The sequence below is a fragment of the Myroides sp. 1354 genome (assembly GCF_030324495.1).
GTDB lineage: Bacteria > Bacteroidota > Bacteroidia > Flavobacteriales > Flavobacteriaceae > Flavobacterium.
In genome coordinates this window covers 249,180-306,850 of the sequence record NZ_JACAGN010000001.1, presented here as the reverse complement: position 1 = coordinate 306,850, position 57,671 = coordinate 249,180, and the positions used below count along the sequence as shown (strand labels likewise).

Sequence of the window (57,671 nt, the reverse complement as noted above, 5' to 3'; positions counted from 1 at the left end):
AACAAAAGAAGTCAATTGTTTACTTTCATTATCGTACGTATAATTTATGTCAGTATTTGTATGATCACCCGTAATTTTTTTGTGCATTAACTTTCCAAAGTTATCCAAAGTAAATACTGTAGTTCCTTTCGGAGATACTTCTTTTATTGACTCTCCATACGCATTATAAGCATAGGTATAAACTCCTGCAGCAGGATCCATTAATTTTATTTTTCTTCCCCATCCATCTTGTTCTTGAGACACAACAACCCCTTCATAATTTGCAGATTTCAAATTACCATTGGAGAAATAAGTGTATTTAATCTCTCCTCCTTCGTCTTTTTGAGTAATGGTCTGACCCAGCGAATTTACTTTTGTTTCTTTTGTCATGACACCATCATTCTCCTTAATAGTAGCTAAAGTATACGTTTTAGTAATCTCCTTTCCTTTACTTGTCTTTACCTTAATCACACGACCTTTTTTATCATATACCGTTTCATTCCATAAAGAGGGTGTATTTCCAAAATATCCTTCACTTTCTTTTACAACACGATTATAAGCATCGTATTCGTAGGAACGACTCACTGTTTGCCCTTGCAAGTCTTTAGTTGCAGTCTGTATTTTATTTCCTTTTGCATTGAAAGTATTTCGATTCCAACTTCCTTCGTCATTCGTTGTGATCACCTCAAATCCTCGATCTGTTTTTACATATTGTGTTTGCGTAACTTTCCCTAGATAATCTGTAACACTCAAAGGCTCTCCCCAATTATTATAAGTATATTTAGTTATGTGTCCAAAAGCATTCTTTTTCTCCCTTAAAAGTCCTCTAGTTCCATTATAACTATAGGTTGTTTTTAATCCTTCAACATCCGTTCCCTCAGTTAAAAAACGCCCATAATACCCATATTTATAGGTTTGTTTTCGCTCTGGTAAATTACCCGCCTTGAGGCTCTTTTCCACAATATTTCCATATTGATCGTACGTATTCTTTTCTGTTCGCGTTTCAGTTGTATTATTACCTTTTTTAAGCACTTCTACTACTCGTCCTTTTTCATCGTACGTATAACTATCTTCTGTAGTAAAACTACTTTCTCCTGCTGCTGTTTCTATCTTCTTTGACTTCAGCAATCGACTCATAAAATAGCTCGGATTTGTAGCTCCATAGGCGTATGTATTTTCAATTATTTCCGTTTTATTTAAAGTAAAACTAGGTTGCCCAACCATTACTAATCCATACATTTCTTTATATTGGATCTGCTGTTTAATCACATCATTATATTGATTATATGTGTTAATGGTTTCTTTTTCAAAGTAATTCCTACCTAACATAGCAGAAAACCCACCATAATTTTTCTCTGTTAGTTTAGTGAGTCTAGGTTTGAATACCTTATTAGACAAAAATTCTGTTTGATATTCATAATTAACTGTACTTTCAAAAGATTGTAATCGAGCAATAGGGCTCGATGGAGGAATAAAAGAATCCCACTGATTACCAGCAGCAACAGTTTCTTTTTTCAACAAACCTCTATTGATGACATCAAACTCTTTGATATTTTTAAACATATTTTCGGGTTTATCATACCAATTTGTACTTACTAAACCTTTAAATCCTAGAAAACCAATCCCTTGTAAGTTAAAAATAGGAGAGGCATAAGAAAACGACTTAAACAAACTATGCACTCCATCAGTCACCTTAATTTTCGAAACTACAGATATATTAGATAAAAAATTAGGTTCGTATAAAGGATAAGTCTCCTTTCTAGTTTCATATTTTTGGAAATGACTAAAGTCTAGATTCTCTTGTGGAATACCATATTGTCCATATGCTATAGAAGTCGTTTGCCCATCCATTTTAATTTCTTTCAACAAACTATCTTTGTTATTGTCATGTGAAAACTGAAACTCTATAGTTCCTCCACTAATAAAAAATCCAAGTCGATAATTATTTTTAACAAATGCAAATTTCTTATCTGGCGTTAAATTATAAGGAATAGGGAAAAATGTTTCATTTCCAGTTGTAGAGAACCAATCATAAGTAGAATGAGGAGCCCAATAAGAATTAGTTTGTGAAGGAGAAAGTTGAAACTCTCCAGCTCCTAAATTTCTTAAGACACTTATTCCTACAATTGTCCCACCATAACCTGAGTTTGCAGTTTTACTTACTTTAACATTACTTGATACTTGAATAATATCTGTTTTGCCATCGTTATTTACGTCATCACAAATAATTGTTTTAAAGTTACGAAGATCACTACTTAATGGAGTTGATGTATGATCAGACGAGCTGCCTTTTGGATCGTAATAAAGGGAACTTATTTGTTTTTTAACCAAACTACTTCCCGTGCTAAAGAAAATATCTGTCGAAGAAGGGCTTACTATCAATAAGTCTAATTTACCATCTCCATTAAAATCCCCAACATGAGCTTGACTATCTTTATTAATTGTCCCTTCCGTATGCGTATAAATTAATTCTATTCTATTTTGATTTAAATTTAAGCTATACAACAATATTTTCTCAGGTTTAACCACAACCACATCAGCTCTTCCATCTCCTGTAAAATCATGAGCAAATGTTGCAATAGCATCCTTATTATCAACATATCCCAAATTAATCATAGGTGATGTATCATTTCTATCCATATTCAAAAAATAAGCATCTTGTTCTGAATAAATCGTATAACTTCTTACTTTTTGATCATAATAATCACAAATATCTACATAACCTTCCTTATATTTTTCAATACCCAAGATATCCATTTTACCATTTCCTCTAAAATCCGCAGCAAAATAATCCTTATCTGCTTCTTGAAAATCACCACCACAAATAAAAGGCACATCGCTTTCAATATGAGTATCTAATCCTGGAAATGTAAATATTTTAGAATAATCTTCTACAATAACATTATTCACAATTTTATTCACTGTGAATACTCTACTCCCTAAAATAGTAACCCAACTATCATAAGGCTGCATTTCATTATTCTGATTGATATTTGCAAATCTCAAAAGTGTATCAAATTCTCCTGATTGACTTACTTGCTTATAGATTCCTGTCTTTTGATCGGCATAAGAAGTATTAAAAACCCAATATTCCGCTTTCTTCTTATTATACAAGATATAATCTAAGTCCCCATCTCCATCAAAATCTCCTGTAAGAATTGCATGCGTTTTTAATGTGGCATCTCCTGATAAATTGCTATTTGTAACTAACTGATTTCTAGTTGTGTGAAAAATTTGTTCAACAGTATTATTATATTTAAATTCTAAAGGAGTCAGAGTTTTAGCATCTATTCCATTGTACTCTTTAATCTTGGCCAACTGTTCATATCCTAAAGCATTCGTTTTGTAATCTAATGCATAAGACCTGAATACTTTCCCTCCACTTCTACTTTCAACTTTACTCAAATATTGCTCATTAGAGAACTTTTGTCCGCCAATATAAAACTCCTCTTTGCTACTAGATTTTGGGTTATAATAAAATTTCACTTCATTCTCATACAATTGAAAAAAAGGGAGTTGATTATTTAAAGATTGAGTTCTTGGTAACGAAATTCCAGGGTCAACAACAAGAGCGTCTAATGTTGAAACATATTTTATAGAAGAAATAAAAAGTATTCCTCCATTTTCCTCATATGTATAAGCTAAATTAACGCCTGAAGAATTACTCCAACGGTCAATAGCGAAAGCTAATTTCGAACGCGAATTATTAGAATTTCCGTATGTTGCACTACTTCCATCTGGGTATTGTACTTTAAAGTACTTTGGTCCATAATTCGCTCCATAAGGAGAAACTCCGTGAGAGGTAATTTTGATGTTCGAATAATTTTCTGTTTGATACTCTGCACCATCCCCACCATAGGTTCCTGATTTCAAAAGTAATCGTTGACCATCTAATGCAAATCGATCCGAAGAGGAGAAATCAACAGCACTAACTTTTCCATCGTGAAACACAGTAGAAGGCACTCTAGTTATAGTAGAAATACCCGAAATTGACCATCCTAATCCAACATTACCATTTGTTGACTTACTATTGTAAACTAAACTGACCTTAGGCTCTACTCCATTAACTCCTTTTGGCACTTGAATAGGAACAGAGTAAATTGCTGCTCCTACTAAGTTAACCTCAAGGTTTCCTTCTGTTTTTCCGATAGGCGTTTCATTGGAAGGAATTGGGTCTTGATCTCCTGGCCAAACCACAATTTGCCCATAAGACACGATGGTAGTCCATAAACTACACAGTAATAAAAAGTTTTTATATCTCATCGTTTATCGTTTAATTATGGTAATATTTTCTTTCGTTCCATCCTGATAGAAGACTACCATAAAATAAGATCCCTTAGGCAATTGATCAAATCTTACTTGGGTCTGGTTCTCAAAAGAAAGATTTCCAATTTGTTGTAGCACCTGATGATTAGCCGTGTACAAGCTGATGGTAGCTACTGTTTTATACCCTCTATCCCATTCCACATAAAGCACATCTTGTACCGGATTGGGATAGTATTTCAATTTAGAATCCTCATAGCCAATCCCTTGGGGTTCTGCTTGAGTTTCCTCGTTTTCAGCCCTTGACAATACAGTTGATGTCATGTCAATTTCAATGCCTCTATAAATCTGGTTTCCAGCCGTATCGTACTCAAACACAACCTTACGTGGTACTTGTTGAGCCATAGTTGCAAAAGGAAACAAAGCTATTAGTAATACCAATCTCTTCATTATGTAAAAAATTAAGTTAATTATTAGGCGAAATTAACTTAATTTATTCCTTTTCAAAACACCATCATATACTTTTAAACATAAATACAAAAAAAACAAGGATAATTTAATATTAAAAAAACAATATGTTAATAATACAAGGATAAAAAAGAGAATTAAACAGAAATACTACAGTAAAAAATATAAAATACGTTTCTAATTAATCGAAATACCTTAATCTTCTAAATTAATTACGATATAAACAAAAAAGTCTAGTTAAAAAACCAGACTTTTAGCATATATACAAAATTAATTCTTTCTATTTCCCTTGACTAACGGCTTCCAGCACTGTCAAATCATCAACATCCAATTGAATGATTGTTGCGCGAATCAAACTCTGCAATTGTTTGGCATTCGTTGCACTGACAATAGGTGCCGTAATAGTTGGTTGATGCAGCAACCAAGCGATGGCCACTTCAGCATTCGTCGCACTGTGTTTACGCCCAATTTGAGTGAGTCCATCTAAAATACGCAATCCTCTATCGTTTAAGTAATGTTCCACCATCATTTTACGGGCACTGCCTTCCAAATCAGCCGTTGATCTATACTTTCCAGATAAAAAACCACTGGCCAAAGCAAAATAAGGCATTACAGCAAGGTTTGTATCTACTACGATGTGTTTATACTCCGATTCATACTTTTCTCTGTCGTAGAGGTTGTAAAGCGGCTGTAAGGCGATGTACTTCGTCCATCCTTTCACTTCTGCTAGTTGATTGCTTTCAATCAGGCGTTCTGCACTTAAATTCGAAGCCCCTAAGGAACGAACCTTACCCGCTTGAATCAGCTCTTGATAGGTTCCCATGATTTCTTCAACTCCCACATTCAAATCATCGTGATGGGAATAATACAAATCGACATAGTCCGTACGCAAGCGCTTCAGAGAAGCATCAATTCCATCGGTGATTTGTTGTCGGGTCAAGCCGCGTTCAACCCCTTGCATGCCTCCACCTACTTTCGTAGCCAACACCACATCTTGTCTCTTCTTGCTTTCAGCAAACCACTTTCCGAGAATGCGCTCCGATTCACCGCCTGCATTTCCAGCCACCCAATGGGAATAACTATTAGCCGTATCGATAAAATTGATTCCCTGTTCGTGTAATTCATCCAGCATACGCAACGATGCTTTTTCATCTAGGGTCCATCCCAATACATTTCCACCGAAGCAAATTTCGGAAATCCCTATATCTTCCGTTAACTTTTTTATTTTCATTCTTTCTTGTGCTTTTACTGGTTATACTTTTTTTCATTCGAATAAACAACTTACGAAAAAACGAGGCCACTACCAACAAAAAAAGGATGGCTATTACTAACCATCCTTTTGTATCTTTTTTGATTTTAATTTCTTAGAAATTATATCTCAATGTAACGTTCCACGTTCTTCCTGTTCCAAACCAAACTTGGTTAGACGTATCTATACCTTTCCAAGTTGAAGTTGCACGATATTTGTTATAATCCTCAACTTTTTCAAAATCACCTTCTGTTTTAGCGTGTTTAGAAGTATTAGATTCTGTAATATAGATTTTATCAAATACGTTATTTACGTTTGCTCTTACTACAACAGAGTTTTGTTTTTCTTTTCCAACTTTCATTGTAAAAGTCATCCCTAAGTCGAATAAGTTAAAGCTTGGTAATTTTAAAGCACCTTTATTATCTTTTTCAGCCATTGACATAATGTCAATTTTAGAATATAATTTATCAACATAACGATACGTAGCATCAAATTTCAATCCTTGAACCACTTCATAATCAATACCTAAACTTGCCATCATCTGAGCAGAATCACCTACTTTAGAATCTTTTAAGTACAAATCTTTCACAATTGGTTTACCTGTATTTGGATCAATAACCGCCTCGTTTGTATCACGATCTAGAATTGTAGCATTCTTTACATCTTTTGTATAATTCCAATCTCCATAAGAAAATGCCCCATTAATAGTCATTTTATCCAATGGACGTACATTGAAATCAACTTCAACTCCTTGGTGTAATTGTGCTAGTCCATTTAACTGTACATTCGCACTTTGTCTTGTCGTTTTTCCATTTGCATCCACAAACTCTACTGAAACACTTCTTCTTTCAATACGATCTTCCCAAGATGTTCTATACAAATTCACATTCGCATTGAAAATTGCAGAACGATATCCATATCCTAATTCAACTCCAAAAATTTTCTCGTTCATCAAATCTGGATTCAACTGATTGGTGTTGTTGATATATACCCCATTAAAGAACGGTTGTTTTGAGTAATATCCGATGTTACCAAATACATTGTGATTCTCATCAATGTTATAGTTCACACCCCCTTTAACATTTCCTCCTAAGATACTTTTCCAAGATGTTTTTGCTTGTTGCTTCCATTCTGGTAAATCTCTTCCAGAATTATCAACTGTACGTCCATCTTTAATAAAATTATCTACACGTTGGAAATCTTGGTTCGAGATTGCTCCTTGAATAAAGGCAGTAAAGTTGTCTTTTGAGTATTCTAATTGAGTAAATGCTCCATACCAACGTACATTTCCATCATTATTATACTTCGCAATACCTTTATCATTCTTAGACGCCCATGGGTTATAACTTACTTTAGATCCGTAGCTATCAGTAATGATATATCCATTTTTATCGTAATTTAAATCTAATGTCTCTTTGTAACCAGTTGCACCTAAGAAATCAGATACATTTTGAAAATGGAATCCTTTATATGTACGTGCATCAACACCGAAATCTAAAGTAAAATTCTCATTTAGCTTTTTATTCAAATTAATGATTGTTCCGTACCAGTTATGAGAATTCACAGAATTTAATTTTGTGATTCCTGTATTAGCATCATTATATGTATTAGCTTTAACTGGTCCTCCAAAAGGATTACTTCTTCCACTATTATATTCAACAATGTCATCCATTCTCAACTGACCGTTAGCATCTAACTGCGTATCTGCATACAAACTAGTATCTTTTCCAGTTTTAGGATCTTTTGGACCAACAATTTTACCTGTTAATCCTCCACCTCCTCCACGACCCCAAGAACCGTAAACTACAGCACTTAATTTAGTCGTTTCGTTGATTAACCAATCATAGTTTAATGACATCACTGGTTTGTGATAATAATTCTCTCTTGCATTATACACTTGTCCATTTAAATATCCCCAATCTTTGTTATAACGGATATTTGGATCTCCACCTTCACCTTGATCTAAAAACTCTTGTAAAGTTACATAACTATAACGTTGAGAGTGCGTTTGAGGAGCACCTGTAAAAGTAAATTGAACATTGTGTTTCGCATCTTTCGTTTGGTATCCTAACCCTACAAAGTAATTACTTGCGCTAAAGTCTGTACCTCTTACGTAACCATCACCAAAACTATGGCTTAACAATACTGAAGCAGACAGTCCATTATCCAAAATACCAGTACTATATGACGCTGTTCCTTTAAAGAAATTATCATTTCCAACACCAGCAGAAAGAGATCCGCCTTCTTTAGCATCAGCAGTACGAGTTAAAATGTTGATTGTTCCTCCAATAGAAGAAATTGCAAGTTTAGAAGAACCTAAACCGCGTTGTACTTGCATAGCAGATGTAACATCAGATAAACCTGCCCAGTTTGACCAATATACAGAAGAGTTTTCCATATCGTTGATTGGCATACCGTTTACCATTACTGCAATGTTTTTTTGGTCAAATCCACGAATATTGATACGAGAATCACCAAATCCTCCTCCACCTTTTGTAGTATAAACGGAAGGGGTTGTGTTTAAAACTTCAGGGAATTCTTGAGACCCTAATTTTTCTTGAATTACAGCGGCTTTAATTGTAGAAACAGCAACTGGTGTTTTACGGTCTTTTGCAACGTCTGCTACTCCCATGATCACGATGTCAGCTAACATGTTTTCATCTGGGTTTAACACGATGTTACCTAAAGTTGCCACTTTGTTTGCATCAACTTTATAAGCAACCGTTTTTGATTGATAACCAATAAAAGAGATAACTACTTCTCCTTTATCGTTATTTACGTTTAAAGTAAACGCTCCATTCGCATCTGTCGACACTCCATTTTGCGTTCCCTTCACCAATACAGTAGCACCCGGTAAGCTCATAGAAAGCTCTCCATCAATTACTGTACCCTTTACTTTGTTTTGTGAAAATGCAGATGTTGACGTAATAACCATTACGATAAACAACATCCAGTTCTTCAAGTTTCTCATTTTGTAAGTGTAAGTGATAAATTAATTTCACGGCAAATGTACAAAAAGAAACTCCTATAATGTTATCTAATTATTAAATTTTATGTATCTCCCAATTTATTGAATTCTAAAGACTTCTATTCCTTAAGTAGTAATTCAGCAAAAAGGCTGTAGAACTGTCGTGTTTCAATACATTATTCGAAATAATTTCCCCTTGAATATTTTTTGCTAAAACCTTGCCATATTCAACACCAAATTGGTCAAAGCTGTAAATATTCCATATCACACCTTGTACAAAAGTCTTGTGTTCGTATAAAGCAACTAGGGCACCTAGTGATTCTGGAGTCAATTTGTCAATTAATAGCGTATTAGACGGTTTATTGCCTGCAAATTCTCTAAAGTTCTGAATCAAAGGATCTTCATCTTCTTGTTCACGTGTAGCCTCTTTGCCGTTCAACAACGCCTCTGTCTGTCCAAAAAAGTTCGACATCAAAATCGTGTGATTGGTATCTTCTTGTGCAAAAGGATTGACAAAGCCAATAAAATCAACAGGCACAACTTTCGTCCCTTGGTGAAACAATTGAAAAAAGGCATGTTGAGCGGATACCCCAACCTCTCCCCAAATCAAGGTTCCTGTTTCGTATGTCAATTGATTTCCAAGACGATTCTTGTCTTTTCCATTACTCTCCATAATCATCTGTTGTAAATGAGCAGGAAATTTTTCTAAAAATTGACTATAAGGCACAACAGCTTCCGTTTGATATCCATAAAAATTATTGTACCAGACACTCAACAAAGCACAAATGACTGGAATATTATTTTCAAAAGGAGCATTTCTAAAATGTTGGTCCATTTTATGCGCACCTTTCAATAATTGCTCAAAATTGGGGTAACCAATAGCCAAAGCAATGGACAATCCCACTGAACTCCACAGGGAGAATCGCCCTCCTATATAATCCCACATCGGAAAAATTGCTGCACGATCAATCCCGTAAGCGACAGCACGTTCTACTTCAGCCGTAACACCTATTAAATGTTGACTAAGGTTCTCCTGCCCTATGCTTGCAGTAAGCCATTGTACAACTTTATCCGCATTGAGTACCGTTTCTTGCGTTGTAAAAGTCTTAGAAACAATTAAGACTAAGGTAGTCGCTGGATTTAATTTATTCAGTACCGCATACAAATAATCATCATCAATATTCGAAATAAAATGAGTGTTTAAGTGATTTCGATAATTTTCTAATCCATGTACCACCATTTTAGGGCCTAAATCCGATCCTCCAATACCAATATTAACAACATCCGTAAAAGGCTGACCAGAGCTAGAAAGATAACGTCCCTCTACTACTTCTGTTACAAAATGCTCAATATGAGCTCTTGTTTCTTGAATCTCTTCTAGAATATTCACTCCATCAACCTTAATCGGTGATGCTTGCGTAAAATCACGTAAAGCCGTATGCAATACGGCTCTATTTTCGGTTTTATTTATCTTATCTCCAGTAAATAAGGCTTCAATGGCTTGTTTCAATTGCACTTCCTCACCCAATTGAAGCAAATAAGACAAGGTTTCCTTTGTAATTTTATTCTTAGAATAATCGAATAGAAACTCCTCAAATTGAATATTAAATGAGCTTCCTCTACTAGCATCCTCTTTAAAGAGATCTTGCATTTGGATGAACTTCATTTGCTCAAAGTGCTCACGTAGTTTCGTCCATGCAGCAGTACTAGTAGGATTAATAGATTGTAACATTTTACTTGAAACAGAGATTATTTATTAAATTTTTCTTTAATCACAGCATCTAACTCTGCTTTTAAAGGTTGGATATGTTCTTTATAAGCAGGGATACTCTTTTTATCCATGGGTTCAGAATTTGGTAAAACCTGCCCCAATGGATCTACTTGCACACCATTTTTCCAGAATCGATAACACACATGAGGTCCTGTCGCTAACCCTGTACTTCCCACCAATCCTATCGATTGTCCTTGTTCTACATACTGTCCTTTCTTTACTAAGATTTTAGACATATGTAAGTATTGGGTAGAATAGGTACCGTTGTGTTTTACCTTGACATAATTTCCATTTCCTGCAGTGTATCCTGTGCGTTCAACTACTCCAGAAGCAGTGGTCATAATCGGCGTTCCTGTAGGTGCTGCATAATCCGTGCCATTATGTGATTTCCACGTTTTTTGTACAGGATGAAATCGACTTTTAGTATATCTTGAAGTAATTCTAAAAAATTTCAAAGGAGCCTTTAAGAACATACTTTTCATAGGACGTCCTTCTTCATCGTAATAATCCTTGCCTTTAGCCCCTGGTCTTTGGTATGGAAAAGAATACAAATCTTTCCCTCTATAATTAAAATAAGCAGCCTCCACTTTTGAAATTCCCACATAAACCGTATCGTTTATGTATTTTTCTTCAATCGTCACCGCAAAGCGATCTTCTGGTTGTAATTTAAAAAAGTCAATGGACCAAGCGAAAATTTGCGACATACGCGTAGCTAAAGACTGATCTACTCCCTCTTTGCTCAAACTCATCGATAAAGAACCATCAATGGTCGACGCCACAGTTCTCCTTCTAATTGTCACAGGATATGTCTTAGTATAAGCCGTAATCGTATCTCGAAGATCAATTACTTGGTATCCCGATATATTAGGGTGATAAACAAAAGCCGCCAATTGATCGGGTTTGTTTTTATACTTAATCAATGTATAAGGTTGTCCTGCTCGAATCCCTCGAACGTTAATCGTATCTTTTACCTTGGTAACAATATTGTGTACGTCTGAAGCATTGAGATTAAAATCACCAAAAATCTTGCCTAGGTTATCTCCAGACCGAATCGTATCTTCTGTTACGACATAATCCTTCAAATTGAACCCGTACAATTCAGCGACAATTTCCTCTACTGTTTCATCTTCCGTATCCGTACTCACTTCCATTTCCCCTTCTTTTTTACAAGAAGAAAAAAGAAGTAAGCCTGCTAACAACATAAAAATTTTATACTTCAAAACTTCCTTTTTTCTATTTTTAAACCAATCCTTTACCCCAATTTGCTAATTCCTCTTCTGACCATAAGGCAGGGAAAAATATTCTCTTCTGATACTCTGGCAACATATATTTTTTCCAATCACTTCCTCCTGTTGCTTCTTTGGTAACCCCTGTACTTTCTAAATATTTTAGTGCCGTTTTATAGTGTCCAATCACCCATGTAACATTGACCGTATAATCATAGTGTTTCATCGCTTGAATCAATTCTGGACGCTCTTGTGCTTCTTTAGGAAGTTCAACAAATTTCTGCCATAAATTTGTTTTTTCATAATCTTTCATTGCTTTAACAAAAGTTTGACGGTATTTTTTTTCAAACTCCCCGAGCAAGTAAGACTTTTCACCTGTTTGGTAATTCTTCCCAGCTGCTTGCCAGTACATAAACTCTAACGCTTCCTCTTCCGAAATATTTTCCGATAAGTCGCGAATAAATCGTTTATCAATTAAATTTCTCCAATCTGTTGAAGCAAATTCGATTAAACGATACTGTGCACTTTGGAATCCACTAGCAGGAGCTAATGTATTGCGGAACTTATTGTACTGATCCACGTCCATACCATCACCCATAATGCTAAAAGAATTAGTCAACATATCAAAATATCGGCTAATTCTCATCAATTTATCGGTAAATACATCTACTTCAACAGGAGTAGGAACAGCAAGTTGTTCCATTTCCCATAAAATCATTTTAAACAATAATTCATTGACTTGGTGGTACATAATAAACACCATTTCGTCAGGATATAAGGTACGTTGAATTTGCAGCCCTAATAGCGCATCCGTTTGAATATAATCCCAATACGTCAGTGGTTTGCCATATAACAACCCTTCTAAATGCACATTGGGATTCTGTCCCATTTGGGTAAATTTTTCTTCTAAATTCTTTATATGTTGAGCGGTAATATCGTTCATTACTTTTCTGTCTTTAATGTTGAAACTAATCCTTTGTACTCTTCTAAATCGGCTTTTAATGAACCTACAGCTAATTCAGCTTTAATACGCAAAGGCACTTTATTGGCATCAGCAGATACCCAAACCGTTAAACTCTCTTTTTCTTTGAATACACGGCCTGCCATTACATACGGCCTGAAAGACAAAGCTTTCACTTTCCCGAATTTTGTTTTTATCACGGAAGTTCCCAGGTACAACAATTTAAAACGAAACACTTCTCCATCGAAAAACATATCGATTTCAACGGCTTCATTCTTCTTTAAACTATCTAATTTAGGGTGATTTCTCAAATAATAAAAAGCCGATACGATATCCTGTACATCTGTGACAATAGGATATGTATTTTCTTTCTTTTTCTCGTAATCTTTAACGAGAACATTTTTCTTGGAATAATCAAAAAAACCTTCTTGATCTTTGGTATAGCCTCCTTCGTCGATTTTTCGAATAAATCGATGGGGTATCACGGCATCTTTTTCAAAATAACTTTGATAATCGTCATACACTTTGAAGAAAGTCTTGGAAAGTCCAGTAGTATAACCAATACCTTTGGCATGGTACATGGTCTCCCCTTTGTATTGCACTTCCGATAATTTCAATTCTGCAATACCTGCATTTAAAAAAAGATAGGACACCCTGAATTTCAAGTATTCTCCTGCTTTAAATGCTTGAGGCTTAGTCTGTGCAAAAGCGGTTATCGCACACAGTAGAAAGGTATAAAAAACAAATAATACTTTTTTCATAGTTGGCTAATTTTATTCAAAAATAACAAACAAAAAAACCCAGTCAAATAATTGACTGAGTTTTTATGCTATTAACCAACCAAAAAACTATAAATTATGAAAAATTTATTACACTCAAATAAAGCTTATGACATCTTTATTTTTGCGAGTGCAAATGTACAGTTTTTTATTGATTATTTATATATCTCCTATCTTTTAACCCCACTTTAACTATAACATACTCAAAATGAATGTTTTTAAGATATTCTTAACTCAGATTATAACGTTCCTCTCAACTCTTGCTCACGCTCGATTGATTCGAAAAGCGCCTTGAAGTTACCTGCACCGAATCCTCTTGCCCCCATTCTTTGAATAATTTCAAAGAATAAAGTTGGACGATCCTCTACTGGTTTAGTAAAGATTTGCAATAAATATCCTTCTTCGTCAGCGTCAACTAAGATACTCAATTTTTGCAATTCTTTGATATCTTCTTTCATCATATCCATGTGAACACCTAAACGACCCGGAATTGCGTCATAATACGCTTGCGGTGGAGCAGATAAAAACTCAACCCCTCTTGCTCTCATTTGAGAAACTGTTTTGATGATATCATCTGTTGCAACAGCAATATGCTGAACACCAGGACCATTATAAAAATCCAAATATTCTTCTACTTGAGATCTTTTTGCTCCTTCTGCTGGTTCGTTAATAGGGAATTTAATACGTCCATTACCATTTGACATTACTTTACTCATTAATGCAGAGTATTCTGTATTAATTTGTTTGTCGTCAAAAGACAAGAAGTTTACAAATCCCATCACATCTTCGTACCATTTTACCCACGTATTCATTTCATTCCATCCCACGTTTCCTACCATGTGATCCACGTATTTTAATCCAACTGGTTCTGGATTATAGTCGCTTTCCCATTTTACGAAACCAGGTAAGAATACTCCTGTATAGTTTTTTCTCTCTACAAACATGTGAACAGTTTCTCCATACGTATAGATACCCGCACGAACGGTTTCACCAAATTCGTCTTTTTCTACAACGGGTTCCATGTATGATTTAGCTCCACGGCTTGTTGTTTCTTCGTATGCTTTACGTGCATCTTCTACCCAAAGTGCAACTACTTTAATTCCATCTCCGTGTTTTACGATATGGTCATTTAAATCAGACTCTGCTGTTAAAGGTGTAGTTAATACGATGCGGATTTTATCTTGTACTAAAACATAAGATGCTCTGTCTTTCACTCCTGTTTCTAATCCAGCATAAGCTAATGATTGGAAACCAAAAGCAGTTTTGTAAAAGTGGGCTGCTTGTTTAGCATTACCAACGATAAATTCAACGTAATCTGTTCCTAATAGAGGTAAGAAATCTTGTGCTCCCTCAAATATTTTTTCTAAGCCAAATTCAACTGACTTTACTTCTTTACTCATAATATAGTTTTTGTTGTTGTTTATTCTTTTTATTCTGTTATTCTTCTAACCAAGATTGGTAGTATTTTTCATCTGCAATTTTCATGGCTTCTTCTGTCACCATTAAAGGCTTGAATGTATCGACCATTACTGCTAATTCTTCTGTCACCGTTTTACCGATTGAACGCTCTGCAGCTCCTGGATGTGGTCCGTGTGGAATACCTGCAGGGTGCAACGAGATATGACCTGGTGCGATATCATTACGACTCATAAAATCTCCATCTACATAGTACAACACCTCATCACTGTCAATATTACTGTGGTTGTATGGTGCAGGAATTGCATCTGGGTGGTAGTCGTACAGTCGCGGTACGAAAGAACAAACGACGAAACCAGCAGTTTCAAACGTTTGGTGTACGGGAGGTGGTTGGTGAATACGTCCTGTAATCGGTTCAAAATCGTGAATAGAAAAAGCATACGGATAATTATATCCATCATAACCCACTACGTCAAATGGATGTGTTGCATATACCATTTCGAAGATTTCATCTTGTTTTCTCAACTTGATTAAGAAATCTCCCTTTTCATCGTAAGTTTCTAAATTTTCTGGACGACGGATATCCCTTTCACAGAAAGGAGAGTGCTCCATTAATTGTCCAAACCAGTTTCTATAACGCTTAGGCGTATAGAATGGATGTTTAGATTCTACAATAAACAGTCGGTTATCCTCCGTATCGAAGTCCATTTTATAAATCATTCCTCTTGGAACAACTAAGTAATCGCCGTATTTAAAGGTTAAGTTTCCTAAAAACGTACGCAGCGTTCCAGATCCCTTGTGAATAAAAATCAATTCATCAGAATCGGTATTTTTGTAGAAATAATCCTCCATTGATTTCTTAGGAGCCGCTAATACAATGGTACAGTCACTATTGGTCAAAACTGCTTTTCGGCTTTCTAGATAATCATTTTCGGGTTCTACTTGGAATCCTCTTAGTCGGTAAGATTGAATGTTATTTGCTTTCGCAATTTTAGGTGCAACCGAATACTGTTTGCGTATTTCTTTCACCTGTGTAGGTCGGTGTACATGGTACATATTTGTTGACATTCCGTCAAAACCAACTGTACCAAACAATTGTTCATAATATAAGTCACCGTTCTCCTTGCGGAAAATCGTATGACGTTTAGGGGGAATACTCCCTAAGCGATGATATAAAGGCATAATTACTTATCGTTTTAAGGTTGGAAAAAAAAAGATATAAGTAAAAGTTTCTCATTCAGGATTTCTCTTGATCAGAAACTTAATATAAGCCAATAAACCGTCCCATTGTATTTTCATAATATCACAAATATCGAAATAAAAATGATATATCCAACTTGATAACCAAATTTTATTTGCGTATTGCTAAAACACAAGGTGTTAAGTCCGCTGAATTCTTAACTAAAACCAAAAGCCAACAGAGAAATACGTGTAGCTCCCTCCCGTTTCTGGTGAATAACTGTATTTCACCTCAATAGGTCCAATCATGGTTTGCATTCCGTATCCAATGGCGTACCCCGTATAATTGGATTTAAACAACCACTCAGAACCAGAAAAAATATCTTCTCCTACATTGGCAAAGTTGGCAGAAAAATTGATGTGGTGTTTTTTAAAGATCTCATAATCCAAATTCAAAGACCCTGTGATATAGGAATTACCGGCTATACTCAATAAATCATAGCCATAGAAAGGAATGATATTATCGCGATCAGCAAATCCATATCCTCCTAAGAAATACATGAATCCCATAGAAGGAGTATTACCAATCGTAGCTCCCATACGCGAGCGCAAATCGACAAACAACTTATCCGCCAAACGGGTTGCGTATCCTACATTTCCCGTAATCATAGAGAAATTTTGAAAATTGTTCAAATAATCCGAAGAATAAAAATAGTTTTTATATTCTCCTTTAAACATAAATCCTTTTCGCGGAAAGTACTTATTATCATAGGTATCAAAAGTAAAATTAGCAAATCCTCCCAAATAGGTACTGCGGTCAAAATTGCTTTCTTTTACATTCAGTGTATTACTTTTAATATCAAAATAGCGGTGTTCCAATCCTACCGCCAAGAGAAATTTCTGTTGATAAAAGGTTTGAAATACTAAGCGATTCTCCACATCTTTATAATCGACATTAAATTTAGCAGGCAAACTATTGAGATCAATATCAGAGGGTAAGTCAAAATGGTCGTTTTTCAACAACATCTTAAAGCGCAAATCGTGACTAAATTGATTGTATTTTGAATTAATTCCCACACTCCAATAGAAACCATTATCGACGAAGTAATTGAAGTTATATCGCACATTATCTCCCACCGCAACATCTAAAGAGGCAATATCACTCTTCATCAATAGGTTTTTTTGGGTTACATTCACTAAAGCTGCAGATTTATACAATCCATCATAGTGAACCCCAAGTTTCAAATAGCGTTTCGTTGGATTTTCAACTAGATCTAATACTAGTTCATCTCCATCCCCATTTGCATCAAAGCGATAGGATATACTGCTAAAGTTATCTGTACCATTCAACTGATCGATTCCCTTTTCAAGATCATTAAACGAAACCCAACTATCGGGTTTAAACCCTAACTTCCCGTGTACATAGCGTCTTGTATATCTCGTCAATCCCTTGATATCAATCGAATTAACATGAATTTTATCTGTGTATTTGGGTACAAATTGTTTTTGTAAAACATCTTTTTTACCGCCAATTTTTTTGATTGCATCCAATTGTGTTTCAGCAGCTTCAACTCCTCGTTGAATAATTGCCTTTCCTTCTTCAAAGGAAACAACCGTATAACCTGAAATATCGGGTTTGATGTAAATATCTGTCTCGCCGATCTTATTCTTCATTTGATTAATGGTCGAATAATTGGAAATTTGAAGCAAAACATCTGCTGCACCGTTAATATCATCAATTCCTTTTAATCCGTCTTGCACATCTACACCTATAACAATATCCGCTCCTAAAGCTTTTAATTCTTCTATGGGATAGTTGTTTACAATTCCGCCATCAATCAGGTGTTTATCGTCAATTAAAACGGGGGCAAACAAGGAAGGAAAAGCTCCACTTGCTAAGATAGCCTGCGGTAGATAGCCTGAGTCAATGAGAACGGGTTTTCCAGTCTCAATATTGGTTGCAATACAAAGGAAAGGTATATTGAGATCATTAAAATCGCGTACATGTCGAACATGAGCCAGCAATCGATTCATCAAGTTATAATTGTACATCCCTCGAGAAAAGGCTTTGGGCAGTCCAATCTTAAATTTATCAAAAGGCAAGGTTAAGGCGTAAATTTCATCGTTTTTTTTCTCATAAAACGATTTAGAAATGCGGGGAATATAATCTCTTATTAGCGCAGTAGCATCAATACTACTAAAGATAGAATCCAATTCCGAAGCAGTGTATCCTGAGGCATATAACCCACCTACAATGGCTCCCATACTAGTACCCGTAATATAATCTACTTGTACCCCTTGTTCTTCTAGAACCTTTAGTACGCCAATATGCGCGAGTCCTTTTGCACCACCACCACTCAGCACCACCCCTACTTTCGGTCGGTCTTCTTCTTGGGCAAAACTAGTACCTGCCGCTAATACTATTGCTAATAATGCTATAATTCTGCGCATAGTCTTCCTTTTTTATTCCACTAATTTACTTTAAATGTTCCAATAAAACCTTAGTTTTTGCTTTTCCAATGACACTTTCTATTTCTGTTATAGGTGCTTCTTGGATTCGCTTTACAGATTTAAAGTGATTCATCAACTTCGTTTTTGTCTTTTCACCGATACCAGGAACTTCATCCAATCGACTTGTAATGGCGTTTTTACTGCGTTGATTGCGGTGAAAAGCCAATCCAAAACGGTGTGCTTCATCGCGTAAGTGAATAATCACTTTCATCGTTTCTGAGCGTTTATCTAAATAAAGCGGATAACTATCACCAGGATAAAAAATTTCCTCTAGACGCTCTGCCAAACTGATAATGGGAATTTTACCTCTCAATCCCAGATTTTCTAAACTCTTCAATGCAACTCCTAGTTGACCTTTCCCCCCGTCAATGACAATAAGATCCGGTAGGGCTTCATTTTCTTCCAACAATCGCTTATATCGTCGGAACACGATTTCTTCCATAGAAGCAAAGTCATTGGGCCCCTCTACGGTTTTAACATTAAAATGGCGGTAGTCTTTTTTACTGGGCTTCCCATCTTTAAAAACAACACAAGCAGCCACCGGATTCGTTCCTTGAATATTAGAGTTATCAAAACATTCGATATGACGAGGTTCTTTTGGCAAGCGCAAATCCTTCATCATTTGCTGCATGATGCGTTTTACATGTCGATCTGGATCAACAATTTTGATTTGCTTCAATTGATCCATGCGATAAAATTTGGCATTGCGTTCTGATAAATCCAATAGTCCTTTTTTATCCCCCATTTTGGGTACGGTCACCTTAATCTGTTCTCCTAAGTCTACTTCAAAAGGAACGAGAATTTCTTTAGTCAACAACTCAAATCTACTGCGAATCTCAATAATCGCCAATTCTAGCAGCTCCTCATCCGTCTCCTCTAATTTCTTTTTTAATTCTAAATTATGCGAGCGGATAATCGCTCCGTAGGAAACTTGTAGAAAATTAACATAGGCATTTGTTTCATCTGAAATAATGGTAAATACATCTACATTTCCAATTTTCGGGTTGACAATGGTTGATTTCGCTTGGTAATTTTCAAGTAACTCTATTTTTTCTTTGATTTGCTGCGCTTCTTCGAAACGCATTTCCGTCGCCAAATCTAGCATATAGCTCTTGAATCCCTTCAAACTTTCTTTGAAATTTCCTTTTAAAATATCGCGTATTTCGGTAATTTTCTTGTCGTATTGTATCGTTGTTTCATAAGCCTCACAAGGTCCTCCACAATTGCCAATGTGATATTCAAGGCAGACCTTAAATTTCTCACTTCGAATATTTTGCAAAGACAAATCATAACTACAAGTGCGAATTGCATAAAGCTCCTTGATCAGCTCCATCAACGTATGTACCGTTTTGATACTCGTATACGGACCATAGTATTCCGAACCGTCTTTCACCATGCGTCTAGTAGCAAAAACTCTCGGAAAAGATTCTTTTTTGATGCAAATCCACGGATAAGACTTATCGTCTTTCAACAATACATTATAACGCGGTTGTAATTGCTTAATTAAATTGTTTTCCAACAGCAAGGCATCCGTTTCTGTAGGCACAACAATATGTTTAATCTGTACAATTTTTTTGACTAATACATTAGTCTTTGCATTGTCGTGGATTTTATTAAAATAAGAACTCACCCTTTTTTTTAGGTTCTTAGCCTTACCTACATATAAAATCTTTCCATCCTTATCAAAATACTGATACACACCAGGTTGATCTGGCAAAGTTTGTATTTGTAAAGCTAACTCTTCTTTTACTTGCATCTACTCCCGAATTAAGTTACAAAAATAAAGTTTAAAATTAGTACAACAAAAGATGCTCCCCTAAAAGGTATATTTATCAACTGAAACTATCTCATTTCGTTCGCAAAGGATAAAATGTAAAGAATAAAAAAGGGTGTTCGATTTGAACACCCTTTTTTCCATTTAAATTAATCAATTATAATGGATATAACTCCTCTATTATTTACCCGTCTAAAACGATAAAGCTTACTATTTTCGCCTTATTTGTTGAATACTGGTCATCGCATTAAACGTTAAGGTTTTGCCTTAAACAACTTAACACAGATCCCCAAGACCAGAACCATACAAACAATGGCAACCCAAAACCAGGCAGGTGGAAACACCCAAAAGTTCATTCCTGCCCATAGTAGCAATAACACTGCAAATATTTTAAACCGATAGGTAATTATAAGTTCCATTACTATTTTTACTTTCTAAGGATATTAGTTTTTATTTCTCTCTCATGTACCCTCTTCTTTGTGTATTTTCTTTTTCATTGTGTTTTTTTGTTTCTCACCAGCATTCCGGACTGCCAGCTCTATAGAAACAACACTTATTGATTTCTTTAATTTACTTTTTCAACTTTACTAGCTTGTTCAGACAAGACAGATAAAACCACAGCCTTTGCTATGCTCGTTTCATATCCTTTTACAAAAGCAATTGGTTTCTTTTTATTCCATTCCCAATCATCATCTGGTCCCCATGTTCTACTTAAGAAATCCAACAATAATCTATCTCTATTAGACACATTCGAATCTTTCATTGGATCAGTGGCCCATGGGCCTCGAACTACTAACATTTGAGTCAAATAATAATTTGTAGCTGCATTATAATTTAATCCTTGTAATACAACTGCTTCGGTATCATTTAAAATACTTTCCACTTCTGAAGCTGTAGGTGTTACATAATTTTTCAAATTCATTTTTTGAAAATCCGCATTAGCCATCGCAACGTTTTCTACATAAGTAATCATTTCTTCAGTAGTCTTATAAACAGATGTTGTACATGCACTATCAATAGTATCAATCATATCCATCCAATTGGCTTGATTTACAACATTTACCGTTCTCAATTCTCGTGTAGATTCTTGAGTCCCTTCTTCTGTACTACATGATGCAAAGAATAATCCCAATGCTGCACAGATATAAATCTTTTTCATAGTTTTGCGGTTTTAAATTAAATGTTACCTTTTTTCAATCCACATTTTATTTGTGACTTCGAAAGCAAACTTAGTTCGCTCCACACAAAAGCACAAGTTTTTTGCCTATCAAGAAAGGATGGATTGTAAAATTTGATTGATTAATTTGCAAACAACACTGATTGTAAACGAGTTAACCCTTCAATTTTCAATAGATGGAAAATTTGTAATTAGGACGGAAAATTTGTAAAAAATACTGAATATCAATATTTTATAAAACATAAAAAAAACTTACCTTTAAAGAAAAAGCCTCTAAACCCTTACAAAATGTTTCGAAAAAAAATTTGGACTTTCTTATTTCTAGCCCTATTTGGGGTTATTGTTTATGGATCTCCTACGCAAAACAATACGGATTATAAAAATTGGTCCATGCAAGAGTTGCTTTTTAGCATCAATAACGACCTACTAAATCCTACCGATAAAGCAATTTGTATTGAATATTATCTTCAAAAAGCCAAAGAAGAAAATATTCCAGGAGATATTATTAATGCATATCGCAAAAAAGTATTCTTAGTTGAAGACTTTACTCTTCAAAGTAAATATGCTGATAGCTTACTCCAATTCACTCTACAGATTAACGACATGCAAGCCATTGGATCAGCCTATAATACCATGAGCTATATAGAGTATGTACACAAAAACTATAAAAAAGCATTGGAATATGGGTTACAAGCGGAGGATTATTTGAAAAAAACAGATGATGAGTACACGCTGAACAAAGTAAAATATGCGATTGGTTCTATTTACTATCATTTAGAAGATTTCGACAAATCTGCTCAAGTAACCAAAGAATCTATGTTGTATTATCAAAGTCAATTAAATGATAGCAGTAATGCTTACAACAATTTAAGAGGCTACATCAGCAATATTTATGCGTTGAGCAAAACGAGTTTCCGTCAACAAAAAAACGATACCATTAAACTCTTACTTCAAGAAGGTTATCAAGCCGCAAAGAAACTCAAATCAAAAGATAGAACACTTGAAACGGCTTACTTTGATCTCATTCATGGGATGTATGATCATCGATTACAACAATATACCTCGTCTGACTCTCTTTTATCAAAGGCCTTACCTCCTATCCAAAGCAATGGGGATTATGCCAACGAACATTTAGTCTACCTTTATTTAGGTAAAAATGCCTGGGATAGAGGGCAAAAAGAAAAAGCGCTTTCTTATTTTCAAAAAATAGAAACACTTTACAAAGAATCTAATTTTGCTAATACTGAATTAAGTGAAGCTTTCAACTATTTAATTACCTATTACCAAGAGAAAAAAGACTTAGAAAAAGAGTTGTACTATACCAAACTATTAATGGAATTGTCTTCTGAATTGCACAAAAACAACAGCAAGCTCAGTTCATTTCTACATACCCATCTAGATACAAAAAAATTAGAGGCATCCAAACAAAAACTAGAGTATGAGCTTTCCAGAAGTCAATCTCAAATTAAGGGATTGTATGCCTTAGTTACCATTCTTATTTTCATTGTATTTATGGGATTGGTTTACTATCAAAAAACACAACAAAAGTTGCAACAGCAATACAAGCATTTGATTCAAGAGTCGCCTAAACACCCAATACAACTTTCACAGCGTTTGCAACAGGAATCAGTAGCTTCATCAGTCTCTGTTGAATTCACAGAATCTCAACAGCCTTTGAATACAACACAAGTACTCATAAGAAAGTTAGAGGATTTTGAACAGAAAAAAGGGTATTTACAAAAAATCACACAGGATGAATTGGCGCGTCAATTTGGGACAAACCGCAATACCTTATCTAAATTCTTTAATGAGGAGAAAAACATCAATTTCTCTGATTACCTCAAGCACCTACGTATTCAACATGCGGTACGTGAACTAACGTATAATCCTAAGCTTCACTTATTAAACTTAACAGGTTTAGCAGATGAATTTGGTTTTGGTAGTTCAAAGAGTTTTTCTAATGCATTTAAAGAAATAGCAAAAATATCCGTCACGGACTTTATTAAAATGCGTCAACAAGATGAAGATTTCAAAGATATGGATCAATCCAAATCATCTATTTGATATTCCATTGAAACAACAACCTAAAAAAATGCCCCAAAAGTCTAGCTTTTGGGGCATTTTATATCGTAATGCTTTTAAAAAGTATAAATCTTTGTTGGTGTGACACAATAATCCAACGCCATATCAAAGGGCGAGACATCTTCTATTAGAGGTTCCGCCTCAAAAAAACTAAGTCCTACTTTAATTACGTCTGGTCTACATTTTTGTAAAAAACGATCATAGAATCCTTTGCCATACCCCACGCGATTGCCTTTTTCATCAAAGGCCAATAAAGGTACAAACACAACATCCAATTGATTTTCTTGAATCTGAATTCCCTCTTGTGGTTCTGGAATCCCGTAGCTATTTATGCGCAATACCGTATTATCCGTCAGTAAAAAGTGCTGCATATCACCCGTTTTAAAATCAGAGTTCGACAGTATGATATTCTTATCCTTACCCGCTAATACCTGCAGTAAATACTCTGTATCAATTTCCTTTTTCTTGACAATAGACAAAAAGAGATGATAATTTACTTTATCCCAAATGGGTAAACGCAAACATTGATTGGCAATAGCCAAGCTTTTCTCATCGACTTCGTCCTCTGTTAGAGTTGCTCTTAGTTGGCTGTATTTTTGACGTATATTTGTTTTATTCATTGGTTATATTTTTTGACAGATGAAAGATAGCATCTCCTTGATAGACAATAGGCGAATCATTCACATTAATGACATAACCACTATTGGGAGCTTTGATCATCATATTCTCTCTTCCGTAAGGGTCTGAGATATAAGCCAACGCTTCTCCTTTTCTCACAAAAGTACCCACGGCTACTTGGTCGTGCATCAATCCGGATTGTTTTGCTCTGACCCAAACGGATTGACTGATAATAACCATTTTGTCATTTCTATTTTCTGTCTCGAATTCTTCGCGTAACATATCAAAATGGCGCAAGAAACGCTTCGTCCCTTCAACCCCCATTTTAGAGACTTCCGCATTAATATCCAAAGACTTTCCTCCTTCAAATAGCAGCATTTTAACCCCGCGTTTCGCACAAGCATTTCGAAAAGAACCTGAAATCTGATTGGAATACAATAAAAAAGGAGGGTGAAAAATTTCTGCTAACGGTTGTAATACTTCTTTATCATCCATAGCAATGCGCACTTGAGGGGCATTGAATCTACTTTGTCCTCCTGCATGGAAATCAATCACAAAATCAACATGTGGAATAATATGCGTTAAGATATGATAGGCAAAACGTCCTGCTAAAGAGCCTGTCTTACTCCCTGGGAATACGCGATTTAAATCTCTCCCATCGGGAAATTCACGGGTTTTATTAATGAATCCAAAAATATTAATCACGGGAATACAAATAATCGTACCTCTTTTCGGTCGATTTAACCCTTGATGTACTATTTGGCGAACAATATCAACCCCATTAAGCTCATCTCCGTGTAGACCCGCAGAAAAGAGTATCGTTGGCCCTTCTTCTAATGCACGAGAAATAATAACGGGAATCTTTAATTTAGTAGCTGTATGTAATCGTGCAATTTCTAAATGCAGTGTCTTACTTTCTCCAGGCAAAATAACTTCCTCTAGTATCTTCATAGCTTACTCCTTTTTCGAGGAGTGAAGATAGTGAAATTTGTGAGTTGCTTTTTTGTGAGTTGCTTTTTTGTGGGGTGTTTTTTCGTTAACTATCTCTCTATACCTTTACCTTTGTATAAAAAAATAAATTAACCTGAGACTCAACGAAAAAACAACTAGCGAAAAAACAAAAAAACCTATCGTTTAATTTTTAAAAATTCGCTTGTTCCAAACAATCAAGATACCTACTCCTACTGAAATAGCAGTATCCGCAAAGTTGAAAATAGCATTAAAAAACGTAAAGTATTTACCGCCCCAAATAGGCAGCCATTCAGGTAATGTTCCTTTCCAAATTGGGAAATACAACATATCCACTACTTTTCCGTGGAATAAAGTGCCATAAGGTTTATCTGTAAACAAGGTCGCTAACTGATGTGTGCTATCGTCAAAAATAACACCGTAGAAGATTGAATCAATAATATTCCCTATTGCACCTGCTAAAATCAAAGCAATAGCGACAATAAGGTAATTGGAAAGTTTTTTCTTTATGGAGTCATGCAACCACCAACCAATACCAAAAACAGCAATAATGCGGAATAAAGTTAGCGCTAATTTACCATAGTCACCAGGAAGAGCAACTCCCCATGCCATACCTTCATTTTCTATAAAATGAATTCGAAACCAATCAAAAACAAAAATTTCTTCATCTAATAAAAAATTCGTTTTGATGTAAATTTTTGACCATTGGTCTATAATTAAAATTATAGCCGCTAACAAATAGGCTTTCTTTAATGACATTCTCTTCTGTTTTAGAAGCAAATGTAAACGATTTTAAGAGATAAAAAAAGCGCTCCTTTATGAAAAAGAGCGCTTCATTTTGATTTAACGTTGCATATTTTTAGCTTCTATGCTCATTGTAGCATGCGGAACTAATTTTAATCGTTCTTTATCGATTAATTTTCCTGTCACTTTACACAAGCCATAGGTTTTATTTTCAATGCGTATCAAAGCATTTTTTAAATCTCGAATGAACTTTTCTTGACGAATAGCCAATTGAGAATTCGCTTCTTTAGACATCGTTTCACTGCCTTCCTCAAATGCTTTAAACGTAGGAGAAGTATCATCCGTTCCATTGTTTAAATCATTCATATATGCACTTTTGATTAATTCCAAATCAGCTTGTGCTTTTTCAATTTTCGCTTGAATCAACTCTTTGAATTCTGCCAACTCTGCGTCAGAATAACGTACTAATTCGCCAGTCTCTTTCATAATTTTAATTTTATTTTAAAATTAATACTCGCGTTTTCAGCTCATCAAACTCTACATCTACTCCGTTTTCTAACGTTTCTACAAATTCCAATGTATGAGTTAATGTTTCAGATTTAATGTAATCTTCATTAGCCAAAACAGCTTCTCTTATTTCTACTACATCTTGCAATGTAACTTTTACTTTATCTGTAACTTCGAATCCACAATCTTTGCGAATATTTTGAATGCGATTGACTAACTCTCTAGCAATTCCCTCTTTGCGCAATTGTTCTGTAATCGTAATATCAAGCGCAACCGTAATTCCTCCCTCATTAGCCACTAACCATCCTTCAATATCTTGAGAGGTTACCTCTACATCCGAAAGTGTTAATATAATACTTTTTTCTGTTAATTTTAAAACTATTTCACCGTTTTTCTCAATCTCAGCAATCTCCTCTTGCGTGAAGTTTTGTATTTCCTTAGCAATCAAGCCCATATCCTTACCGAAGCGCGGTCCTAATGTTTTAAAATTAGGTTTAATCTGTTTCACTAAGATACCTGAAGCATCGTCTAATAGCTCAATTTCTTTTACATTAACCTCCGCTTTGATTAAATCTTCAACGGCCTGAATCTCTAAACGTTGATTTTCATCCAAAATTGGAATCATGATACGCTGTAACGGTTGACGTACTTTTATCATTTCCTTCTTGCGCAATGATAATACCAAAGAAGAAATAATCTGTGCTTTGTGCATTCTACTTTCCAAACCTGCATCAACGAATGAAGCATCAAATTTTGGGAAATCAGCCAAATGTACAGATTCAAAATTTTCTGAATTCGTTATTGATGTTAAGTCTCTGTAAAGTCTATCCATAAAGAATGGAGCGATAGGAGCACCTAACTTTGCTATTGTAATCAAACAAGTATACAACGTTTGGTACGCTGCAATTTTATCTTGTGCATATTCCCCTTTCCAGAATCTTCTACGACATAAACGCACATACCAATTACTCAAGTTTTCTGTTACAAACTCTGTAATTGCTCTTGCTGCACGTGTAGGCTCATATTCGGCATAGAACTCATCTACTTTCTGTACTAAGGTATTTAATTCAGATAAAATCCAACGATCAATCTCTGGTCTTTCTTGAATAGGAACCTCTGCTTCTGCATATTTAAATCCATCGATATTCGCATACAAAGCAAAGAAGTTATACGTATTATATAATGTTCCAAAGAATTTTCTTCTCACTTCTGTAATCCCTTCCAAGTCAAACTTCAAGTTATCCCAAGGGTTTGCGTTGGAAATCATATACCAACGTGTAGCATCAGGTCCATGTTCAGCTAAGGTTTCAAATGGGTCAATCGTATTACCTAAACTCTTAGACATTTTCAGTCCATTCTTATCTAATACCAATCCATTTGACACTACATTCTTATACGCTTTTGTATCAAAAACTAACGTTGCAATTGCATGTAGTGTATAGAACCATCCACGCGTTTGATCTACCCCTTCCGCAATAAAGTCAGCAGGATAAGCTCCATTTTGGTCTACTAACTCTTTATTTTCGAATGGATAATGCCATTGTGCATAAGGCATCGCTCCAGAATCAAACCATACATCAATAAGATCTGATTCGCGATACATCGGTTTACCCGTTGGAGAAACTAAAACAATTCCATCCACTACATTTTTGTGTAAGTCGATTTTCTCGTAATTCTCTTCTGACATATCTCCAACTACAAATCCTTCGTACGGATTTACTTTTTGGAAGCCTGCTTGTTGAGATTTAGCGATTTCAGTCATCATTTGTTCTACTGAACCTATGATTAGTTCTTCTGTTTTATCTTCTGTTCTCCAGATTGGCAATGGAATACCCCAATAACGCGAACGAGATAAGTTCCAATCATTGGCATTTTTCAACCAGTTCCCGAAACGTCCTTCTCCTGTTGCTTTTGGTTTCCAATTTATCGTTTCATTCAATTCGAACATACGATCTTTTACCTCTGTAATCTTGATAAACCAAGAGTCTAATGGATAGTATAATACGGGTTTATTTGTTCTCCAACAATGTGGGTAACTGTGTACGTATTTTTCTACTTTGAATGCTTTATTTTCTTCTTTTAATTTAATTGCAATTTCAACATCAACAGAGCGTTCTGGTGCAGTTCCCTCATCATAGTACTCATTCTTCACGTACTTTCCACCGAATTCTTCACCCATTTCCTTAACAAATCGACCTTGTAAGTCAACTAAAGGCACTGGATTTCCTTCACTGTCCAAAATCAACATAGCAGGAACCTCTGGTGTTGCTTCTTTAGCAACCTTAGCATCATCTGCTCCAAAAGTAGGGGCAGTATGAACGATACCTGTACCATCTTCTGTTGTAACGAAATCTCCAGCAATTACTCTAAATGCATTTTCTGGATTTTGATACGGTAAAGTATATGGCAATAATTGTTCGTATTTAATTCCCACCAAATCAGCTCCTTTAAAATCCTTAACGATTAAATAAGGAATCTTTTTATCTCCTTCTTGATAGGCTTGTAATTCCTCTTCGGTTTCTACTACTGCATATTTTCCAGCAAACTGTTTTCCAACTAAAGGTTTAGCCAACACCACTTGGATTGCTTCCCCTGTATATTGGTTGAATGATTTAACTAAAACATAGTCAATTTTCGGTCCAACTGTCAACGCTGTATTAGATGGCAACGTCCAAGGAGTAGTGGTCCATGCCAAGAAATGGATGGTTCCAAGACCTTGTAAAAAGTCAGGAAGCGTTGCTTCAATCGCTTTAAATTGTGCTACAATCGTAGTGTCCGTTATATCTTTGTATGCCCCTGGCTGGTTAATCTCGTGTGAAGATAAACCTGTACCAGCTTTAGGTGAATAAGGCTGAATCGTATATCCTTTGTACAATAAATTCTTATCGTAAATCTGTTTTAACAACCACCATACCGATTCCATGTATTTCGGCTTATAGGTTACATAAGGGTCATTCATGTCCACCCAGTATCCCATTTGTTGCGTCAATTCATTCCACAAGTCTGTATAGCGCATAACGGTGCGCTTACAAGCTTGGTTATATTCTTCGATGGTAATTTTTACCCCGATATCTTCTTTCGTAATCCCTAATTCTTTCTCTGTCCCTAATTCAACAGGCAATCCATGCGTATCCCAACCAGCTTTACGCTTGACTTGGAATCCCTTTTGTGTTTTATATCGACAAAAAATATCTTTAATCGTACGAGCCATTACGTGGTGAATTCCAGGTTTCCCATTAGCTGAAGGTGGTCCTTCAAAAAATACAAAAGGCTTGTTATCCTCTCTCGTACTAATACTTTTTTCGAATATGGATTGTTCTTTCCAAAACTCTAGCATCTCTGATGCTACCCCTGACATGTCAAGATTCTTATATTCTGTAAATTTAGTGCTCATCGTTATTATTCTACTATTTTTTAATCAATTGGGCGAATTTACGCATTTTCATTTAATTACATACCAAATAATTGCTACTAAAAAGAGCAAAAATTAACTGGTTTTTGTTTTTTTTGAGATTGGATGGTTGTTTTTTTGGCGAGACGGAGAGATGGTGGGATGATGAGGCGATGAGCAAACCTCACAACGAGCAAACCTCACAACGAACAAACCTCACAACGAACAAACCTCACAACGAGCAAACCTCACAACGAGCAAACCTCACAACGAGCAAACCTCACAACGAGCAAACCTCACGCAAATACCTCTTTCAAAATCTCCAATGACTTTGGTTTTTTAAAGGCTGTAAAATGCACTTCATAATATTTCATCAATAGGGCTAAAAGTGTTTTTCGATCACGAGAAGAGAATACTTTTTGATCGGATTCGAACCCTAATTCTAACAAGCGTTTAAACAAAAAAGTTTCCTCTGCATCAAAACAATGAGCCACGTGAATATCTGTAAACACACCTTCATACCAATCAAAATAATGACAGTCCGCTTCGGATACATCGGGATAGAACCCAAGATATTTCGTCAATTCAACTAGAAGTAACAAATGAAAATTAGCCGTTTCATCATGTGTATCTAACCAAAGTAAAGCTGTTTCAATAAAAGAGTAAAACTGTTCATCGCGCTCTTGCTCACTGACAATCATACTGAGCATTTCGCTAACGAAGAGTGCAATGCTATTTTTAGAGAAATCATAGTAAATGCTGTGATAAACCTGATCTACTCTGATTTCCTTGAAATATTCCATTCCTCCTTTGTTCTTGAACGTAAACGAAATATCCAACAGCATCAACGGTTGGAAATACGCAATCTTCTGCGCACTTTTCCCTTTAGCAAAAGCGTTGCGCACAAAAAAAGTCTGAATGCCCACTTCCTTGGTTAAGCATTTCACTATTAAACTTTTATCTTGATATTTTATAGCCTGTAATACAATGGCTTTTGTTTGTATAACCATTAACGAATAATCATCAATTTCTTAACCTTAGTATTGGCATGATCTGCCGAAGATACCATAATCAAATACACACCTGAAGCAACTCGCTTCCCGTTAAACGCATGAGTATCCCACACGACTGTTCCTCCATTGGAAGTTGTTTCAAAAACTAAATTTCCTTCAATGTCTGTAATTTTCACCACAGATCGATCCATCAAGCCTACAATGCGAACTTCACCTAAATATTCTGGTCGAACGGGATTCGGATAAGCATAAAAAGAGCTATTAGTCTCTTGTCCTTCAGAAGTATCCGCCATAAAGGAAACCACGCCCAAATCTGTAGCAAAGAATACCTCTCCCGATACGGGATCCACGGCAATATCATTTATCGTATTACTCGGTAAAGGCGAATTGTCTTTCGTAAAATGAAATACAATTTCCTTTCCTGTAGAAGAAACTAAGAATACCCCTGCATCAGCAATTGCCACCCATTTTTGATTGGCTCCATCTACCTCTATCTTAGTAATATACTGTTGATAGAATAGTTCTTCTGCGATTCCGTTTTCTTCAATTACAATATTGATCGGTTTTAAACTTGTGGTTTGCAAAAACTGATTGACGTTTTGAATCACGCGCAGTCCTTTGTCCGTTCCAATCCACAATTGATTGTTTTTATCTAAGGCTAAAGCACTTACATTATCTGAAGGAAGATTTCCTAAATCTACATTTAATCTAGCCATTCGATTATTCTTAGTTTCATTAAAGGCAGTCAATCCATCTTGTAAAGACGGAATCCATTTGGTTTCATTTTTATCGATAACTAAACGCCCGTAGTTTCCTCGTTTATAGTCAAACATCCCATATGTAGAATAATACGACTGCCATTTTTGATTGGCATCCATCACCTTTAGTGCACTCGACACAAAATTATTTGTTACCCATAGTTTCCCTTGTTTATCAAACACAACGCCATTCACGCGGACCGTTGCATATCCTGGAGGGAAGGCAGGATCGTTTGGATCGATTTCCATATTTTCTAATCCTGTAGCTCCCGTATTTTCGTGGTTAAACACCTCCACTTCACTCTCTTGAATGTTGTTGTTTTTCCATTTAATCTGCAGCAGTCCGGAATGATAAGACCCAACATAAAGCTCTTTATTATTTTTAGGATTCAATGTTGCGTACGTTAAGGCACGTGCATCCTTCAACCTCCCAAAAGGAAGAAGTTGCCATCCGTTTTTCTTATTAAAGTAACTCAATCCTTTAGCTGCTAAGGTAGGCACATAGGGATTATAAGTATTTTTGTCATATCCACCGCTAATAAACCAAGTGCCTTCCCGTGTAGTCAAAAGAGAAAACACGCGATTTGACTCTGGTCCGTCAGGAGATAAGGATTCTCTACTTCCTGTTTTTTTCATTTGAAAAAGACCTTGGGAACTGCTAGCATAATAATACGTATCATTCACCTCAACAGCATCAACAATATTGCTATGCTGTAGGGTTTCTACCAATTGATTTCCCCCTTGCAAGGTCAAAACTTTTGTAGAGGTTATCACCATTAATTGCCCCTGTTCATTTGCATTGAATTTAACGACTGGTTCAGAAGCTTTAACTACATCCACCACCTGATTCGGCTGAACTAACTGATAAACGGTAGCATCTTCTTTTGTACTCAAAAAAATCTTATCAGCCACAGCATAACCTCGTTGCCAATTCACTCCTACTTCCCAACTATTCCATTGTCTAAAATCCACTTTATTGGGATTTTCCAATTCAATTTGCTTAATTCCTTCTGCAGTAATGGCTAACAAATCGAGATTAGTTGCAACTAAGTCCCTTACGATACTATTCTTGCCATTTGCACCGATATAATAACTATCTCCAAACGTATTATCATTCAAATTAAAGGCGCTAATTCCATAATTTGTTGCGATATACACTTGTCCTTTCACCTCTAAAAAAGCATTAATTCTACGCTCAAAAACTTGGAGCGAAGGCTTATTCTTAATATCGGATATAGTGCGTATGCGATCATTTTTCAGATCAAAAACCAGCAAACTTCCGTCTTCATTTCCCACCAATAGTTTTTGATGCACCTCACTAAAATGCAAAGCTGTAATCTGATTGGTTTTTAATCCACTAATTGAATTATACACTTCAATCCTATTCTGATTCACAGAAAAGCGCAACAAGGCAGATGGGGTTGCCCCAAAAACGACATCACGCCCTTTAGCAAGAGCGACTACTTCGGTATAAGAGAAATAACTATTCCACTTGTGATTCTCCTGAGCGCTTAGACTCGTAACCAGTAAAAGCAACAAATAAACGAAAGGTTTGATTTTCATACAGACGATTTACAACCAAACAAATATACTATTATCAAAAGAAATATTTGCCACTCCTTTTATTTTTGGCTCCTTCGTTAATCAAACTTAATCCTTTGATTTCGAACGACTCTCTTATTCTTTTCGTTTGACCTTAAAAAATTAAGAACCAAAAGCTTGAGCTAAACAAAAATACACTACCTTCCGTCTTAGAAAAACATTAACAAAAAGCCAGTAATTCTGGCAAGAAAGTTGTAAATACGTCAATAATTAATAAAATATACTTATGAAACACCGTGTTTCTATCTATTTATTAGGACTTAGCTTACTGTGTAGTAGTTGTATCAAAGAAGAGGAATTAGATACCAATGCAGACATATTAGAAGCCTATATACCAAGCGAATACCTCAAAATGGATCCAATTATCACCAATACTTCTGTTGAATTTAGGGTCAAATCCAATGTGGATTTAGAGCGTCAATCGCCCTTTTTTATTATTTCACAAAATGCAACAATGGATCCTCCAAATGGGGTGACGCGAAATTTTACCACCGCACAAGAAGTCACCATCACGGCCCAAGATAAACGTTGGCAAAAGAAATACTTGGTTAGTTTTACCAGTGATGAATTGAGCACCTATTACGATTTCAACAATGCTGAATTAACCGATCGAGATCGTTACTATCGCTTTTATGAAATTGGCTCTAATGGAGAAAAAATTTACGATTGGGACAGTGGTAATCAAGGCTATGCTACGATTGCGGGTTCTACGCCTGCAGAAGCCTATCCAACCACAGTGGCACCAGGCCGCAAAGGAGGATTATCCGTTAAGATGCAAACGGTATACACCTCGAGTTTCGCAGCAGCAACGGGAAATCCCATTGCCGCAGGAAACTTGTTTCTCGGTCAATTTAAACTCAACCCCTTTAATACGCTAAAATCTACTCGTTTTGGACTTCCTTATGCTGGGGCATTACCACAAACCCTAAGAGGAGTCTACAAATACACTGCTGGAAATGTTGTAACGGACGAAAACTATAAGGAAGTACCTGGTGCTAAAGACTCGTTTGACGTTTATGCCATCATTTTTGAACTACAGAAAAAAGACAATTACTTAACTGGAGATCACAACTTTTCCGATCCTCGCAATGTTGCTATTGCGCGTATTCAAGAAAAAGATCGCAAGGAAACAACTACCTGGAGTACGTTTTCAATTCCGTTTGAGTTAATTCCGGGAAAAACTTACGATCCAAACAAAGATTATATGCTTGCCATTGTCATGACCTCTAGTATTGATGGAGCAGCATTTAAAGGAGCTGTTGGAAGTACACTTTTAGTTGATGAAATAGAATTAGTTTATGAAAAAGAATAAAATCACCGCTTTATTTTTGCTATTAGTAGGTTTATTCATTTTACCCTATAACGCAGAAGCACAATCTATAGATACTCTAACTACGAAGCATAGAAACACTTCGGATTTTACGGATTTTTTCACCAAGAACACGGACTATCAAGCCCGTGCGCAATTTAGCATTGGCGGAAGTACTCCCTTGGGAATACCGGCACAGATTAGAGAGATCAACAGTTACAATCCTACCTTGCAATTGGGACTAGAAGTCAACGCAACCAAATGGTTGTCCGATGATCAAATTTGGGGAGTGCGAACTGGATTGCGGTTTGAAGGGCGCGGCATGAAAACAGATGCCCGTGTAAAAAACTATTACACCCAAATTGACGGTGAAGAAGGCAAACAGACCAAAGGTTATTTTACAGGCAATGTAAAAACCAAAATGAAGAACTCCTATATCACCTTCCCTGTACTTGCTGTCTATAACGTCAACGAAAAATGGAACGTTTACGGTGGTTTCTATTTATCAGGCTTAATCGATGGAGACTTTACGGGCTATGTATACGAAGGTGTATTACGCGAAGGCAATCCCATAGGTACACCAATTGAATTTGAAGAAGACGCCAAAGGTGAATATGATTTCTCCTCAGATTTAAATCGCTTTCAATGGGGAGCTGAAGTGGGCTTTGAGTATAAAGTCAATAGCCAGTTGCGTTTATTTTCAGACCTAAATTGGGGGCTCAATGGTTTATTTAAAAAAGACTTCGAAGCCATTACGTTCAACATGTATAGCATTTACTTAAACTTTGGTTTTGGGTATCAATTTTAAAGAACGACCTCATCCACTTTACCCTATAGACTATAGTCCATCGACTATAGTTTTTTTGTATCCAGGCTCAACTACTTTTTATCAAAAAAACACTCTTTTATCTTAATACAAGTAAAATAATTCAACATTTTTATTCACTTTAAGCATTCCAAATCACAATCTAGCCGACTGAAATGCAAAAAACGCGTATTCTCAACATTATAACGTAAATTTGTAAATTCAAGGTGATGTAATTATTATGATTACATGACATAAACAGTAATAAACACCAATTTCAATGATGAGAAATACATACTTCTTTCTTTTAACCCTTTTGATGGGGTTATTTTTTTCATCTTGTATCAAAGATGAAGCGTTAAATACAGAGGCGGATATTGTAACGGCTAAAATTCCAGAGAACCTTATAAAACTACCTGTAGAAATTGAAAATGATTTCGTTACATTCTATGTAAACGGGTATGCAGATATTACACAACTGGCTCCTGAATTCACATTGACCGAAGGCGCTACAATAAATCCTGCCAGTGGGACAATTCGAGATTTCACAAATCCACAATTTTACACCGTAACTTCACAGAATGGTGCCTACTCCAAAACATATAAAATTAGTGTTTATACGGCTGAAATATCTAGTACATTTTCATTCGAAAATACCCGTATATTTTCAAATGGTGGGTTTTATGAATGGATAGAAGTTGATGGTGATAAGGAAGCTAAAATATGGGATAGCGGTAATTCTGGATTTTATCTCAGTTTCTTGACGGATCCACAAAACAGACCAGACAAAGATCACATGATTACAACCATTGAACCTCAAGGAAAAATAGGTCAAGGAGTTCGATTAGAGACACAAAAAACAGGAAAAATGGGACAAGCTTTTGCTGCTATAGCTGCAGGAAACCTTTTTACTGGAAAATTTGAGACTAATATTACAAAACCAGAAGAATCACCTCGATTCGGAACCAATTGGGAGAAAGCACCAACCAAATTAACGGGATATTTCAAATACAAAAAAGGAGAAAAATTCGAAATACACAGTAAAGACGGACAAAGTAATCTAACGGAAGATACCTTTGACATTTATGCTATCTACTTTAAAAAAGATTCTCCTAATGATTATCTAAAGGCAACACATGATTTTAGATTCATTGACAATCCACAAGATGATCCGCGTATTCTCTCTTATGCAAGAATCAAACCGGAAGATCGCATCGAAACAGAGCAATGGACCTATTTCGAATTGCCTTTTATCACTATTGCAGGTAGAGCATATAATCCTGATGATGAATATATGTTAGCTATCGTTCTAACCTCTAGTCTTGAAGGAGATAAATACAATGGAGCAATTGGAAGTCGACTCTCAATAGATGAAATTGAAGTGTTAACCGATCAAGAGATAAACAACTAATGAAAGAAACTAATGAATTTTAAATATATCATTTCTGGGTATTTGTTCTTTGTACTAGGAACAACCCTATACGCACAAGAGGCACAAGAGAAACCATCCTCTACATTTCAAGCTTTTTTTACACAAAACATGGATTACCAAGTAAAAGCTCAATTTAGTATTGGAGGGTCAGCTCCCCTAGGATTACCCCGCGAGATTCGCAGCGTAAAAAGTTACAACCCAGGTTTACAAACTGGTTTTGAAGCTAATGCAACAAAATGGGTGAACCAACAATGGGGAGTTCGACTAGGAGTTCGATTTGAAGAGAAAGGGATGAAAACAGATGCACGTGTAAAAAATTACTTAATAGAAGTCAATTCTGCTAAAGGCCCAAGTAGAGGTTACTTCACAGGAGATGTTCACACCAATGTAAGCAATACGTATTTAACCTTTCCTATTTCAGCCGTGTATAACTTATCTGAAAATTGGAACTTATATGGCGGAATCTTTTTATCTGGTTTAATTGATCGTAATTTTACAGGAAATGTTTCAAACGGTTACTTACGCGAGAACGCTCCAACAGGTTTAAAAGTTGAATTTAATGATGATGCTTCAGCTGATTTTGACTATTCTGATGATCTAAATCGTTTTCAATGGGGCTTTCAAGCAGGTGGAGAATGGAATTTAAATAGTCATTTTAGGCTTTTTAGTGATGTAAGCTATGGCGCAAATCGATTGTTTAAAAAAGACTTCGAAGATATTTCCTTTTCCATGCACAACATATACCTCAACTTAGGTTTTGGTTATCAATTCTAAAAACAAAAAAACTCGATCTAAATGATCGAGTTTTTTTATTTTACTAGAAGTAAATTACTTCAATATTATTTTAGTGATTTCTCTTTTTCCGTCAATTTCCTTTTCATTAACAGATAATCCTAAGATTTCCGCAATCATCGGATAAATGTGTACATTCTCAAAGGATTGTATCTTATTGTTTTCGCGGATATTTGGACCAACAGCCATAAATAAAGCATGCATTTCTTTTACTTTTGCTGGATCAAAACCATGACTTCCCGCCAACGGTCTGTTGGTGAAATAATAAGGTGCTTTTGCAGTAAGAACAATATCCCCTACTCGATTATGGCGATCATCTTTCGTTCCAAAATGATATTCTTGAGGTAACGCATCTTTTACATGCACCTCCATCAATTGAGGGTCAATCGATTTCACAATTTTTTCATACCAGGTTTTTATCTTTTTTGGATCTTTGATAAACAAACTAACATAAGTTCCATTAGACGCTACTGCCATCTCTTTTTCATCTACTTCAAAAGGCAACTTTAATAGCGTTTTTTGATCTAATTCCAACATCCCATGATCAGACACAATGATCAAATTAATTGGCAATCCAGAATCTTGTACTATCGTATACAATTTTTCCATAGCCTCATCCACATACTGTACTGCTTTGGCTGTTTCTTCAGCATCTGGGCCAAACTGATGCCCTGCGTGATCCACCTCTGGCATATAGAACGTAATAAAATGCGGTCTTTTTTCTGCAGGTAGTTTCAACCACTCTTTCACTTGAACCAAGCGATCATCAATACTCGTTTTTTCGGAATATTTATAGTAATAAGTCGGTAATACCTTTTGAATTGGCGCCTCAGATCCAGGCCAATAATAACATGCGCTCAACATCCCTTGTTGCTCTGCCAATACCCATAGTGGTGTTCCTCCATACCATTTTGCATCAGTCACAGCTTTAGCATTACCCAAAGAGTAGCGATCCCCTGTTGATCGATCATACATCGTATTTCCTACCAAACCGTGATGCCCGGGATACATTCCCGTTACAATAGAATAATGATTGGGAAAAGTAACGGAAGGATACGACGGAATTAACGACTCCGCTTTCGTTCCTAAATCTGCAAATTTGGCTAAAAACTGTGCGTTGTGTTTCTCAATATAATCATAGCGAAAACCATCCAAAGAAACTAAAATAACATAAGGACTCTCTTCTTTTTGAGCGTCATTTTTTCTTTCTTCTATCACCAATTGCTTTTCTATTTCTTGTGCTTGTAAGGAAAAACTTCCTCCTACAAGAAACAAAGTCATCATGGACCATGCGAATTTTTTCATGTCTACTGAAATTTATATTTTCAAATATCACTAGATAAATTCACTCCCCCAAAGGAATTGATTACTTTTAGCATTTAATTAAAAGATAAGTCAAATGAAAACGATAGGAATACTCGGTTGTGGTTGGTTGGGTTTACATCTCAACCAATACCTTCAAGAGAAACAATACAGCATCAAAGGATCTACAACAAGTGAGGCTAAGCTACCCGAATTACGAGCAGTAAACATTGACCCTTATCTTGTAAATTTACAGGACTTAGATGAAGGGCAAATGCATTCTTTCCTTACTGATTTAGACTTGTTGGTCGTTACTATTCCTCCGATACGAGGAGAAGAGAGCGATTTATATGCTCAAAGTTTTAAGCGATTAGTTCCCTATCTTCAGCAACATGATATACAACATGTCATCATGATGAGCTCTGTTTCGGTTTATGCTCCTAACGAACAAGAGGTAACAGAACAAAGTATGGCCTATAGCCATGATCCGACCAGCAGACAGATATTAGCCGCGGAGCAGGTATTACTTCAAGCCGATGGAATTAAGAGCTGTATTATGCGTTTGGGCGGATTATTCGGTCCTGATCGCAAGCCCGTACGTTATATTGTCAATCGCGGTATCCTAGACAACCCCGATTTGCCCGTTAATATGATTCACATTCACGACATCGTCCAATTTACAGCAGCTATAATTGCACAAGGATTTAAAGCGAATGAGGTGTTCAATTTGGTCTCCCCTCATTACAAGAGCCGATTCGATTATTATACCAAAGAAGCAGAAGAAATGGGTTTAACCCTACCTCCATTGGGAGAGAACGATTGGAAAACACATCGCAAGATTACAGGACATAAAATTGTACAACAAACGGGTCTCAACTACCAAACACTATAAAAAAAGGAGGTTAAAAAACCTCCTTTTCTATTTAATCTAGTATCATTTCTGGAATATCTCCTTCAATAATTAGCTCTACTTCTGTTGCTTTGATGATATCTTCAACCGAAACCCCTGGCGCTCTTTCTATTAGTTTAATCCCTTTAGAAGTAACCTCTAAAACAGCCAATTCCGTTACAATCTTTTTCACACATCCTACACCCGTTAACGGCAACGAACATTGTTTCAATATTTTTGATTCACCTGCTTTATTCACGTGCATCATTGCGACGATGATATTTTCTGCTGAAGCAACTAAATCCATTGCTCCACCCATTCCTTTTACCATTTTACCTGGAATTTTCCAGTTTGCGATATCTCCATTTTCAGAAACTTCCATTGCTCCTAAAATAGTTAAATCCACATGTTTTCCTCTGATCATTCCAAAACTCGTTGACGAATCAAAGAAAGATGCCCCTGGTAAAGTGGTTATCGTTTGTTTTCCTGCGTTAATTAAGTCCGCATCTTCTTCACCTTCAAAAGGGAATGGTCCCATTCCTAAAACGCCATTTTCACTTTGAAAATCGACATTCATTCCTTCTGGTACATAATTAGCCACAAGTGTTGGGATTCCAATACCTAGGTTTACAAAAAATCCATCTTGTAATTCTTTTGCAATTCGCTTTGCAATACCTACTTTATCTAACATAATTTCTCTTTAAACGGTTGGTTACTTTCTTTGACGAACAGTGCGTTGTTCAATTCTCTTTTCATATTTTTCTCCTTGAAAAATACGCTTTACAAAAATACCAGGTACGTGAATTTCGTTGGGATCTAACGTTCCGATTGGCACTAATTCTTCTACCTCAGCAACCGTAATTTTTCCAGCACCAGCCATACACTCATTAAAATTTCTCGCTGTTCCCTTAAAGATTAAGTTCCCTGCTTCATCGCCTTTCCACGCTTTTACAATAGCAAAATCTGCATCGAATGCTTCTTCTAAGATATGAGGTTTTCCATTGAAAACACGTACTTCTTTTCCTTCAGCTACTTCAGTTCCATACCCAGCTGGAGTGAAGAAAGCGGGAATTCCCATCTTAGCAGCTCTACATTTTTCTGCTAAAGTTCCTTGTGGAGTTAACTCTACATTGAGTTCTCCAGATAACATTTGACGTTCAAACTCTGCATTTTCACCTACATAAGACGAGATCATCTTGTCAATTTGGTGTTTTTGCAACAACAAACCTAGACCAAAATCATCTACACCTGCATTATTAGAAATACACGTTAAGCCTTTTGTATTCTTGCGAACAAGCTCTGCGATTGAGTTTTCAGGTATTCCACACAATCCAAAACCACCAAGCATTATCGTCATATTATCTTGAACATCAGCTAATGCTTCCTGAACATTAGCTACTTTTTTGTTTATCATAATCTTTGGTTTAATTAACTGCTCTAAAGTATAAAAAAAACGCCTTTAAAAAAAGGCGTTTTCAATATTAGAAGTCAAATTCATTTGTGTCTAGTCCTTCATCTTCCGTTATCGTATCTTGTACAATCTTCGTACAATCCACTCGGATGGATAATCCCTCAGGAACTTCGAAGGCAGATTTAGAAACATGTAGTGTTTTATCTGCATAACATTTATTCATAAACAAGCCCCAAACAGGTAGAGCCATCGTTGCTCCTTGTCCATATAACATAGCTTTAAAGTGAGCTGCACGATCATCATTACCCACCCAAACACCTGTGGCGAGGTTTGGAACCATTCCAATAAACCAACCGTCACTATTATTCTGTGTTGTTCCTGTTTTACCAGCAATTGGGTTTGTAAATTTATATGGGTGACCGGTTACGCGTTTGTATCCTGGTCCTTGCCAAGTTGTTCTCAAACGCACCCCAGAACCACTTTCAGTTACACCTTCAAGTAATTTTATTACGGTATACGCAACGTCCTTACTCAATACATCTTTTGTTTCTGGTACTGCATTGAATAAAATCACTCCGTTTTTATCTTCAATTCGAGTCACAAACACTGGTTTTACGTAAATTCCTTGGTTAGCAAACGTACTATAAGCCGCCACCATATCGCTTACTGTAATATCCACTGCACCAAGTGCAATCGCTGGACTCTGTGGTATATCAGCAGATACCCCTAAATCTCTAGTCATATTCACAACTGCTTTAGGTCCTACTTTATCCATCAATTTAGCCGTTACGGTATTCACTGATCCTGCTAAAGCTTGTTTCAGCGTCATGATTCCCTTATAACTTCTATTCGAGTTTTGAGGAGACCAATCTTGACTAATTCCATATCTACCTTTAGGCATCGTAAAAGGTGAATCAATAATCGAATCACAAGGAGAATAATGCAATTGTTCAATAGCCGTTGCATATACAAAGGGTTTAAATACTGAACCTACTTGTCTTGCCCCTTGTCCAACGTGATCATATTGGAAATGCTTATAGTTAATTCCACCTACCCAAGCCTTAATATGACCTGTTTGTGGTTCCATAGACATCAATCCTGTTTGTAAGAAATGTTTGTAATAGAGAATAGAGTCTCTCGGTGTCATCACCGTATCAATCTCTCCTTTCCAAGAAAAGATGCGCATTTCCGTTTTTACTTTGAAAGAATTCAAGATTTCCTCATCCGATTTTCCTTGTTCTTTCATCTGGCGCCAACGTTCAGACGTTTTCATTGCACGATTGATAATCGCCTCTGTTTCTTTATCTGTAATATTGTAGAACGGTGCATTTTTATTGTTTTTTTGCGAAATGAAGAACTCTTCTTGTAAATTACTGATGTGTTCTTGCACCGCCTCTTCTGCATATTTTTGCATACGTGAATCTATAGAAACATAGATTTTCAATCCATCTCTATAAATATCGTAAGTTGTTCCGTCTTTTTTCGGATTTTCTTTCACCCAACGACGCATATAATCGCGTAAATATTCTCTAAAATACGTAGCGATTCCCTCTCTGTGACTTTCAGGTGTAAAGTGTAAAGACAAAGGAAGTTCTTGCATGCGAAGACTTTCTTCTTTGGTGATGAATTCGTTCTTTGCCATTTGATGCAAGACAACATTACGTCTTTTTTGCACTAATTCAGGTCTGCGCACAGGGTTGAAATAAGCTGGATTTTGAAGCATCCCCACCAACATCGCCGCTTCATCAATGGTTAAATCTTTCGGTTCTTTTCCTAAATACACTTTAGCTGCTGAGCGAATCCCAACCGCATTATTGACAAAATCCGCTTTGTTTAAATACATCGTCAGGATTTCCTCTTTGGTATATTGACGTTCTAATTTAACAGCAATCACCCATTCTTTTGCTTTTTGCGCAATACGCTTAGCTAAGTTTCGAGAGCCTTCTCCGTGAAACAACAATTTAGCCAACTGTTGCGTAATTGTACTCGCTCCCCCGCTACTTCCCACTGAAGTTACGGCGCGTAAAGTTCCTCTAGCATCAATTCCAGAGTGTCCGTAAAAACGCTCATCCTCCGTTGCAATTAAGGCCTGTACCAGATGAGGAGGTAAGTCCTCATACTTTACTGGAACGCGATTTTCTAAATAGAATTTTCCAATGGTCTTTCCATCCGAAGAGATAATTTCGGTTGCCACATTGCTTGATGGATTTTCCAACTCATCAAACGTTGGCATTGCTCCAAAAACGCCCCAAGAAGCACAAAGGAAAAATAATACAATCGCCACACCTAATCCCAAAAAGGCCATCCAAAAAGTAGAAACATACTTTTTGAAATCTGTGGCATTTTTATTCGTTTGTTTTTTGTTTTTCATACAACTTTAAAAAACTTATTCTGCTTTTTCGATTCTAAATCCAACTTCGCTTACGCCTTGTAAGGCTGGGACACCTTCCACATCGCCAAGTGCTCTAACGGCTTGCTCTAGTGTTAATTTATATTTTCCTGTCTCGTCAAATGTATAGTTTTGTTTCAACCATAATTTACTCTCTTTCACATCTGAAAATCCACTTCCTAGGAGTGCCCCATTGGGGTCTGCCATTTGAAATTGAATGGTATCAATAACAATTGCCGCACTGGGTTTGTAGATTTTAAAAACCACAAACATATTACTGTACGGATAATCGTTATTCACTCGCACGTTCATAAACAAATTATGAGGGGTCAACGTATCTTGCACATCCCAAACAAAGGTTTTTACATCATTTTTTTCCCAGGTCCCCTTTGTAGGTTGGTACTCATCAAAAACGACTTTGTTATCGTGTTTACAGCTTATAAACAAGCATAACAAAAGACTCAATGCTAAATAAAGACTATTTATTTTCACCGTCTTGCTTATTTGTTGGGTTTGTATTTGGGTTTGTCGGTCGAGGTTTTCTTTGCTTTGGTTTATTGGATTTCGGCTTTTGATTCTTGCCTTTATTTTCTTCAGTTCCTTGTTCATTCCCTGATTTAGGCTCTCTATTTTCTATTTTTTTATCCGATCTCCCTGCTGGTTTACCTTCTGATTTTTCATTTCGATCTCTTGGTTTGCGTTCTGGTCTACCCTCTGCCTTTCCTTCCGATCTTTCTTTTCGATCTTCTGGTTTGCGCTGTGGTCTGCCTTCTGCTTTTACCTCTGATCTTTCTTTTCGATCTTCTGATTTTCGATTTTCCTCCTTACCTACTGGTCTATCCTTGCCATCTGCATTTCTAGTCGGTTTGGTTCTAGGTTTGCGTTTTCTATCATCTCTTGCATTGGAAGCTTCTTTCTCCTCTCCGCCTTTTGACGATGCATTACCCTCTCGATCTCCAGGTTTACCTTTCGATTTCGTATTCTTTTTTCTGCGTTTTGGTTGATCAAAACGCGTGACACTATCTTGCTCTATCGCATTTTGGAACTGATCTTTATCTGAAGGAACTTCCTCGCTATAACTTTCAAGCTCGTTTCCTTTTTCATTCTGTGCGTTTAATTCCAAAATCTCCTTTACCTGCTCCGTCGTCAATACGTACCAATTGGCAGAGTTATTTGCATAAGCAAACCACATTTGCCCTTTGAAAATATCTATTTTCTGACAAAAAGCAATTCCTTTTACAGTCATTAACTTCGTATCTGAATCAGGCATATCTTTTAATGCCTCTAAATACGTATCTAATTCAAAATTTAAACAACATTTCAGTTTACCACATTGCCCTGCTAACTTTTGTGGATTTAGCGACAATTGTTGGTAACGTGCTGCTGCTGTATTTACACTGCGGAAATCCGTTAACCAAGTCGAACAACACAGCTCTCTTCCACAAGATCCAACACCTCCTAAACGAGCTGCCTCTTGTCGGAAACCAACCTGTTTCATTTCAATTCGAATACTAAATTCTCTTGCGAATTCTTTAATTAACTGTCTAAAATCAACACGCTCACTAGCGGTGTAATAAAAGGTAGCTTTTGATCCATCTCCCTGAAACTCAACATCTGAAATTTTCATTTCTAAATTTAAGTTGATGGCAATTTCTCTTGCTCTCATTCGAACAGGTTCCTCTTTTTCGCGAACTTCCTGCCAAATATCAATATCTTTTTGGGTTGCTTTACGGTAGATTTTTAAGATTTCTCCCTCTGGATCTGCTTTTTTCTTTTTCATCTGAACCTTAACCAGTTCACCTACAAGAGAAACAATACCGACATCGTGTCCTGGAGATGTTTCTGTTGCAACGATATCTCCCATTGCTACAGTCATTCCACTAGGATAACGATAAAAATCTTTTCTTCCGTTCTTAAATCGAACCTCAACTATATCAAAGATGCTGTCTGAATTTGGATAAACCATATTTGACAACCAATCAAAAACTGCTAATTTATTACAGCTATCTGTTCCGCATGTTCCGTTACTCTGACACCCTCTGGGTACGCCATTACTATCTGTCTTCGTTGAACAATTTGTACAAGCCATTTATATCTTTATGTATTTATATATTAATCCTCCGCAAAAGGAAGGAATTATTTTCTCACTTTTCGTTGTAAAGATACTATTTTTTTATAGGCCGATTCAAGATTTTTTTACGACAAACAATTCTCTCTTTCTGAGTAAAAAAAAGAAATAAGTTGCAGATCGTTATTTTATTAGCTAAAAAAAACAGTTAATACCAACTGCTACTCGCATTGCATTACAATCATTCAACTGTAGATGGGCGATTGTTCCCTGTATATTGAACAATTATTTCTACTTTTGATGCTCAAATACACAATTCAACATGGAGGAACAGATTATAGGAATCATGGGGGCCATACCCCAAGAAGTAGATGGCATTATCGCGATTTTAGAAGAGAAAACTGCAATTACGATTGGCAATCGCACCTATTATCAAGGGCGATTGGGCAAGCAGAACGTCGTGGTTGTTTATTCTCGCATTGGCAAAGTTGCTGCTTCTGCTACAGCATCGGCCTTACTGTTGCGTTTCAACGTAAGCGAAATTATCTTTATTGGCGTTGCTGGAGGAATTGCTCCTCATATTGAAGTGGGTGATGTAGTGGTTGCACGGGATTTAATCCAATATGATATGGATGTATCTCCATTGCGCCCAAAATACGAAATCCCCTTACTCCAAAAGACGTATTTCGAAACCAATACGACACGTTCAACTCAAGTCATTCAACAAATTGAGCGTTTCCTTTCTCCTGAAGTACTTTGTGCGAAAATTTCCGCTGATGAATTGGATAAATTTGCGATTAAGCAACCTAAAGTATATTTTGGAACGATTGCCAGCGGCGATCAATTTTTCTCTACGGATCAGCAAAAGGAAAATTTACAACAGGCCCTTCCCCAAGTACTATGTGTTGAGATGGAAGGAGCTGCTGTGGCCCAAATCTGTTATGAATACAATATCCCTTGTAGCGTCATTCGCACCATTTCAGACAAAGCCAATCAAGAAGCTAGTTTTAGTTTTGAATCCTTTGTACAACAAATATCCCAAGTATACGGACAAGAAATTATGGAACAATTGTTTCAATAAAAAAAGAGAGGTAGCAGCAGTTACCTCTTTTTTTGCTCATCGTTTGCGCAACAAGCAGATGTAAACCGGAAAATGGTCACTAAAACCAGGTTCACTAGTACTATTTCTCAACGGATACCCTTTGTACTGTCCCGTAGATTGAATCATAAACGGCTTTTGAAAAATACGGGTTTTCCAATAGGTCCACCCATTGTATTTATCTAATAAAAACGCTTGGGTCATGACAATTTGATCAAAAATATCCCAAGCATCTCGATACGCTAATGTGCCATAGCCTTGTTTTCCCATTTTTTCCATCGGATTAAACAATCCTTGAGCCCCTACCTTTTCTTTTGCTCCTTGTGTTTGAAGCACTTTTTTCATACTGGAATTAAAGGGTCCGTCATTCATATCGCCCATGGTGATAATCTTCGCTTGCGGATTGATGCGTTGAAGCGAATCGATGATCTTTCGATTCAATGCCGCCGCCGCTTCTCGATTTGGACGACTTACTTTTTCTCCTCCTACTCGCGAAGGCCAATGATTGACAATAAGGTGTATTTCCTCTCCGTCCAATAAACCAGAGACCAACAATTGATCTCGAGTAAAAATCCGCTTCTTCTCTTTTCTCGGTAGTTGATCGTAAATATACAAGGGATGGACGGACGTATGAAGTACTACAAAATGCTGTTGATCATATAGCAAAGCAACATCAATACCGCGTTTATCAGGAGAATCAAAATGCACAATCCCGTAACGAACCAACTGTAAATCTGGCAATTGAACTAAATCCTCCAATACTTTTCTATTTTCCACTTCCGCTACGCCAATTAGAGTAACTGGAAGATTAGGATTTTCATCTCTACCAATTTGTGCAATGACGCGAGCGAGGTTCTTAATCTTCTTTTCATACTTGTCTTTGGTCCAGGCCCGCGCACCAGTAGGCGTCCAATCTTCATCGTAAATTTTAGGATTGCGTATGGTATCAAAAAGATTCTCAAAATTGTAAAAAGCAATCGTTCGAATCTGATACTCCGCTACCTGTGCAAAACTAATTCCAATCGAAAAATAGGCAACAAAAATTACTATTTTCAAACATATACTCTTAATTACATTCATTTTTATATCATTTATTTATTATTATTGATTAAAATTAAATAATAATTCAATAAAAACTTAACTTTATAAGAAATAAATCAATTTCAACCCCATTTTTTAATCCATACTCCCTATGAGAAAACAATTCCTCCTTTTATTTCTAGCCCATTGCTCGACATTTGCTCAGGCTCAATATCGAGTAGAACTCAAGGGAAAAATAGTTGACACTCGATTCCATCGTCCCCTCCAAGAAGCCTTGGTTCGAATTAGAGAAACTGCTAGCTATACCTTAACGGATGCCGCAGGTCTTTTCACTTTATCCACTCAAATCCAAGGTAATTGTACCCTTGAAATTTCATATCCTTCTAGTATTACACAACAGTTTACCTTGTCTCTATATCCTGACCAACTGTTAGATTTAGGGACCTTAACTTTAGAAAAAGAGGATACTACTTTGGTAGCGCAATCTGAATTTATCCATTTAACAGAAGATGAACTCGAAGACGATACTGGAGTTCAAGGAACTGCCCTTGTACTACAAGCAACCAAAGATCCCTTTCAACAAGCTGTTGCTTATGCTTGGAGTTCGAGTTTTTATCGCATGCGTGGGCTTGATAATGCCTATGGAACAATCTTGCTCAATGGTCTAGTGATGAACAAAATACAAAACGGACGTCCTCAATGGAGCAATTGGGGCGGGTTAAATGACGCCATGCGCAATCAGGTATATTTTACTGGTTCAACACCGAATGCCTTCACTTTTGGTGGTCTAGCAGGAACACAAGCCATCACAACAAGACCCTCCTTAATGCGCAAAGGAAAGCGCCTCGGTATTTCAGCATCCAATACAAGTTATCAATGGCGTCCCTTTGGTAGTTATGCTTCTGGATTGAACAAAAACAATTGGGCTTATGCCATTTCGGGCTCTTATCGCGCTGCTAAGCAAGCCTATTGGACAGGGACGAATTACGATGCCCTTTCCTTTTTAATTGGGGTAGAAAAAAAACTCAACGATCAACATAGTTTGAGTATTTCTGCTATCTACGCCAAAAACAAACGCACTAAAAATTCAGCTAACACACAAGAACAAACCGCACTCAAGGGGATTCAATACAACGCTTATTGGGGATGGCAACAAGGAGAAAAACGCAACGCCCGATACAAAGCCGTAGAAGAACCCCTAGTCATGCTCACACACTATTGGAATAAAAATGAATCGAATACGTTAACAACCACAGTGGGATATCAATGGGGACATACCGCCGACAGTAGGCTCGACTATCAAGACAACCTCAATCCCGACCCTACCTACTACAGAAACCTCCCCAGTTATTATCTCAGTCAAATAGTTCCAATTTATTGGAGCTTAACTCCAGAGGCGTTTGATGCCCTACCCCAAGATGCTTTCAAGGAAAGCACACAAGCTTCCTTACATCAAGCATCCCTTGCTAGAACTGCTTTTCAGTCTAACGGTCAGTTGGATTGGACTTCCATCTATAAAACGAATCAAAGTTTTGGCGGGCAAAGTAAAATTATTCTCTATGAAGATCGACAAGAGAATCAAACCCTATCCGCCAGTACTAGTTTACACAGTGTACTGACGAATCACCTAACACTTAATGCGGGCATCCACTACCGACAAGGGCAAACTACAAACTTCAAAAAAGCGATTGACCTATTAGGGGGTTCATTTTACAAGGACATTGACACCTTTCAAGACGAAGAATTTCGCGACAGTGATTTGCGAAATCCAAATCGCGAAATCCGAGTTGGAGATGCCTATGGATACAACTATCGAAATCAAGCAATTGAAGCCGAAGCATTTACCTTATTCACCTTTCACTACAATCACTGGCATTTTTACTTGGCTGAATCACTAAAATACACCACCTATCAACGAGAAGGGCAATACCAAAACCCCGTATTTGCCACTACTTCTTTCGGAAAAAGCGAGCTTGCTATATTCAATAGTATGGGAATGAAAGGGGGTTTTACCTATTACCTTTCAGGCAAACACATTTTGAGTGGTCATTTCGCTTTTTACAATCAAGCACCCACCCTCCAAAATACCTTTGCTAATCTAAGAGTCAACAACAACCTCATCCAAAACTTAAAACAAGAGAATCTCTTTCATTTTGATGTGAATTACAACCTTAGGAATCCAAAATTTCAAATGAAAATAACCAGTTATTTGACCCAAATAAAAAACAGCACTCAGCTAAACTTTTATTATACAGAAGGATTAGGTCTTGACGATTCCAAGGGGAATTTAATTTCGGAAGTACTCACGAATCTGGACAAGCGTCACATCGGGATAGAGCTAGGCATTGCATATCAAATTAGTCCGACCCTAAAAGTAAGCAGTGCTGCTGGTCTTAACCAATCTTTCTACCTGAGCAATCCCAATCTTCATGTATACGCTAATCATTTATCGCGTCCTCTAGACTATGGCCAAGCTCAATTGGCGCACTATCGCTTAGCCAATGGCCCTCAGACAGCCTTATATCTTGGATTGGAATACAGAGATCCTTCTTTTTGGTTTGTCAATCTCAACCTTAGTTACCTAGCAGATGCATTTGTACAAGTCGCCCCTCTCAAACGAACACAGCACTTTGTGATGGATCCAGACAAGATGGGGCAACCCTATGAAGACCTTACGGCCAAGGAATTAAAACAAGTACTTCAACAGGAAAAACTACCCACCTTTACCTTAGTAGCTCTTCAAGGCGGTAAATCTTGGCGTTTGCTCAATCGCTCCATCCTTGGCTTCTTTGCTTCTATTCAAAATGTATTCAACACCGTCTATCGAACAGGTGGATTTGAACAAGCAAGAAATGCAACTTATGCACAAGAAATTGCCCGTTCCCAAGGAGGTCACCCCCTTTTTGGCAATAAATATTGGTACGGCTATGGCCGAAACTTTTTTATCCAACTCTACTACAACTTTTAATTCTCAACCCATGCAAACCACACAAAAAACGATATACTTCATCTGCTTACTAACTTTTTTCTTTTCGAGTTGTGCCAAAAACGACAATTTTTCGGCTCCTTATCTCGATTGTACTAATCCGAATACAGAACCCAATACCACTATTGAAAGTCTTCATAGGCTAGCCAACGACTCCATTCGCCTTTATCCGGGAAATGAAAAAGATATGATGTCAGGTATTGTTGTGTCCAGTGATCAAGGAGGAAATTTTTACAACAAGCTACATCTTGTCGATGAAACCACACAACAAGCCGCAGTTATTCAAATCGAGATGGGTGCCTCATTTACCGTATTTCCACCAGGTACAAAGATTCTCTTAACTCTAGGAGAATTATACTGTACCAATGCCTATGGCAAACTAACAATTGGCGGTGGTATTTACACTTCTTCTTCAGGGAATAAATACGTTGGGAGCATCTCCAAAAGTGCTATTAATATTCATATCCAAAAATATTGTGAACCCGTAAACCTTGAGCCTTATAATACTCTTCTATCCTTGGAGGAATTAAAAGCAAATCCTGAAAAATATGTCAATCGATTGATTACTATAGAAAACGTTCAATTTGATCGCTCCTTAGTTGGTAAAAAACTATATGATGCAAAGTCTGTAGATCCTCAAGGTTATACGCTGCGAAAGGTAGTAAATCAACAAGGAAATAGTATATACATCCGAACAGGTAAATTAAGCAAGGATTTCGCAAATTATGTGATAACGGAAAAAGGTGGCTCCTTAACAGGGATTGTTGATCTATATGGCAAGCAACTTCAATTTTATCCTCGAGTATCCACCGATATTAGCTTTAATCAACCTGCTTTTGGCTCTGAAACTTCAACACCAGAAGAGACGGATGAAACAGAAGAGCAAGAAGAGATTCTCGTTGAACCTGGAAAATCGTTAGCCTTTGCAGGTGCAGACTTCGAAAACTGGGAAGACTTTCTCTCTATCTTGAAACGTCCTGGATTAAAATTTGCCACGCAAGCTCCAACAGATGGGTGGAATAATTCAACGGGATTAGCCTTTCGAGGTTCCCCTACAAAAACAGATAACGCCTTTACACTGACTAATATTCAAGTTCCACCAGGTGCTACAGCTCTTTCCTTTTTACTCAAGGGAACTGCCAACGCCAAATCCTTATCCATTAATCTGTATCAAACCGATGGTTTTTATGTTGCCTATAATCTCGAACACCTAAGCACAAGCAAAATAATTGTGCCTACTACTCACACCAACCAACAGGGCAATGTCAATAAATACAAAGGCATTATCGACACCCAAGGACAATGGATTAAAGTCATTTTAGACTTAGAAGATATTCCGTACAATACAACAGGGGAAGGAGATTTTTTGACCTTTCGATTTAGTGGTAAAACGGCAACAATTCCCAGTGATTACGATTTGATTCTCGATGAAATTCGATTTGAAGAAGGAGAATAATTAGTCAAACATATCCGTATAAAACAAAAGAGCGGCTTAAAGCCGCTCTACTATTTATTGTTGTTTTATCAGATAAATATACACTGGAAAGTGGTCACTATATCCCGGTTCACTGTTGCTATTTCTCAACGGATATCCTTTGTATTGTCCCGTTTCTTGTACCATAAAAGGTTTTTTAAATATTCTTGCTTTCCAATACTTCCAAGAATCATACCCCTCGGTTAGATAAGCTTCTGTCAGTATCATTTGATCAAAAATATCCCAGGCATCGCGATAGGCCAATGTTCCCAAACCATCCTTAGACATCTTCTCCATGGGATTAAATAGTCCTTGAGGTTGCACTTTTTTTCGATCTCCCTCCGCTTTCAGTACTTTCTTGATACTTTTATTATAAGGTCCATCATTCATATCCCCCATCGTAATAATTTTTGCTTTGGGATTAATGGTTTGCAGCGAATCGATAATTTTCATATTTAAAGCTGCGGCAGCTTCACGATTTGGACTACTTGCTTTTTCACCACCTACTCTTGAAGGCCAGTGGTTGACAATAAAATGCACCTCTTCTCCATCCAATAATCCCGTAACCAAGAGTTGATCACGCGTATAAATGCGTTTATTGTCTTTGAGTTGATCATAAATATATAGCGGATGAGCAGATGTATTGGTTGGGATAAAATGTTTTTTACTATACAACAATCCAACGTCAATGCCTCGTCGATCTGGGGAATCATAGTGCACAATGTCATAATCGCCAGGAATCATGGAAGGAGCCTTTACCAAGTCCTCCAACACTCCTCGGTTTTCCACTTCTGCTACCCCAATAATCGTTGGCATTTGTGGATTTTCATCTGTCCCAATTTGAGACATCACTCGAGTTAGGTTGTTGATTTTCTTTTCGTATTTCTTTTTGGTCCAGGCTTGGGCACCATCTGGTGTCCATTCTTCATCGTAAATCTTTGGATCTCGAATGGTATCGAACAAATTCTCTACATTATAAAATGCAATGGTGTGAATTTGAAATTTTTTCTCTTGCGCTTGACTATTCGCAAAACAAGCACAAATCAGTATTAAAGCCAATTTTCTTACCATATTCCTACTAAGTTAACCTAATTTGTTAAAAATACTCTCTACAAAAATAGTTATTTTTAGCTTAAAAACTTAACTTTACTAGGAAAAGTACACGACTTTTTCAACGTAGCAGTTTAATATTAAATCGCACTTATGAGGAAACTTTTATTTGTTTTGCTTGGTGTAGTATCGACGTTTACGTATGCACAAAGCAATCACGAAATTAAAGGGAAGGTACTCGACGCCAAATCTCAAACCCCTATCAATGCTGTAGTGGCACGAGTAGTTGGCTCCAATCTTTCCACTTTAACCAATGGTGAAGGAATCTTTGTTCTGGAAAACAATCAAATGGGCAATCAAATTGTTGTGATATCCTATCCTGGATTTATCAGCCGACAATTTCCCATTGAAGCGCAAGCGAATCAAACCATTGATTTGGGCGACATTTTCATAGAAGAAGATTTAGTGACACAAGCTCAAATAGGCTTTATCACACTGAATGAAAATGATTTGAGTGATGACAACTCCAGTTCGGATACATCCTCAGGATTATTACAAGCCACTAAGGATCCGTTCCAACAAGTTGCAGCATTCAACTGGGGGCAGGCTTTCTTTAGAGTACGGGGACTAGACAACGAATACGGAAAGACCTTGATTAACGGAATTGAGATGAATCGCGTCTTAGATGGTCGTCCACAATTCAGCAACTGGGGCGGACTCAACGACGTGATGCGCAATCAAGAGTTTTCATCGGGTTCTACACCATCTGCTTATACCTTTGGTAGTATTTTGGGAACACAGGCCATTTCTACGCGAGCCTCCCATATTCGAAAAGGTTCGCGGGCAACCTTTACAGGAACTAATACCAATTACAATTGGCGACCAACTTTTACTCATTCTTCTGGTTTAAATAAAAAAGGATGGGCCTATGTATTCTCTGGGTCTTATCGAGGAGCCAAAGAAGGCTACTGGGAGGGAAGTAATTATCACGCCCCTTCTTTCTTTGCCGCAGTTGAAAAGAAATTCAACGAAAACCACAGTTTGAATTTTTCCGCCATTTATGCTAAAAATAAAAGAGCGAAGAATTCGCCATTAACCCAAGAACAAGCTGATATTAAAGGCAAAAAATACAATTCCTATTGGGGTTGGCAAGAGGGAGACAAGAGAAATTCACGCTACAAAGATGTAGAACAACCTATTTTCATGCTCTCTCATTATTGGACCATCAATGAAAAGAGTAGCTTAACGACAACGGCCTCTTATCAATTCGGACATATTGCCGATAGTCGTTTTGGTTATCAAAACAACCTGAATCCAGACCCAACTTATTACCAACATTTACCGAGTTTTCATACCTCGAAAATTGATCCTCGCTATTGGAGTATGTCACAAGACGAATTCAATGCCTTAGATGATCATGACCCTTTCAAACAAAATACGATTGCAGACCTAAGACAAGCCGAACAAAGTAGAGCGGCCTTTCGTCGAGATGGTCAAGTAGATTGGAACTATATCTACGGGATCAATAGTGATTCTATCAATAAAGGGAGAAGTCAAATTATTCTATATGAAGATAGACAACAGGAAAATATCCTGTCTTTCAACTCTAACTTCCGCACGAAGATTAACGCCAATACAACCCTTGACGTTGGAGTAAATTATCGCAAACTTCACTCCAACAACTACCAAAAACTAACCGATTTGTTAGGGGGAGAATATTTCAAAGACATTGATACCTACCAGGATTCTGGTCTTCAAGACAAAGACATCAATCATCCAAACCGTCTAGTAAAAAAAGGAGATAAATTTGGCTATAACTACAAACTTTCTGCTGATGTAATTAACGTATTTACTCAAGTTGTTTTTGATTATGATTATTTTGATTTCTACTTGGCTCAAAACATTGGTTATACTTCATATCAAAGAGAAGGGATGTATAAAAATCCTGTGTATATGAATGATTCCTATGGAAAAAGTGAGAACAAGAGTTTCAATAATTTTGGATTTAAAGGAGGGGCAACCTTTCATATAACAGGAAAACACGCCTTAGACTTTAATATTGCTTACATCAATCAGGCGCCTTCCATCAGAAATACCTTTGCCAACATACGCGTCAATAATTTCTTTGTACCTAATTTGAGCAACGAAGATATTTTTAGCGTAGATGGTAGCTATATTTTGCGAACACCTCTACTTAAAGCAAGAGTGACAGGATATTTGACAGAGACCAAAAACGGCACAAAAATCAACTATTACTTTGGAGATGGTTTAGGATTAACGGATGAGGATGGCAGCTTGTACAACAGAGGAAATTCTTTTGTATCAGAAATTATCACAGGGATAAACAAAAGACAGTTAGGTGTAGAAATTGGAGCGGAATACCAAATCACCCAAACGCTAAAAGCGACAGCCGCAGCAGCTTTAGGACAGGCATTTTACACCAATAATCCAAATGTTTATCTATCCTCAGATAACCTAGCTCGTATGTTTGATTACGGACAAACCTCACTCAAAAAATACAAGCTTTCCAATGGTCCTCAAACCGCCTTATCCTTAGGCTTAGAGTATAGAGACCCTAAATTCTGGTTTGTTGGTGCGAACATCAACTATTTAGCGGATGCCTATACAGAAGTATCTGCTATTCGAAGAACGCAAAATTTCGTTTTAGATCCGAATAATTCAGGGCAACCCTTTGAAGGATTGACAGAAGATAAACTACGCGATGTGTTAAAACAAGAAAAGTTAAACGATTTTACTATCGTCAATATTACAGGAGGTAAATCGTGGCGTATGCCGGATCGATCGATCATCGGATTTTTCGCCTCAATCAACAACGTTTTTGACAAAGAATACAAAACAGGAGGATTTGAACAAGCAAGAAATGCGAACTACGCACAAGAAGTTGCTAGAAATAGCGGGCCGTACAACTTATTTGGCAACAAATATTTCTATGGTTATGGGCGTAACTTCTCCGTTAATGTTTACTACAACTTCTAATTCTTTTTACTATGAGAACAATATTTAAATCCATATTTTTTATAGCACTTACTACTTTTTTCGTAGCTAGTTGTGCAAAGAATGACGACTTTTCAGTGCCTTCATTGAATTGTAACGAACCCCAAGTGACCATAACCAAAACAACCGATGACCTCTATCTTACTGCCCCAACACAAGTGGGTCCTTATAATGGAGATGCCAAAGACATCCTCAAAGGGGTAGTTGTTTCTAGTGATAAAGGAGGTAATTTCTACAACAAAATCCATATTGTTGATGAAACGACACAGAAGCCCATCATCGTCAATCTTGCAGATAGAGCTGCCTATGTGACCTATCCTCCAGGAACGATTGTTTATGTAAAACTAGGCGGACTTTATATCCACAATAACGAAGGCATGGTTAATTTAGGCGGTGGTATACAAAATGGAAAATACACATCAACGATTTCAAAAGACGTGATTCCTCAATACGTTGGAAAGTACTGCAAACAAGCAGACATCACAAAATACAACAATACGGTAACCTTAGCGGAACTAATAAAAAACAAAAAAGAATACAAAGGAAAATTAATCACTGTAACGAATGTACAGTTCGCTCGTGGACTCGTTGGAAAAAAACTGTATGACGAAAAAGATGTTGATGCACAGTATCAAACCTTGAGACAAGTGGTTGATGAGAACAACAATTCTTTTTACATCAGAACGAGCCAATATGCTACGGATTTTGTTTCCTATGAAATTCCAGCCAACAGTGGGTCGATTACGGGTATATTTGACATCTTCAACGATATGATTCAATTTTATCCTCGTGTAGTAGAAGACTTTAATCTAAAAGGTGATCCATTTGCTCAAGAAGAAGTTAAACCAGGTAAATTCTTAGCTTTTCCAGGTGCAGATTTCGAAAAATGGGAGGATTTCTTAGGCGTGATTTTCAACAATCAGTTGAGTGATCCAATGGCGACTAAGGCAGAAGGTCAAGGATGGGAGAATTCAACTGGTTTAGCTATTAAAGGGTCAAGAGAACAAAATGGTTACCTCTTCTCTGTAGAAAAAGTAAAAATGCCAAAAGATGCGACTAAGCTATCGTTCTTATTGAAGGGAACCTCAGAAAGATCTTTATCGATCAACATTCACAGAGCTAATGGTATCAATTACAAAGCCTATAACTTAGATGCCGTATCTGGCAGTAAAGTTGTTCAGGCCAATGAAACGCCAATGGAGAA

Annotated in this window: 39 protein-coding genes (2 of these 39 cut by a window edge); 11 read left to right on the top strand and 28 right to left on the bottom strand. The window is 36.7% G+C overall.

Annotated features, from left to right (window positions below):
• The 13 genes from HX004_RS01295 to HX004_RS01235 all read right to left on the bottom strand — a co-directional run.
• Positions 1-4,242 carry the 5' portion of an FG-GAP-like repeat-containing protein gene (locus HX004_RS01295; protein WP_286440515.1) on the bottom strand. Its footprint begins 2,040 nt before the window's first position, so the window shows 4,242 of its 6,282 coding nt (coding positions 1-4,242); the start codon lies at positions 4,240-4,242; its stop codon lies beyond the left edge, outside the window.
• 3 nt (positions 4,243-4,245) lie between these two features.
• Positions 4,246-4,692: a T9SS type A sorting domain-containing protein gene (locus HX004_RS01290; protein ID WP_286440514.1), complete on the bottom strand. Its 447-nt coding sequence runs from the start codon at positions 4,690-4,692 to the stop codon at positions 4,246-4,248.
• A gap of 298 nt (positions 4,693-4,990) precedes the next feature.
• The gene (locus tag HX004_RS01285) at positions 4,991-5,941 is read right to left on the bottom strand and encodes an aldo/keto reductase (protein WP_286440513.1); all 951 of its coding nucleotides are present in this window, start codon (positions 5,939-5,941) and stop codon (positions 4,991-4,993) included.
• Positions 5,942-6,074: 133 nt separating this feature from the next.
• The gene (locus HX004_RS01280) at positions 6,075-8,930 is read right to left on the bottom strand and encodes a TonB-dependent receptor (protein WP_286440512.1); all 2,856 of its coding nucleotides are present in this window, start codon (positions 8,928-8,930) and stop codon (positions 6,075-6,077) included.
• Positions 8,931-9,036: 106 nt separating this feature from the next.
• A complete protein-coding gene (pgi, locus tag HX004_RS01275) occupies positions 9,037-10,659 on the bottom strand; it encodes a glucose-6-phosphate isomerase (RefSeq protein ID WP_286440511.1) in 1,623 nt (540 codons plus the stop codon).
• Between the two features lie 17 nt (positions 10,660-10,676).
• Positions 10,677-11,900, bottom strand: a complete 1,224-nt coding sequence (locus HX004_RS01270) for a M23 family metallopeptidase (protein ID WP_502888452.1) — start codon at positions 11,898-11,900, stop codon at positions 10,677-10,679.
• Positions 11,901-11,937: 37 nt separating this feature from the next.
• The gene (locus HX004_RS01265) at positions 11,938-12,813 is read right to left on the bottom strand and encodes a tryptophan 2,3-dioxygenase family protein (RefSeq protein WP_286440812.1); all 876 of its coding nucleotides are present in this window, start codon (positions 12,811-12,813) and stop codon (positions 11,938-11,940) included.
• 53 nt (positions 12,814-12,866) lie between these two features.
• Positions 12,867-13,646: a DUF3108 domain-containing protein gene (locus HX004_RS01260; RefSeq protein ID WP_286440509.1), complete on the bottom strand. Its 780-nt coding sequence runs from the start codon at positions 13,644-13,646 to the stop codon at positions 12,867-12,869.
• 257 nt (positions 13,647-13,903) lie between these two features.
• Entirely contained in the window at positions 13,904-15,064 is a 1,161-nt protein-coding gene (hppD, locus tag HX004_RS01255) for a 4-hydroxyphenylpyruvate dioxygenase (RefSeq protein WP_286440508.1), read from the bottom strand.
• Positions 15,065-15,101: 37 nt separating this feature from the next.
• Positions 15,102-16,262: a homogentisate 1,2-dioxygenase gene (locus HX004_RS01250; RefSeq protein ID WP_286440507.1), complete on the bottom strand. Its 1,161-nt coding sequence runs from the start codon at positions 16,260-16,262 to the stop codon at positions 15,102-15,104.
• 219 nt (positions 16,263-16,481) lie between these two features.
• Positions 16,482-18,710, bottom strand: coding sequence for a patatin-like phospholipase family protein (locus tag HX004_RS01245; RefSeq protein WP_286440506.1), 2,229 nt, complete (start codon positions 18,708-18,710; stop codon positions 16,482-16,484).
• 25 nt (positions 18,711-18,735) lie between these two features.
• Complete coding sequence (gene uvrC, locus HX004_RS01240) at positions 18,736-20,526, bottom strand: excinuclease ABC subunit UvrC (protein WP_286440505.1); 1,791 nt, start codon at positions 20,524-20,526, stop codon at positions 18,736-18,738.
• Between the two features lie 583 nt (positions 20,527-21,109).
• A complete protein-coding gene (locus HX004_RS01235) occupies positions 21,110-21,703 on the bottom strand; it encodes a hypothetical protein (RefSeq protein WP_286440504.1) in 594 nt (197 codons plus the stop codon).
• 306 nt (positions 21,704-22,009) lie between these two features.
• On the opposite strand from HX004_RS01235, the gene HX004_RS01230 reads away from it, so the two are divergent.
• Positions 22,010-23,785, top strand: coding sequence for a helix-turn-helix domain-containing protein (locus tag HX004_RS01230; protein ID WP_286440503.1), 1,776 nt, complete (start codon positions 22,010-22,012; stop codon positions 23,783-23,785).
• A 74-nt stretch (positions 23,786-23,859) separates the two neighbouring features.
• Here HX004_RS01230 and HX004_RS01225 read toward each other — a convergent pair whose 3' ends face one another.
• From HX004_RS01225 to porZ, 7 genes are all read right to left on the bottom strand, one after another.
• Complete coding sequence (locus HX004_RS01225) at positions 23,860-24,423, bottom strand: 5-formyltetrahydrofolate cyclo-ligase (protein ID WP_286440502.1); 564 nt, start codon at positions 24,421-24,423, stop codon at positions 23,860-23,862.
• Positions 24,416-25,372 (bottom strand): succinylglutamate desuccinylase/aspartoacylase family protein, encoded by a 957-nt coding sequence (locus HX004_RS01220; protein ID WP_286440501.1) that lies wholly within the window; start codon positions 25,370-25,372, stop codon positions 24,416-24,418. Before HX004_RS01220 ends, HX004_RS01225 begins: the two co-directional genes overlap by 8 nt.
• 183 nt (positions 25,373-25,555) lie before the next feature.
• Complete coding sequence (locus HX004_RS01215) at positions 25,556-26,149, bottom strand: lipoprotein signal peptidase (protein ID WP_286440500.1); 594 nt, start codon at positions 26,147-26,149, stop codon at positions 25,556-25,558.
• A gap of 84 nt (positions 26,150-26,233) precedes the next feature.
• Positions 26,234-26,620 (bottom strand): TraR/DksA family transcriptional regulator, encoded by a 387-nt coding sequence (locus tag HX004_RS01210; RefSeq protein WP_002988912.1) that lies wholly within the window; start codon positions 26,618-26,620, stop codon positions 26,234-26,236.
• A gap of 10 nt (positions 26,621-26,630) precedes the next feature.
• Complete coding sequence (ileS, locus tag HX004_RS01205; protein ID WP_286440499.1) at positions 26,631-30,035, bottom strand: isoleucine--tRNA ligase; 3,405 nt, start codon at positions 30,033-30,035, stop codon at positions 26,631-26,633.
• Between the two features lie 293 nt (positions 30,036-30,328).
• On the bottom strand, positions 30,329-31,042 hold the full coding sequence (recO, locus tag HX004_RS01200) for a DNA repair protein RecO (protein WP_286440498.1): 714 nt from the start codon (positions 31,040-31,042) through the stop codon (positions 30,329-30,331).
• Positions 31,042-33,366 (bottom strand): type IX secretion system anionic LPS delivery protein PorZ, encoded by a 2,325-nt coding sequence (gene porZ / locus HX004_RS01195; RefSeq protein ID WP_286440497.1) that lies wholly within the window; start codon positions 33,364-33,366, stop codon positions 31,042-31,044. The genes recO and porZ overlap by 1 nt, the downstream gene beginning before the upstream one ends.
• 265 nt (positions 33,367-33,631) lie before the next feature.
• Between porZ and HX004_RS01190 the strand changes: the two genes are divergently transcribed.
• From HX004_RS01190 to HX004_RS01175, 4 genes are all read left to right on the top strand, one after another.
• The gene (locus HX004_RS01190; RefSeq protein WP_286440496.1) at positions 33,632-34,717 is read left to right on the top strand and encodes a PCMD domain-containing protein; all 1,086 of its coding nucleotides are present in this window, start codon (positions 33,632-33,634) and stop codon (positions 34,715-34,717) included.
• Positions 34,704-35,522: a porin family protein gene (locus HX004_RS01185; RefSeq protein WP_286440495.1), complete on the top strand. Its 819-nt coding sequence runs from the start codon at positions 34,704-34,706 to the stop codon at positions 35,520-35,522. Before HX004_RS01190 ends, HX004_RS01185 begins: the two co-directional genes overlap by 14 nt.
• Positions 35,523-35,799: 277 nt before the next feature.
• Positions 35,800-36,930, top strand: a complete 1,131-nt coding sequence (locus HX004_RS01180; protein WP_286440494.1) for a PCMD domain-containing protein — start codon at positions 35,800-35,802, stop codon at positions 36,928-36,930.
• 12 nt (positions 36,931-36,942) lie between these two features.
• Positions 36,943-37,725 (top strand): outer membrane beta-barrel protein, encoded by a 783-nt coding sequence (locus HX004_RS01175; protein ID WP_286440493.1) that lies wholly within the window; start codon positions 36,943-36,945, stop codon positions 37,723-37,725.
• 54 nt (positions 37,726-37,779) lie between these two features.
• On the opposite strand, the gene HX004_RS01170 is transcribed toward HX004_RS01175, so the two are convergent.
• Positions 37,780-39,048, bottom strand: a complete 1,269-nt coding sequence (locus HX004_RS01170; protein WP_286440492.1) for an alkaline phosphatase family protein — start codon at positions 39,046-39,048, stop codon at positions 37,780-37,782.
• Between the two features lie 94 nt (positions 39,049-39,142).
• Between HX004_RS01170 and HX004_RS01165 the strand changes: the two genes are divergently transcribed.
• Positions 39,143-39,937 carry an NAD(P)H-binding protein gene (locus HX004_RS01165; protein WP_286440491.1) on the top strand — a complete coding sequence of 265 codons (795 nt, stop codon included), beginning with the start codon at positions 39,143-39,145 and terminating at the stop codon, positions 39,935-39,937.
• A 31-nt stretch (positions 39,938-39,968) separates the two neighbouring features.
• On the opposite strand, the gene HX004_RS01160 is transcribed toward HX004_RS01165, so the two are convergent.
• The 5 genes from HX004_RS01160 to HX004_RS01140 form a co-directional block, all read right to left on the bottom strand.
• Complete coding sequence (locus tag HX004_RS01160; protein ID WP_286440490.1) at positions 39,969-40,625, bottom strand: CoA transferase subunit B; 657 nt, start codon at positions 40,623-40,625, stop codon at positions 39,969-39,971.
• Between the two features lie 21 nt (positions 40,626-40,646).
• Positions 40,647-41,348: a CoA transferase subunit A gene (locus HX004_RS01155; RefSeq protein ID WP_158961896.1), complete on the bottom strand. Its 702-nt coding sequence runs from the start codon at positions 41,346-41,348 to the stop codon at positions 40,647-40,649.
• Positions 41,349-41,415: 67 nt separating this feature from the next.
• Positions 41,416-43,716: a penicillin-binding protein 1A gene (locus HX004_RS01150; protein ID WP_286440489.1), complete on the bottom strand. Its 2,301-nt coding sequence runs from the start codon at positions 43,714-43,716 to the stop codon at positions 41,416-41,418.
• A 15-nt stretch (positions 43,717-43,731) separates the two neighbouring features.
• On the bottom strand, positions 43,732-44,226 hold the full coding sequence (locus HX004_RS01145; RefSeq protein ID WP_286440488.1) for a gliding motility lipoprotein GldH: 495 nt from the start codon (positions 44,224-44,226) through the stop codon (positions 43,732-43,734).
• Complete coding sequence (locus tag HX004_RS01140; RefSeq protein WP_286440487.1) at positions 44,213-45,823, bottom strand: PSP1 domain-containing protein; 1,611 nt, start codon at positions 45,821-45,823, stop codon at positions 44,213-44,215. The genes HX004_RS01145 and HX004_RS01140 overlap by 14 nt, the downstream gene beginning before the upstream one ends.
• A 301-nt stretch (positions 45,824-46,124) precedes the next feature.
• On the opposite strand from HX004_RS01140, the gene HX004_RS01135 reads away from it, so the two are divergent.
• A complete protein-coding gene (locus HX004_RS01135; RefSeq protein ID WP_286440486.1) occupies positions 46,125-46,883 on the top strand; it encodes a 5'-methylthioadenosine/adenosylhomocysteine nucleosidase in 759 nt (252 codons plus the stop codon).
• Positions 46,884-46,919: 36 nt separating this feature from the next.
• Here HX004_RS01135 and HX004_RS01130 read toward each other — a convergent pair whose 3' ends face one another.
• A complete protein-coding gene (locus tag HX004_RS01130; protein ID WP_286440485.1) occupies positions 46,920-47,981 on the bottom strand; it encodes an endonuclease/exonuclease/phosphatase family protein in 1,062 nt (353 codons plus the stop codon).
• A gap of 112 nt (positions 47,982-48,093) precedes the next feature.
• Between HX004_RS01130 and HX004_RS01125 the strand changes: the two genes are divergently transcribed.
• Both HX004_RS01125 and HX004_RS01120 read left to right on the top strand, forming a co-directional pair.
• Positions 48,094-50,910, top strand: a complete 2,817-nt coding sequence (locus HX004_RS01125) for a TonB-dependent receptor (protein WP_286440484.1) — start codon at positions 48,094-48,096, stop codon at positions 50,908-50,910.
• Positions 50,870-52,384, top strand: a complete 1,515-nt coding sequence (locus HX004_RS01120) for a DUF5689 domain-containing protein (RefSeq protein ID WP_286440483.1) — start codon at positions 50,870-50,872, stop codon at positions 52,382-52,384. The genes HX004_RS01125 and HX004_RS01120 overlap by 41 nt, the downstream gene beginning before the upstream one ends.
• A 54-nt stretch (positions 52,385-52,438) precedes the next feature.
• On the opposite strand, the gene HX004_RS01115 is transcribed toward HX004_RS01120, so the two are convergent.
• Positions 52,439-53,473: an endonuclease/exonuclease/phosphatase family protein gene (locus tag HX004_RS01115; protein WP_286440482.1), complete on the bottom strand. Its 1,035-nt coding sequence runs from the start codon at positions 53,471-53,473 to the stop codon at positions 52,439-52,441.
• Between the two features lie 132 nt (positions 53,474-53,605).
• On the opposite strand from HX004_RS01115, the gene HX004_RS01110 reads away from it, so the two are divergent.
• Together HX004_RS01110 and HX004_RS01105 are read left to right on the top strand one after the other, a co-directional pair.
• Complete coding sequence (locus HX004_RS01110; RefSeq protein ID WP_286440481.1) at positions 53,606-56,449, top strand: carboxypeptidase-like regulatory domain-containing protein; 2,844 nt, start codon at positions 53,606-53,608, stop codon at positions 56,447-56,449.
• 11 nt (positions 56,450-56,460) lie between these two features.
• Positions 56,461-57,671 carry the 5' portion of a DUF5689 domain-containing protein gene (locus HX004_RS01105; protein ID WP_286440480.1) on the top strand. 751 nt of this gene lie beyond the right edge of the window, so 1,211 of the gene's 1,962 nt are visible here — the first part of the coding sequence; its start codon is at positions 56,461-56,463; its stop codon lies off the right edge, out of view.

Excerpts from the sequence above, each read along its gene's own strand:
- HX004_RS01290 (WP_286440514.1), bottom strand. The coding sequence starts at position 4,692 with ATGAAGAGATTGGTATTACTAATAGCTTTGTTTCCTTTTGCAACTATG.
- HX004_RS01285 (WP_286440513.1), bottom strand. The coding sequence starts at position 5,941 with ATGAAAATAAAAAAGTTAACGGAAGATATAGGGATTTCCGAAATTTGC.
- HX004_RS01280 (WP_286440512.1), bottom strand. The coding sequence starts at position 8,930 with ATGAGAAACTTGAAGAACTGGATGTTGTTTATCGTAATGGTTATTACG.
- pgi (WP_286440511.1), bottom strand. The coding sequence starts at position 10,659 with ATGTTACAATCTATTAATCCTACTAGTACTGCTGCATGGACGAAACTA.
- HX004_RS01270 (WP_502888452.1), bottom strand. The coding sequence starts at position 11,900 with ATGTTGTTAGCAGGCTTACTTCTTTTTTCTTCTTGTAAAAAAGAAGGG.
- HX004_RS01265 (WP_286440812.1), bottom strand. The coding sequence starts at position 12,813 with ATGGGACAGAATCCCAATGTGCATTTAGAAGGGTTGTTATATGGCAAA.
- HX004_RS01260 (WP_286440509.1), bottom strand. The coding sequence starts at position 13,646 with ATGAAAAAAGTATTATTTGTTTTTTATACCTTTCTACTGTGTGCGATA.
- hppD (WP_286440508.1), bottom strand. The coding sequence starts at position 15,064 with ATGAGTAAAGAAGTAAAGTCAGTTGAATTTGGCTTAGAAAAAATATTT.
- HX004_RS01250 (WP_286440507.1), bottom strand. The coding sequence starts at position 16,262 with ATGCCTTTATATCATCGCTTAGGGAGTATTCCCCCTAAACGTCATACG.
- HX004_RS01245 (WP_286440506.1), bottom strand. The coding sequence starts at position 18,710 with ATGCGCAGAATTATAGCATTATTAGCAATAGTATTAGCGGCAGGTACT.
- uvrC (WP_286440505.1), bottom strand. The coding sequence starts at position 20,526 with ATGCAAGTAAAAGAAGAGTTAGCTTTACAAATACAAACTTTGCCAGAT.
- HX004_RS01235 (WP_286440504.1), bottom strand. The coding sequence starts at position 21,703 with ATGAAAAAGATTTATATCTGTGCAGCATTGGGATTATTCTTTGCATCA.
- HX004_RS01230 (WP_286440503.1), top strand. The coding sequence starts at position 22,010 with ATGTTTCGAAAAAAAATTTGGACTTTCTTATTTCTAGCCCTATTTGGG.
- HX004_RS01225 (WP_286440502.1), bottom strand. The coding sequence starts at position 24,423 with ATGAATAAAACAAATATACGTCAAAAATACAGCCAACTAAGAGCAACT.
- HX004_RS01220 (WP_286440501.1), bottom strand. The coding sequence starts at position 25,372 with ATGAAGATACTAGAGGAAGTTATTTTGCCTGGAGAAAGTAAGACACTG.
- HX004_RS01215 (WP_286440500.1), bottom strand. The coding sequence starts at position 26,149 with ATGTCATTAAAGAAAGCCTATTTGTTAGCGGCTATAATTTTAATTATA.
- HX004_RS01210 (WP_002988912.1), bottom strand. The coding sequence starts at position 26,620 with ATGAAAGAGACTGGCGAATTAGTACGTTATTCTGACGCAGAGTTGGCA.
- ileS (WP_286440499.1), bottom strand. The coding sequence starts at position 30,035 with ATGAGCACTAAATTTACAGAATATAAGAATCTTGACATGTCAGGGGTA.
- recO (WP_286440498.1), bottom strand. The coding sequence starts at position 31,042 with ATGGTTATACAAACAAAAGCCATTGTATTACAGGCTATAAAATATCAA.
- porZ (WP_286440497.1), bottom strand. The coding sequence starts at position 33,366 with ATGAAAATCAAACCTTTCGTTTATTTGTTGCTTTTACTGGTTACGAGT.
- HX004_RS01190 (WP_286440496.1), top strand. The coding sequence starts at position 33,632 with ATGAAACACCGTGTTTCTATCTATTTATTAGGACTTAGCTTACTGTGT.
- HX004_RS01185 (WP_286440495.1), top strand. The coding sequence starts at position 34,704 with ATGAAAAAGAATAAAATCACCGCTTTATTTTTGCTATTAGTAGGTTTA.
- HX004_RS01180 (WP_286440494.1), top strand. The coding sequence starts at position 35,800 with ATGATGAGAAATACATACTTCTTTCTTTTAACCCTTTTGATGGGGTTA.
- HX004_RS01175 (WP_286440493.1), top strand. The coding sequence starts at position 36,943 with ATGAATTTTAAATATATCATTTCTGGGTATTTGTTCTTTGTACTAGGA.
- HX004_RS01170 (WP_286440492.1), bottom strand. The coding sequence starts at position 39,048 with ATGAAAAAATTCGCATGGTCCATGATGACTTTGTTTCTTGTAGGAGGA.
- HX004_RS01165 (WP_286440491.1), top strand. The coding sequence starts at position 39,143 with ATGAAAACGATAGGAATACTCGGTTGTGGTTGGTTGGGTTTACATCTC.
- HX004_RS01160 (WP_286440490.1), bottom strand. The coding sequence starts at position 40,625 with ATGTTAGATAAAGTAGGTATTGCAAAGCGAATTGCAAAAGAATTACAA.
- HX004_RS01155 (WP_158961896.1), bottom strand. The coding sequence starts at position 41,348 with ATGATAAACAAAAAAGTAGCTAATGTTCAGGAAGCATTAGCTGATGTT.
- HX004_RS01150 (WP_286440489.1), bottom strand. The coding sequence starts at position 43,716 with ATGAAAAACAAAAAACAAACGAATAAAAATGCCACAGATTTCAAAAAG.
- HX004_RS01140 (WP_286440487.1), bottom strand. The coding sequence starts at position 45,823 with ATGGCTTGTACAAATTGTTCAACGAAGACAGATAGTAATGGCGTACCC.
- HX004_RS01135 (WP_286440486.1), top strand. The coding sequence starts at position 46,125 with ATGGAGGAACAGATTATAGGAATCATGGGGGCCATACCCCAAGAAGTA.
- HX004_RS01130 (WP_286440485.1), bottom strand. The coding sequence starts at position 47,981 with ATGAATGTAATTAAGAGTATATGTTTGAAAATAGTAATTTTTGTTGCC.
- HX004_RS01125 (WP_286440484.1), top strand. The coding sequence starts at position 48,094 with ATGAGAAAACAATTCCTCCTTTTATTTCTAGCCCATTGCTCGACATTT.
- HX004_RS01120 (WP_286440483.1), top strand. The coding sequence starts at position 50,870 with ATGGCCGAAACTTTTTTATCCAACTCTACTACAACTTTTAATTCTCAA.
- HX004_RS01115 (WP_286440482.1), bottom strand. The coding sequence starts at position 53,473 with ATGGTAAGAAAATTGGCTTTAATACTGATTTGTGCTTGTTTTGCGAAT.
- HX004_RS01110 (WP_286440481.1), top strand. The coding sequence starts at position 53,606 with ATGAGGAAACTTTTATTTGTTTTGCTTGGTGTAGTATCGACGTTTACG.